The 42186-nt window shown below is 45.5% G+C and carries 34 protein-coding genes, 1 tRNA gene and 1 pseudogene; 18 read left to right on the top strand and 18 right to left on the bottom strand.

Annotation, left to right across the window (positions count from 1 at the left end; all coding sequences use genetic code 11):
* Positions 1 to 372: 372 nt before the first annotated feature.
* The 4 genes from FTU82_RS10960 to trpA are packed head-to-tail and all read right to left on the bottom strand — an operon-like array spanning position 373 to position 4391.
* The gene (locus FTU82_RS10960; protein ID WP_373683527.1) at positions 373 to 1422 is read right to left on the bottom strand and encodes an SPOR domain-containing protein; all 1050 of its coding nucleotides are present in this window, start codon (positions 1420 to 1422) and stop codon (positions 373 to 375) included.
* Positions 1413 to 2696, bottom strand: a complete 1284-nt coding sequence (folC, locus tag FTU82_RS10955; RefSeq protein ID WP_180001493.1) for a bifunctional tetrahydrofolate synthase/dihydrofolate synthase — start codon at positions 2694 to 2696, stop codon at positions 1413 to 1415. The genes FTU82_RS10960 and folC overlap by 10 nt, the downstream gene beginning before the upstream one ends.
* Positions 2693 to 3589 carry an acetyl-CoA carboxylase, carboxyltransferase subunit beta gene (accD, locus tag FTU82_RS10950; protein WP_034608357.1) on the bottom strand — a complete coding sequence of 299 codons (897 nt, stop codon included), beginning with the start codon at positions 3587 to 3589 and terminating at the stop codon, positions 2693 to 2695. The genes folC and accD overlap by 4 nt, the downstream gene beginning before the upstream one ends.
* A 1-nt stretch (position 3590) precedes the next feature.
* Positions 3591 to 4391 (bottom strand): tryptophan synthase subunit alpha, encoded by an 801-nt coding sequence (gene trpA / locus FTU82_RS10945; RefSeq protein WP_180001494.1) that lies wholly within the window; start codon positions 4389 to 4391, stop codon positions 3591 to 3593.
* Between the two features lie 365 nt (positions 4392 to 4756).
* Between trpA and FTU82_RS10940 the strand changes: the two genes are divergently transcribed.
* Positions 4757 to 6091: a Na+/H+ antiporter NhaC family protein gene (locus FTU82_RS10940; protein WP_180001495.1), complete on the top strand. Its 1335-nt coding sequence runs from the start codon at positions 4757 to 4759 to the stop codon at positions 6089 to 6091.
* 48 nt (positions 6092 to 6139) lie between these two features.
* Here FTU82_RS10940 and FTU82_RS10935 read toward each other — a convergent pair whose 3' ends face one another.
* Entirely contained in the window at positions 6140 to 7177 is a 1038-nt protein-coding gene (locus tag FTU82_RS10935) for an AraC family transcriptional regulator (RefSeq protein ID WP_005098065.1), read from the bottom strand.
* Positions 7178 to 7319: 142 nt separating this feature from the next.
* Here FTU82_RS10935 and FTU82_RS10930 point away from each other — a divergent pair, with 142 nt between their 5' ends.
* Complete coding sequence (locus tag FTU82_RS10930; RefSeq protein WP_180101333.1) at positions 7320 to 8198, top strand: metal-dependent hydrolase; 879 nt, start codon at positions 7320 to 7322, stop codon at positions 8196 to 8198.
* A 63-nt stretch (positions 8199 to 8261) separates the two neighbouring features.
* Here the strand turns inward: FTU82_RS10930 and FTU82_RS10925 are convergent, their stop codons facing one another.
* Together FTU82_RS10925 and FTU82_RS10920 are read right to left on the bottom strand one after the other, a co-directional pair.
* Entirely contained in the window at positions 8262 to 9254 is a 993-nt protein-coding gene (locus tag FTU82_RS10925) for a DUF2804 domain-containing protein (protein WP_074383514.1), read from the bottom strand.
* Between the two features lie 136 nt (positions 9255 to 9390).
* Complete coding sequence (locus FTU82_RS10920) at positions 9391 to 9900, bottom strand: DUF1543 domain-containing protein (protein ID WP_005098068.1); 510 nt, start codon at positions 9898 to 9900, stop codon at positions 9391 to 9393.
* A 486-nt stretch (positions 9901 to 10386) separates the two neighbouring features.
* Here FTU82_RS10920 and FTU82_RS10915 point away from each other — a divergent pair, with 486 nt between their 5' ends.
* The gene (locus tag FTU82_RS10915; RefSeq protein ID WP_159138812.1) at positions 10387 to 12618 is read left to right on the top strand and encodes an NADP-dependent isocitrate dehydrogenase; all 2232 of its coding nucleotides are present in this window, start codon (positions 10387 to 10389) and stop codon (positions 12616 to 12618) included.
* 257 nt (positions 12619 to 12875) lie between these two features.
* On the opposite strand, the gene FTU82_RS10910 is transcribed toward FTU82_RS10915, so the two are convergent.
* A tRNA-Leu gene (locus FTU82_RS10910) sits at positions 12876 to 12962 on the bottom strand.
* Positions 12963 to 13129: 167 nt separating this feature from the next.
* On the opposite strand from FTU82_RS10910, the gene queA reads away from it, so the two are divergent.
* From queA to secF, 8 genes are all read left to right on the top strand, one after another.
* On the top strand, positions 13130 to 14164 hold the full coding sequence (gene queA / locus FTU82_RS10905; protein ID WP_180001497.1) for a tRNA preQ1(34) S-adenosylmethionine ribosyltransferase-isomerase QueA: 1035 nt from the start codon (positions 13130 to 13132) through the stop codon (positions 14162 to 14164).
* A 15-nt stretch (positions 14165 to 14179) separates the two neighbouring features.
* Entirely contained in the window at positions 14180 to 15208 is a 1029-nt protein-coding gene (locus FTU82_RS10900) for a hypothetical protein (protein ID WP_180001498.1), read from the top strand.
* Positions 15209 to 15265: 57 nt separating this feature from the next.
* Positions 15266 to 15835 (top strand): LemA family protein, encoded by a 570-nt coding sequence (locus FTU82_RS10895; RefSeq protein ID WP_005098074.1) that lies wholly within the window; start codon positions 15266 to 15268, stop codon positions 15833 to 15835.
* A gap of 111 nt (positions 15836 to 15946) precedes the next feature.
* Positions 15947 to 16798 (top strand): DUF4303 domain-containing protein, encoded by an 852-nt coding sequence (locus FTU82_RS10890; protein ID WP_180001499.1) that lies wholly within the window; start codon positions 15947 to 15949, stop codon positions 16796 to 16798.
* Positions 16799 to 16917: 119 nt separating this feature from the next.
* Positions 16918 to 18048: a tRNA guanosine(34) transglycosylase Tgt gene (gene tgt, locus FTU82_RS10885; protein ID WP_005098076.1), complete on the top strand. Its 1131-nt coding sequence runs from the start codon at positions 16918 to 16920 to the stop codon at positions 18046 to 18048.
* Between the two features lie 101 nt (positions 18049 to 18149).
* Positions 18150 to 18479, top strand: coding sequence for a preprotein translocase subunit YajC (yajC, locus tag FTU82_RS10880; protein ID WP_005098077.1), 330 nt, complete (start codon positions 18150 to 18152; stop codon positions 18477 to 18479).
* Positions 18480 to 18530: 51 nt separating this feature from the next.
* The gene (gene secD / locus FTU82_RS10875; RefSeq protein WP_180001500.1) at positions 18531 to 20429 is read left to right on the top strand and encodes a protein translocase subunit SecD; all 1899 of its coding nucleotides are present in this window, start codon (positions 18531 to 18533) and stop codon (positions 20427 to 20429) included.
* Positions 20430 to 20437: 8 nt separating this feature from the next.
* Positions 20438 to 21412 (top strand): protein translocase subunit SecF, encoded by a 975-nt coding sequence (secF, locus tag FTU82_RS10870; protein ID WP_171255744.1) that lies wholly within the window; start codon positions 20438 to 20440, stop codon positions 21410 to 21412.
* A 47-nt stretch (positions 21413 to 21459) separates the two neighbouring features.
* Here the strand turns inward: secF and FTU82_RS10865 are convergent.
* The 5 genes and pseudogenes from FTU82_RS10865 to cysM form a co-directional block, all read right to left on the bottom strand.
* A pseudogene (locus tag FTU82_RS10865) lies at positions 21460 to 22112 on the bottom strand (hypothetical protein).
* A 100-nt stretch (positions 22113 to 22212) separates the two neighbouring features.
* Complete coding sequence (locus tag FTU82_RS10860; protein ID WP_180001501.1) at positions 22213 to 24522, bottom strand: bifunctional (p)ppGpp synthetase/guanosine-3',5'-bis(diphosphate) 3'-pyrophosphohydrolase; 2310 nt, start codon at positions 24520 to 24522, stop codon at positions 22213 to 22215.
* A 44-nt stretch (positions 24523 to 24566) separates the two neighbouring features.
* Entirely contained in the window at positions 24567 to 25943 is a 1377-nt protein-coding gene (gene rlmD / locus FTU82_RS10855) for a 23S rRNA (uracil(1939)-C(5))-methyltransferase RlmD (RefSeq protein WP_005098083.1), read from the bottom strand.
* Positions 25944 to 25949: 6 nt separating this feature from the next.
* Positions 25950 to 26768 carry a 3'-5' exonuclease gene (locus FTU82_RS10850; protein WP_005098085.1) on the bottom strand — a complete coding sequence of 273 codons (819 nt, stop codon included), beginning with the start codon at positions 26766 to 26768 and terminating at the stop codon, positions 25950 to 25952.
* Between the two features lie 18 nt (positions 26769 to 26786).
* Entirely contained in the window at positions 26787 to 27716 is a 930-nt protein-coding gene (gene cysM / locus FTU82_RS10845; RefSeq protein WP_180001503.1) for a cysteine synthase CysM, read from the bottom strand.
* Positions 27717 to 28082: 366 nt separating this feature from the next.
* On the opposite strand from cysM, the gene FTU82_RS10840 reads away from it, so the two are divergent.
* The 5 genes from FTU82_RS10840 to rsfS all read left to right on the top strand — a co-directional run bounded on the left by FTU82_RS10840 (position 28083) and on the right by rsfS (position 34008).
* A complete protein-coding gene (locus tag FTU82_RS10840) occupies positions 28083 to 30890 on the top strand; it encodes an ATP-binding protein (RefSeq protein ID WP_180001504.1) in 2808 nt (935 codons plus the stop codon).
* Between the two features lie 105 nt (positions 30891 to 30995).
* Positions 30996 to 31784 (top strand): crotonase/enoyl-CoA hydratase family protein, encoded by a 789-nt coding sequence (locus FTU82_RS10835; RefSeq protein ID WP_100329837.1) that lies wholly within the window; start codon positions 30996 to 30998, stop codon positions 31782 to 31784.
* 36 nt (positions 31785 to 31820) lie between these two features.
* The gene (locus FTU82_RS10830) at positions 31821 to 32690 is read left to right on the top strand and encodes an NAD(P)-dependent oxidoreductase (protein WP_179999653.1); all 870 of its coding nucleotides are present in this window, start codon (positions 31821 to 31823) and stop codon (positions 32688 to 32690) included.
* A 40-nt stretch (positions 32691 to 32730) separates the two neighbouring features.
* Positions 32731 to 33519 (top strand): hydroxypyruvate isomerase family protein, encoded by a 789-nt coding sequence (locus FTU82_RS10825; RefSeq protein WP_100329839.1) that lies wholly within the window; start codon positions 32731 to 32733, stop codon positions 33517 to 33519.
* 81 nt (positions 33520 to 33600) lie between these two features.
* Positions 33601 to 34008 carry a ribosome silencing factor gene (rsfS, locus tag FTU82_RS10820; RefSeq protein ID WP_005098092.1) on the top strand — a complete coding sequence of 136 codons (408 nt, stop codon included), beginning with the start codon at positions 33601 to 33603 and terminating at the stop codon, positions 34006 to 34008.
* Positions 34009 to 34266: 258 nt separating this feature from the next.
* Here rsfS and FTU82_RS10815 read toward each other — a convergent pair whose 3' ends face one another.
* The 3 genes from FTU82_RS10815 to FTU82_RS10805 are packed head-to-tail and all read right to left on the bottom strand — an operon-like array spanning position 34267 to position 37178.
* Positions 34267 to 35712: an NAD(P)(+) transhydrogenase (Re/Si-specific) subunit beta gene (locus FTU82_RS10815; protein ID WP_180001505.1), complete on the bottom strand. Its 1446-nt coding sequence runs from the start codon at positions 35710 to 35712 to the stop codon at positions 34267 to 34269.
* Between the two features lie 3 nt (positions 35713 to 35715).
* On the bottom strand, positions 35716 to 36039 hold the full coding sequence (locus FTU82_RS10810) for a proton-translocating transhydrogenase family protein (RefSeq protein WP_004281642.1): 324 nt from the start codon (positions 36037 to 36039) through the stop codon (positions 35716 to 35718).
* An 11-nt stretch (positions 36040 to 36050) separates the two neighbouring features.
* Positions 36051 to 37178 (bottom strand): Re/Si-specific NAD(P)(+) transhydrogenase subunit alpha, encoded by a 1128-nt coding sequence (locus FTU82_RS10805; protein WP_074383527.1) that lies wholly within the window; start codon positions 37176 to 37178, stop codon positions 36051 to 36053.
* Positions 37179 to 38150: 972 nt separating this feature from the next.
* On the opposite strand from FTU82_RS10805, the gene FTU82_RS10800 reads away from it, so the two are divergent.
* Positions 38151 to 39338 (top strand): MFS transporter, encoded by a 1188-nt coding sequence (locus tag FTU82_RS10800; RefSeq protein ID WP_005098097.1) that lies wholly within the window; start codon positions 38151 to 38153, stop codon positions 39336 to 39338.
* Between the two features lie 14 nt (positions 39339 to 39352).
* Here FTU82_RS10800 and FTU82_RS10795 read toward each other — a convergent pair whose 3' ends face one another.
* Positions 39353 to 39997, bottom strand: a complete 645-nt coding sequence (locus tag FTU82_RS10795) for a hypothetical protein (RefSeq protein ID WP_074383528.1) — start codon at positions 39995 to 39997, stop codon at positions 39353 to 39355.
* Between the two features lie 272 nt (positions 39998 to 40269).
* Between FTU82_RS10795 and dusA the strand changes: the two genes are divergently transcribed.
* Complete coding sequence (gene dusA / locus FTU82_RS10790) at positions 40270 to 41295, top strand: tRNA dihydrouridine(20/20a) synthase DusA (protein ID WP_005098100.1); 1026 nt, start codon at positions 40270 to 40272, stop codon at positions 41293 to 41295.
* A 75-nt stretch (positions 41296 to 41370) separates the two neighbouring features.
* On the opposite strand, the gene FTU82_RS10785 is transcribed toward dusA, so the two are convergent.
* The gene (locus FTU82_RS10785) at positions 41371 to 41883 is read right to left on the bottom strand and encodes a hypothetical protein (RefSeq protein WP_005098102.1); all 513 of its coding nucleotides are present in this window, start codon (positions 41881 to 41883) and stop codon (positions 41371 to 41373) included.
* Positions 41884 to 42186: the final 303 nt, after the last annotated feature.

Here is a 42186-nt window from a genome sequence, read left to right as displayed (position 1 = left end):
ATCTTTATTTTCAGGGGATACAAAATAAGCAAGGTCTTGCTCTACTTTCTTTAAGCTTTCAGTCAAGTATTTCATTGCAAGTTTTTTTAAAATTTAATACCTAAATTGTATATGTTTGACTATATTTATCAATATAATTATTTACTATCAATCACTCTTAACGTTGATGTATCTATATAAAAAGCAGCAAGATTAAAACTGAATTTCTAACCCGAATGACGTGTCGGTTTCGAAGTTCATCACCAGCCTATCTTTAGATAGGCTTTTTTAATCCTGAGAGTTTTGTCACCTTTTTAATTTTTGCTCCCCAATAAAAATGGATCCAGGCATAACCTGAATCCATTTTAAACCAAAGTACAGTAATACGCTGTCTTAGTTACGCTTATCTAAAGGCACCCAGTCAATCACCCAGGCAGATTTCATATTCAGACTGTCATCTGCAGCGATTTTTTTACGCGAAGCATCAGCAGTTTCCCGATCCTTTGATGGACCGACCATGATACGAATCCCTTTAGAGGTTGGACTCTTGGTCACTTTATAACCCTTGGCACGCAGTTTTGCCGCAACCGCATCTGCATTGGCTTCATTGGCTGCCAGTGCGACCTGCACCATCCACTGCTTGTCACTTTCACCTTCCAGCAATTTACGTGCCTGCTCAGCTTCTGCTTTCTTTTTGGCGTCTTCTGCTGCCTTTTTCTTGGCTTCTTCAGCCTTACGTTTGTCTTCGGCTTTACGTTTTTCTTCGGCGGCTTTACGTTCAGCTTCTTTCTTCTCGGCTGCCTTACGCTCTTCCTCAGCCTTACGTTTTGCCTCAGCCGTCTTACGCTCTGCTTCGGCTTTTTGCTGTTGCTCCAATTTACGTTTTTCTTCAGCCGCTTTGCTTTCAGCGGCTTTACGCTCCGCTTCTTTCTTGGCCGCTTCAGTTGAACTGTTGGCTTTTTGCTGCTCAAGCTTCTGCAGGGCTAGCTTTTTGTCTTGTGCAGCCTTTTCTTCAGCCAAGCGTTTCTGTTTGGCCTGTTCGTCTTCGACCAGTTCTGGTGGAATATTATCCGAGCTTTGCTGTCCCATACGATGCGCATTAAGTGCAGCATATTCTTCAGCCGCTTTACGCGCCGCATCTGCTTCTGCCTGCTGCTGCATCGCTAAAAATTCAGCCGCACGAGCCTCCTGCTCTGCCACAGATTTTTCCCGATCACGGCGTTGCTGTTCAAGTAAACGCTTTTCTGTTTCCACATCGACCGTCAAGGAACCCAGCGAATGATTCACTGCATCCTTAGTTTCCACTTCCGCAACCTGTGCCGGTTTCTGCTGACGGTCCTGCTTGATTTCATCTTGACCTTTCAGGAGTAATGCTGCCAATAAAACACCACCACCGAGTAAAACAACACCGCCCATCCAGCGCTGTTTGTTATTCATTGACATTCTTCCAAATACTCCCATACCGCTTCTAAGGTATGAAATGATCCACATACCAAAATCAGCTGATTATTATCTGTTTGATCCAGTGCTGATTTAAAAGCTAATTTCACATTGTCAAATTGTTCTACCGCCTCACCGCCTAGAGCCTCAGCTAAAATTGTGAGCTCTGCCGCACGTGGGACGGATAATGGTGCAATTTTCCACAATTGAACCGTGTCTTTCAATAACTTGGTGACAGAATTTATATCTTTATCTGCCAACATTGAAAACACACAAACGATATTTTTATAGTTTTGATTGTAATTTAAATAGTTTCGCAACTGTTTCAGCAGAAACTCGACCCCATGCGGGTTATGTCCGGCATCAAAAATCACGGTTTTATTCTGGATTTGACAGACTTCAAAACGTCCCGGCAACTTTGCCGTTTGAATCCCTTGTGCCATCACATCCTGACTGACGTTTAATCCGCTCAGCAGAATGGTAGCCACAGCGGTAGAAATATTATCTAGCGCCAACGATCCTGTAGAAAGTTTTAAGGTCGTACCCGAAGAGGCAAAGACCCAGCTTTGCCCATCTGCACATGCTTCATAGAAATAATCACGATTCACCGCATATAGGGGCGCGTTGCATTGCTGAGTTTTAGCTAAAATGGCTTGTGGAATCTGTTGCTGTCCACCAAACACCACCGGAATATTCGGCCGGATAATTCCGGCTTTTTCAAAGGCAATTTTCTCGATGCTATCACCGAGCCAATCGGTATGATCCAGACCAATATTGGTAATCACTGCTACATCCGGATTAACCACATTGACCACATCCAGACGACCGCCCAGACCGACTTCCAGCACCCAGACATCACATAACTGATCTTTAAAAATCACAAAAGCGGCCAAAGTGGTCGCTTCAAAGAAAGACAGGCTCAAATCACATTCGCGACGAGCCTGATCCACCTGAACAAAAGCATCCACCAACAACTGATCTTCAACTTCAATGCCGCGCAGTTTTACCCGCTCATTGAAACGGTACACGTGTGGAGATTGATACAGTCCGACCTTGAAGCCTTGTGCATTCAAAATCGCAGCCAGTGTGGTGGTGGTTGAACCCTTACCATTGGTTCCAGCCACCGTCAGCACTTTGGCCGCCGGACGTGTCACACCGAGCTTTTCAGCCACCGGAATAACCCGTTCCAGACCTAAATCAATACCCGTAACGTGAACATGGCTCCAATAATCGAGCCATGTACTTAAAGAATCTGTTGCTAGCGGTGCTGTGTTCAATGCAGGTTCATCAATTTCGTAACAATACGGTAAACTGTATCACGTAATGCGTGACGGTGAACAATCTGATCGATTACCCCATGATCAAGCAAATATTCCGCGCGCTGGAACGGTTCTTCCAGTTTTTCACGGACAGTTTGTTCGATCACTCGTTTACCGGCAAAGCCAATCATCGCCTTCGGTTCAGCCAGATGTACATCACCCAGCATCGCCAATGATGCAGTGACACCACCGTATACCGGATGCGTCAATACCACCACATAAGGCAGGCCTGCTTCTTTTAAACGCTGGATAGCAGCCGAAGTACGTGCCATTTGCATCAAGGACAACATGCCTTCCTGCATACGTGCACCGCCTGAAGCAGCAAAGCAGATCAAGGGCTGACGGGCTTCAATCGCACGCTCTGCCGCCTGAACAAAACGGTCACCGACCACTGTCCCCATAGAGCCGCCCATGAAATCGAATTCAAATGCACAGGCAATCATTGGGACATCTTTTAGCAGGCCTTGAATCACGACCAACGCTTCGGTTTCGCCGGTTTTCTTTTGCGCTTCTGCCATACGCTCTGGATAAGCTTTGCTATCGACAAACTTTAACGGATCTTTAGCCTTAAACTCCTGACCCAGTTCAGTCTGTACCTGGTCAAAGAACCAGTTCAGGCGATCACGGGCTTTCATGCGTAAATGCTCATCACACTGCGGACAAACATAGGCATTGAATGACATCGCGGTACGGGTCACCAAAGCATGACATTCAGGACACTCGACCGTAGGCTCGGTAAATGTCGCTTTGTAGATCGTTTGCTCATCAGGTACATGAATGCCTGGAACAATGCGTTCCGTCCATGGGGTCGATGGGCTCAGAATTTTGCCTGATTTCACGGGTTGACTCATACTATAACTCATCGAGCGCTGCTCGAAGCTCCTTGACTTTATTCACCGTCGCAATAACGGCTTGTTCTGGTGCAAGCGTTGCAAACTGCTTTACAAACGCACTTCCCACAATAACTGCATCGGCAGCAACACCCATCGCTTTCGCAGATGCAGCATCGCTGATACCGAAACCTACGCCTACAGGAACATCAGTCACAGCTTTAATCTTTTGAATGCGGGCAGCGGCTTCAGAGACATCTAAAGTTGCTGCACCGGTCACGCCTTTCAAGGATACATAGTAGATAAAGCCAGTGGCCTGTTTCGCTACGTGTTGAATACGTGCATCGGTTGAAGTAGGTGCCAGCAGGAAAATCTGATCCATGTCATATTTTTCCAGTACTTCACCCAGACTTTGTGCTTCCTCTGGCGGTAAGTCCACCAGCAGCACGCCATCTACTCCACATTCGTAAGCATAAGCCACAAACTTTTCATAGCCAATCACTTCGACCGGATTCAGATAACCCATCAGCACCACAGGTGTTTCGCGATCTTTCAAGCGAAATTCTTTCACCATGTGCAGTGCGTCCAAAGTATTGGTTCCGCCTGCCAGCGCACGTTCAGCCGCTAAAGCAATTACGGGACCATCTGCCATCGGGTCTGAGAAAGGAAGTCCCAGCTCAATCACGTCGACACCCGCTTCCACCATCTCATGCAGCAAAGGCACTGTGACTTCTGGATGCGGATCACCCGCCATGACATAAGAAACTAAAGCTTTACGCTGTTGAGATTTAAGTTGTCCAAATCGTGTGGCTAAACGTGACATAGGGTGGTATTTTCCTTAACGTGTTTCAAACTTGAGGCATTGACTATGTAGAAATACAAGACATCGCATTGTAACGCTATTTTTTGTCCAATGAACAGTCTGCGATACCGACCTCGAGTACTTCATTTCCTGTGCGAAGATTTCAAAACAATTCGGAAGGGTCTATTTACGATTATTTTGATTTTTTTCACAATGATCAAAGATGCCTAATTTTGCTATTAGCTAAAATCTTGAATATTTAGATAAACTTATTTTTATCATATAAAAATTAATAAAAATGCAGATGTTAGCGCATTCATTTAAAGTTTTCTGAAATAGCAAAACCTGCTTTATACTAGTCCTATTCTCTTACTTTTTTATCTCCTATGCAGACTGATTCTGAGGCGACAGTGCAGGCACGCGCCATTGCACTGCTGCCACTTATTGTATTTTTAACCCTATTTTTGGGTAGCGGGATCTATCATTCCCTGATCGGAACCGAGTTCGCGTTCTATCAGGTGAAAGCGCCTGTGGCTGCCCTGCCTGCGATTATCTTGGCTGCATTAGTGTATCGCGGCAAACTCAACCAGGGCATTGAGGAATTCCTCAGAGGTGCCAGTCATCCGAACTTAATTCTGATGTTTATGGTGTTTATGTTGGCCGGCGCTTTTGCCAGCGTCAGTAGCGCCATTGGCAGTGTTGATGCCACCGTGCAGATGGGCTTGTCGGTGATTCCACCCACATTTATTCTGCCGATGTTATTTGTGATCTCGGCCTTTATTGCTACGGCGATGGGTACCTCCATGGGCACCATTGCGGCCTGTGCGCCGATCGCTTTTGGTTTCACCCAGGTGACCGATATCGATGTGATTTATGCCATTGGTGCAGTCGTAGGCGGTGCCATGTTTGGTGATAACCTGTCCATGATTTCAGACACCACCATTGCGGCGACCACCAGCCAACGCGTACAACTGCGTGACAAGTTCAGGGTCAATATCTGGATTGCGGTTCCTGCATCGATCGTCACTATTCTGATTTACGTGTTGAGTACTGGCAGTAGCAATGCGGTGGAATACAAGGCCTTTAACTGGCTTCTGGTTTTACCTTATATCGCCGTATTTATTTTAGCCTTTAGCCGTTTACACGTTCTGGCTGTACTGACCATTGGGGTGCTACTTTCCGGGTTGTTTGGCCTGTTTGCCACAGCTGAATTTGATCTGCTCAAACTGAATACTTCAATTTATGACGGCTTTGTCGGCATGTTTGAAGTGGCGTTATTGTCGATGTTCCTCGGTGGCCTGTCGGCAATCATGCAACGTGAAGGCGGTTTACGTTGGCTGATCGAGCGTATTTATAGCCTGACTCGTCTGTTTAAAGTCGGTCAGCAACGTGCCGGTGAAATCGGGATTAGTTTTCTAGTGGTGTTTTCGAATATCTTTGTGGCCAATAATACCGTGGCAATTATTCTGTCGGGTGATATGGCACGTGAAGTCGCCAAAGAATACGGCGTGGATCCCAAGCGTTCTGCAGCACTGATGGATATTTTCTCCTGCGTGGTACAAGGTCTGATTCCTTATGGTGCACAGTTGCTCCTCGCCTGCTCGATTGCAAAAATCTCACCGGTTGAACTGATTGGCGGCTTGTACTATTGCTGGATTCTGGCCATCTTCGCAATTGCTGCGATTGCGTTGAGATTCCCCAACCTTAAAGCAACCGCTTAATCTCTGTATCATCCTCACATCAAAAAGCGATCTGATTGGGTCGCTTTTTTATTGCTGTGCATGCTTTAACTGTTTCTTGCGCTGGAACAAAGTCTGTCCGGTGGCTGCTTTATAGGCGCGGGCCAAGGCCGACTGGTCGGAATAATCCAGCGCTTCAGCAATCTCGCTCAGACTAAGCCCCTGCTGTAACAAAATCTCACAGCGTTTGATGCGCTGCTGTTGCAGCAGTTTTTTAAATGAAGTTTGATATATGCTGAATAAGCGTTGCAAGCTTCGGGTCGACATCCACAACTGCTGGGCAAGCTGCTCAATTTTGATCGCCTGTTGCCTGGTTCGCAACTGTTCGGCAATGATTTGCTGTGCTTGCTGCAAGGTATTTTCAACAGGTACTTTTGCTGCAATCGCCTGTTCCGCCTGAAGAGTCAGCAACTGCAATAATATGGGGTCAGCATGCTCAGACCCATGAGCTAACCCCTGTACATCCAGTTCCAGAGCATAATAATCTTGAGAAAACTGAACCTCACAGGCAAAGAATTTTTGATAATGCATTTGTGCCATTTCAGCTGCATGAGCCAGTCGTACACAACGCAATAAAAGTGGCTGCTCTTGCAAAATAACCCGTCCCAGTTGCACCATTGCTGCCATGGTGAGCTCATTTAACAAATTATATTTTTCATCTAAATAGCCCCAATAGAGTTCCATACTGTGTTCATGCTGCTTCAACTGTAAAGGCACGAATTCACTGCCATCAATCACCAGCCGCTGAAAGCGCATGCTATAGCCGATCATTTCCGCGACACTACTGCTACGTGAAACCATATAACCCAGTACACCAAAATGCTCAGGACGAATGACCTGCACGATTTCAAAAATCAGCTGCGGACAGTTCAGATGTTGCCGAGTAGTTAAAATAATATGATTCAACAATTCCAAAGGTACTTGTGTATCAAAAGGCTGATCGATGAGGGTCACAAGCGAGTCATGCACATCTTGCAGAAAGTCGGCAGTTAAGGGTTCAATCCCCACATCACGCAAATAAGTCGCCCAGAGCTGAAGATAACCATTGGATATTTTTATGTCTTGCATGTGCGATTCTCGCTGGCAGCTCTAATCTGACCAGTTTTATTTTCATTTGGCATAAAATGTATAAAAATTGGCAAGCTCTGTCAAAACAATGGCGAGATTCGCCGACATACTGTCAGCATCGTCACAAAAAAGAATCTACAAGATGAACGCCATATTAAAATCCGCCCTACAGCCTGTGGTTCGCACCCAACTTGATTTTAAACTGGATGAAATTCCACGTTACTGGTTCGGCGGCGATCCCTTTATGACACGCATGTTCGATGCCCTGAGCCTGACCTTTCCAGACGGCGAGCGCTATTTTATTCAGAGTGTCCGCCTGTTCCGCGATCAGATCCAGGACCCAGAGCTGCAACAACGTGTCGCGGATTTTATCCGCCAGGAAGCCCAGCACGGCATCGCGCATGACAAAATGAATCAGTTGATGCGCGAGCAAGGCATGCCTGTAGACCAATTTATTGAACGTTTAAATAAAATTTTCAATTATGATCTGAAGCACCGCTCACCCCAGTTTAATATTGCCATTACCGCTGCGGCAGAGCATTTAACGGCGCTTATGGCAGAAACTTTTTATGGACAAAAACAGACCCTGAAAGATGCCCATCCTTTTGTACGGGCATTATTGGCCTGGCATGCCATTGAGGAAATGGAACACCGTGATGTAGCTTTTGATGTGATGAAAAATGTGGCTAAAACCCCAGAATTTACCCGTCGAGCCACCTTAGTCAGCACGACCATTTTAATGTTTAGTTTTACCGTCTACCGTGCCAATGTCATGCTGAAACATGATGGCTTTAGTCTCTTGCAACGCTTGCAGATGAATCTCAAGAGCTTACCCTGGTTTTTTGGCCCAAAAGGCACATTGACCCGAATGGGCAAACAGTATCGAGACTGGTTTAAAAAAGACTTTCATCCGAGTCAGCACCCAGTGATTGCCCAATACGATGTCTGGATCAACACCCTAAATGAAACCGGCGATCCGATTCAAGCCTGTGAAGCCTTCTGGCAGGCCGCGAAAGACTAAACGTGAGCATCGCTTAAATCAAAAAACCTTCATTAACTTGAAGGCTTTTTGATTTAAGATGATTTACCATTTGGCATAATGCTGCTCAAGCAAGGCATATTCATTCAGTAAAATAATTTCCTGATCATCCTGCTGAATGGTGCCACAGACTTTGGCCTGCCACTGGCTAAACTGGCTGCCGACCAGACGCAAATTCAGATTTTCATAACGTCGCCAGCCTGTGCTTACAGTCAGATTTAGCTTTTCATCTAGCGATTGAATCGTCCATTGAGTTTCGGATGCCTGCTGAAAGAGCACATCAGCCAATGGATAAATTTTTCCGTTGATCCACAAACAGTTTTCATTACCAAAGCTTTCGTTAACACCGGATGCTAAATTAATTCCAATCCGCTGATTGGTCGCATCCCAAAAGTTACACGACAACCAAAACCAGGCAGTTTCTGGACGTAGAAAACCACAGGTGTCATCCAGCAAGGCAAAAGTTCGTTCGTTAAATTGAATCTTTTGTTTTTGTTTATTTAGAAAATAGCCTTCACAACCTAAGGTCGTGAGCTTTTGCGTATAAGTCCAACCATTAATACCAGTTGGGCTACACATACTTAAAGGATCGGTTCCTGCACAAAAGATTCGTGCACTGAGCTGAATTTCGCCGTATTTACTGACATTGATATAGCGCACACCGTTGGCATGCTGAATATCGACCTGAAAAGGCGATTTATGAAAATAACTGTGATTGAATAATGGCTGTTCATCCAGCACAGTATGGCGAGACAGGAAATTAATCGCATTCCATTCCAGAACGTCATTGGTCATATGGTTGTAGACATAGACAAAACTGTGCCCTGCCCATGCAATATCGGCAATCGCCAGCCCAATGGTATAATGTTCGTGCTGAATACTACAAAATTTGAATTTCTTATATTTTAGATGCTTACGCCAGCCTGACAGCACCTGACCATAAGGGTTCTTGTATTGATATGCCTGATAGTCAATACTTTTTGGAAGTTCCTTGAAACGTCCATAGTGCGGTTGTCCATTTGCCTGAATTAAATCCATTTAAGATGTTCCATCTCAGTCAAAAGCTGTTTTTCCTTTCCGGTATTATGCAGATTATTGAACTTTGATAAAGATTTTTTTTAAGTCACTCGTCGAATCCTGACACTCAGCCACGCTATAGCCCTATGCTTCAGTTTTAAATCGTGAGATAGGTATTTTCCCAGCGATTCGCACTAAAATGTCCCTCGACCAGCTGTACATATCGGCCATACACCTGATCAATCGCAATGCAATCATCGACATCCAGCACCCGGTCAGTATGCTGTTTTTGCCAGTGCTTGGCGAAATAAGCTTTACCGCGCTGTTTTGCCACCATGGCATTCTGTGCCACCACCAGCACATAACGGTGCAGCTCACCAAATTCACGTGCATCATAACCCCCTAAATTAATCAGCCAAAGCTTTTCGGCAGCCTGATTCGGGGCAGCATCGCTAAATTGAACGTGATAATTTTTGCCCTCGAACTCCAGTCCATTAATTTGCGCCCAAGCATCAATATGCAGCCCTTTTTGCTCGGCAAACCAGGCATTTTTCAGTTGAGGATAGGTTTCTTCCAGAGTTTCGCCTACTGCCAGTACCACATCATGAACTTCTGTATTGGCACGGGCATGACGGCCACCAAGCATCACAATAAATAAACTGGGCATCCGATTTCCTTATTTCGCTGCAATTTTAAGAATGATTTGATCAATGCTTAGAAGTATATCGCAAAGTAATTCCATGATATTGAGGTGGCGATTCGTCAAGGCAAATTGCCTCAATTGACCCGAAGAAACTGCCCCGAAATAGCATCTGATCACTCAACATTCATTTGTATTTCGGGATCATCACGATCCCACCCAATGCTCAAAAACTCATCTTCAGTGAATACAATCTGGTAGCATAAAATTTCTTTCCAGCACCATAATGATTTCTAATCGCAGAAAATTATTTTTTTGTACAAAATACAAACACAGCTAAACCATACAAATCTGTACAAATTTTCGCCCAAATTTCAATCTAAAAGCATATTTCGTTGACTGAAATGCGCTGAAAGACGATACTCTCAATGTTTTTATTTAAGCAAATCGGTTCAATGAGGCTGGACCAAAAGTTCGGCCCTCAGAAACTCAATCCAACGCAAGGGGCTATATATGGCTGGTGGAAAGTCAACTATCATTTACACACTGACCGACGAGGCGCCATTACTGGCGACTTATTCTCTGCTGCCGATCATTGAGACCTTTACTAAGCCAGCTGGCGTTGAGATCGTCAAAAGTGACATCTCTGTAGCTGTGCGCGTGCTCTCTGAATTTACAGATTACCTAAGCGAAGAGCAAAAGGTGCCTGACACTCTAGCTGAGCTAGGTCGTCTTACACAAGATCCAGACACGAACATTATCAAACTCCCAAATATCAGTGCTTCTGTTGGCCAGCTAACAGCGTGTATCAAGGAACTCCAGTCTAAAGGCTATGCCCTTCCTGACTATCCTGAAAACCCGGCCACTGAAGAAGAAAAAGCAATCAAGGCACGTTATAGCAAATGTCTTGGTTCAGCAGTAAACCCGGTACTACGTGAAGGTAACTCAGACCGTCGTGCACCTGCTGCCGTTAAAAACTATGTGAAAAAACACCCACACTCTATGAGCGAGTGGAAACAGTGGTCTCAAACTCACGTTTCACACATGGACGAAGGCGACTTCTACCATGGCGAAAAGTCGATGACTTTAGACCGTGCACGTAATGTGAAAATGGAATTGATCACCAAGTCTGGTAAAACCATCGTTCTTAAGCCAAAAGTTGCGCTTCAAGATGGCGAAATCATCGATTCAATGTTCATGAGCAAAAAAGCGCTTTGCGATTTCTATGAAAAAGAATTAGATGATTGTAAAGAAGCCGGCATCTTGTTCTCACTTCACGTGAAAGCAACCATGATGAAAGTTTCACACCCGATCGTATTCGGTCACTGTGTGAGAATTTACTACAAAGACGCATTTGAAAAACACGGCAAGTTATTTGATGAGCTTGGCGTGAACGTAAACAACGGTATGGCTGGTCTTTATGAAAAGATCGAAACTCTACCAACCTCTGTACGTGAAGAAATCATTGCAGATCTACATGCTTGCCAAGAACATCGTCCAGCACTTGCGATGGTTGATTCTGCCAAAGGCATCACGAACTTCCATTCACCAAATGACGTGATTGTAGATGCTTCTATGCCTGCAATGATCCGTGGTGGCGGTAAAATGTGGGGCGCTGATGGCAAACCTTATGACTGTAAAGCCGTCATGCCTGAATCAACATTCGCACGTATTTACCAGGAAATGATCAACTTCTGTAAGTGGAATGGCAATTTTGATCCACGTACAATGGGTACAGTACCGAACGTTGGTTTGATGGCACAAAAAGCGGAAGAATACGGTTCACACGACAAAACTTTCGAGATCTCTGAAGCGGGTATTGCTAACATCGTTGATCTTGAAACTGGCGAAGTGTTGATGTCACAAAACGTGGAAGAAGGCGATATCTGGCGTATGTGTCAGGTGAAAGACGCACCGATCCGCGACTGGGTGAAACTTGCGGTAACTCGCGCGCGTAACTCCGGCATGCCGGCAATCTTCTGGCTTGACCCGTACCGTCCACACGAAAATGAACTGATCAAGAAAGTTGAAAAATACCTGAAAGATCACGACACTGCCGGTCTTGATATCCAGATCATGTCACAAGTACGTGCAATGCGTTATACGCTTGAACGTGTTGCGCGCGGTCTAGATACCATTTCTGTAACAGGTAACATCCTGCGTGACTACCTGACTGACTTGTTCCCGATCATGGAATTGGGTACATCTGCGAAAATGTTGTCAATCGTGCCGTTAATGGCGGGTGGCGGCATGTACGAAACAGGTGCAGGCGGTTCTGCGCCTAAACACGTACAGCAGTTAGTTGAAGAAAACCACTTACGCTGGGATTCACTCGGTGAATTCATGGCGCTTGCAGTTTCTCTAGAAGAAATGGGTATTAAAGAAGGCAATGACAACATCAAGTTACTTGCTAAAACTTTAGACCGTGCAACTGGCAAATTGCTAGATAACGACAAGTCACCTTCTCGTCGTACTGGCGAACTCGACAACCGTGGTAGCCATTTCTACCTGGCGAAGTTCTGGGCTGAAGAACTTGCTGCTCAAGACGAAAATGCTGAATTGAAAGCGAAATTTGCACCACTTGCAAAAACTTTAGCTGAAAATGAAGAGAAAATCGTTACTGAGCTTGCTGAAGTTCAAGGTAAATCAGTAGACATCGGTGGTTACTACGCTGTTGATCAAGAGAAAGTAAATGCAGTGATGCGTCCAAGTGCTACTTTGAATGCAGCACTTGCTACGATCTAAGCTTTTGCAAAACTGACTTGATCAGTAATGTAAAATAAAAAAACCGGCGTCTAGGCGCCGGTTTTTTATGTCTGATTGATGTATCAAAGTTATTCAATTAATCTATTTTTCGCTATAGATATAAATCATCATCTTACTGACAAAACCACTCAAATTCAGTCAAAAACCATTTTAAGAAATGATGAAAATAAATACTTTTAAATATACAGACAATAAAAAACCCCAAGACTGAATGTGCTTGGGGTTTTCTAGAATCTTGGTCCCGAGGGTCGGACTCGAACCGACACGTCATCTCTGACAGCGGATTTTGAGTCCGCCGCGTCTACCAATTTCACCACCTCGGGAGTGGATGAAAGGTATAATACGCGATTTCTCGGCACTGTCAACGCAGAATATTTACATTTGTTTATTTTTAAAACAAATGGCATTTTTTCGTTTTAAAATCGAGCAATTCCCGCCATAAAAAAGAAAAAAGTTTATACTAGCCGCAGTTTTTTTAGCGTAAATCATCATGCAACTTTCTGATTTTAATTTTGATCTCCCCGATGAGCTGATTGCTCGCTATCCTCTGGAAACACGCAGTGCCTCTCGCCTGCTGCACCTCGACGCACACGGTCAATATCACGACCATCAATTTACCGACATTCTGGACTTGCTTGAAGACGGCGACTTACTGGTATTGAACGACACCAAAGTCATGAAAGCACGTCTAAAAGGCAAACGTGCCTCAGGCGGTGCCATAGAAGTACTGGTTGAACGCATGATGGATCAGTTCATTGCACATTGTCATATCAAGGCCAGCAACTCACCGAAAGCCGGTGCAGAACTGTTTATTGGCCCAGATGCAGTAAAAGTGACCGTGCAAGGTCGTCATGAAAACCTGTTTATTGTGGAATTTTCACAGCCGATTTTAGATGTCTTAGACAAATATGGCGCCCTCCCTATTCCGCCCTATTTCAACCGTGAAGCAGAAGAAATTGATACCGAACGTTATCAAACTGTGTTTAATGATCCAACCAAGCTGGCCAGTGTCGCAGCACCTACGGCTTCTCTGCATTTCGATGAAGACTTATTGAAAAAGTTAGCAGCCAAAGGAATTCAGACCACCTTTGTCACACTACATGTGGGCGCAGGTACATTCTTACCAGTCCGCACTACCGATATTGAAAATCACATCATGCACAGCGAATGGTGCCAGGTGTCCGATGAGTCGATGGAACTCATCAAAACAACTAAAGCGCGTGGCAATAAAGTCATTGCCGTTGGTACAACGGCTACCCGTGCCACAGAAAGTGCGGCGCAGGCCAATGGCAGTGAGCTGAAAGGCTGGACCGGTGATACCCAGATTTTCATTTATCCGGGTTATCAGTTCAAAGTGGTCGATCGTCTGATTACCAATTTCCATTTACCGGAATCTACCCTGTTAATGCTGGTTTCTGCCCTATCTAATCGTGACAACATTCTGAATGCTTACAAGCATGCAGTAGACAGCCACTATCGCTTCTTCAGTTATGGCGATGCCATGCTGATTGATCAGGCACAATAGCGAGAATAGCTGCCCATGCCGATCGAGTCTGTACAACAGTCCATTCATATTCGCCGCAAGAAAAATGCAGTGGTGTTTCAGAATATTGCCCGGCTGTGGGATTTGGGCCGTCAAGCCAAGAGTCATCAAGACCTGCTGGACGGATTGCATCCCTGGAATGGCCCGATAACGCTAAAATTTGAAAATAATCTGCCATTGGCGCTGGCTGGTATTGGTTTGTTGCTCATCGTCAGCATTTTTATTGCACCGGAAAATATCTGGATTCAAAGTGGCGTTTTTCTGGGCAGCCTGCTGCTGTTCTGGGCCTATCTTTGCTATGAGCAACAACAACCATTAGATGAAGTTATTGGCTTTCTGGAAGATGCAGCACTGGCCAAAAAATATCAGCTTGCCTTTCAGCAACAGCCACAGCATATTTCAATTCCTTTAAATCCCCTGCATTTTATTGGACATTTAAAACGTTTATTCCCCTTATTCAATCAAGGTTCTTTGAGTAATGAGATTACACGTTATGCCAGTACGATATGGGAAGATGAAAACGGCCAGCAACATCAGGTGCTGCTGTTTCAATATCACTATATTGATGAAGTACAGGTTCGCAACAAGCAAGGGCAGCCGGTTAAATTAATGCAGGTTCACAAAGACCTGTGGGGCGTATTTGTATTTGATATCCAGATTCAGGGGCTGGCGGTCACGACTTCTCGACGTAAATTTTATTATCCTTATAGCCATCCTTGGCATAGTAGCGATATTCGTACCAATCAACGCTTAAACTTTTATGGCAGTGATCCGATGCAAACCGCCAAATTACTCAGTCCGGGTTTTGTACTGCGTCTGGCCGATTTTTTTGCACAGCGTCAGGGGGATTTACTGTTTCATCCAGAAAATCGGATGCTCTGCTATCTGGGGCCTCATGACCTATTTCAGGTGTCGAGCAAGCATCGTCATATCAATGATATTTCGACATTGCGCGGCCATCTCAGAACGTTTAAATTAAGACAACTCGAACAGTTACAACATGATCTTGTGCAGTTTTTAAAATAACTGCTTTTTTTTAAATCAATATTTTCAGAATATAAATATGAATTGGGGAGATCTCGCATGGGATTTTTGGTTTTATGTTTGATCATTATTGCGCTGATTGTGCTGATCATTATGATCCGCAACAGTATTGTCCGTCATCACAACGCGACGATTCGCGCCTGGTCGGATGTTGCCAGTTATGAACGGCAGAAACTGAAAATTCTGGATGGGCTGCAGCCGCTGGTCGAGCAATATTCTTCTTTTGAAAAAGGCACACTGGAAAAAGTCACCGAACTGCGTCAGAACATCATGAATTTAAATATCAACGATGCCGACATTTCTCAGTTACAGCGCATTGAAAGCCTGAACAAACAACTCATGCATAGCCTCAATGTAGTGGTTGAAAACTATCCCGAGCTAAAAGCCAATGACATTTATCTGAAAATGATGGCTGAAATTGAAGAACAGAATGAAAATGTCGGTGCGGCAATTACCATTTATAATCGCAATGTGGAACTGTTTAATAACCAGATCCAGATTTTCCCACACAATGTGATTAATAATATGCTGTTAGGAAAAAAAGCAGTTCGCCCTTTTCGCGATCAGAGCGCAACCCAGAGTTTTGACTATCGTCCAAATTTTCACTGAGCAACTATCTCATCTGATCGACTTTCTCATCCTGGCGTACTCAACTTATAATAAAATGCCCCAGGATGAAGCTACACCTTTATAAAACCAATAAAATAAAGAATAAAAATTATGCTGAATTATGTAGAGCGCTTAGAGCAGACGCTGGTGGAAGAATTTTATCCGCTTTATGACCATTATCAGGACGATGGAATCTATGCCTGTAGTCTGGTCTTTGACGAATTTTTACTGCTGGATGATCTGGCTATTTCGACTGAGTGCAGTATTTTTAAAGATCCGGAGGATCAGCGGCAATATCTGGCTGAACAAGATCGCTGGAATGTCCCAAAATGGCGTTATCGGGCACAAGCTGCGCCCGACTCCGGACTGATCCCGTTCAAAACTTTGCTGGCCGATTATTTTAAAACCCAGCATAGTTTTGGTCATCCGCTATTGGGACAGCAACAGCTCCACACAACACATCTGGACTTATTACTGCAAACGTTCAAACAGGCCAAATATCGCCTCTCCGAAGCCTATGGTCTGGATCTGGGCAATATACTTTTTTTCCTGAGCCTGCCAAACCAGGCCGAATTTGAACGCCGATCTGCACTGGAACTCAACCCAGAAAGCGCCTTATTGCAAAACTTTCTAGCCTCCCGACATGCCCAGCCTTTTTCTGAAATCAGTAAGCGATTAAAACTCTCGCAAAATGACAAAGACATTCTGATTGATCTGGAGCAAATGCTGGTGATGGAGCCTTATGATTATCTGCAAGTGGCGCACGATGCCTATTTGCTGACCTTGGAATCCTACTTTATCGACAGCAATATCTATATCCAGAAACTGATCCAGCATATTGCCGCCATGGCCTCTGAACCGGATGGCAGCTGTGCTCTTAGCCGGGAAGATATCCAGCAGCGCTTGCAACAGTTTTCTGCAAATTCGACTATTTCACCTGATCTTGCATTTATTCAACGATAAATAAAATTACAGAGCGAATGCTCTACAATGCTGGCGTTTAGCGTAAGAATCAAGGAAAATAGCGCCCTTTAGCTATGAACTAGCAGCGAACTGTTTTTTCGCCTGGATGTGGAACTCCTATGAAGTTTGAAAAATTAGGTCAGTCGGGTCGCGCCCGTCGTGGTCGTTTAACGCTTGAACATGGTGTGGTTGAAACCCCGATGTTTATGCCTGTCGGCACTTACGGTACGGTCAAAGGCCTGTTGCCGCGTGATATTAAAGAGATCAAGTCTCAAGTCATTTTGGGCAATACCTTCCATTTGTATTTACGTCCAGGACTCGATGTGATTCGTGAACATGGTGGCCTGCACGAATTTATGAAGTGGAATAATCCCATTTTGACCGATTCCGGTGGCTTCCAGGTGTTCAGTCTGGGCGCAATGCGTAAAATTAAAGAAGAAGGGGTCACCTTCCGCTCACCCATCGATGGTTCAAAAGTATTTTTATCGCCTGAAATTTCAATGGACATTCAGCACACGCTGAACTCTGACATTGTGATGATTTTTGATGAATGTACGCCGTACCCTGCGACGCATGAAGAAGCGCAAAAATCCTTGCAACTGTCTTTGCGCTGGGCGAAGCGCTGTAAAACCCAACATCACGAGGTTCTGAAAAACCGTAATGCACTGTTTGGGATTATTCAGGGTGGCATGTATGAAGACTTACGTGAAGAATCGTTAAAAGGCCTGCTTGATATTGACTTTGATGGTTACGCGATTGGCGGTCTGTCCGTTGGCGAGCCTAAAGAAGAAATGATCAAGGTACTGGATTATCTTCCAGAACAAATGCCGGCAGATAAACCGCGCTATTTGATGGGGGTCGGCAAGCCTGAAGATATTGTGGAAGCGGTGCGCCGTGGTGTCGATATGTTTGACTGCGTGATGCCAACCCGAAATGCACGTAATGGTCATTATTTTGTCACAGATGGTCTGGTACGGATCCGTAATGCAAAATATCGTCACGATCAAAGCCCGCTTGATCCACATTGCGATTGCTACACCTGTACCAACTTCACTCGTGCTTATTTATTCCACCTCGAAAAATGTGGGGAAATGCTTGGTTCGATGCTCGGTACCATTCATAACTTGCGTTATTACCTGCGCTTGACTGAATCCATGCGTGATGCCTTGGACAACGGTACATTTGATGCGTTTGTGCAGGACTTTTATGCCCGTCGTGGCCTGGAAGTACCCCCTTGCCCGCAAGATTAATCCATCAGCATTTGCGCTGAGGAAAAAGACAATGTAAATTGCAAGAATATGTCAATTTATTATCAAGTTGATCACCAGTTTTTTTATTTTAGGAAAATGTAATGAGCCTTTTTATTTCGACTGCTCACGCTGCAGGTGAAGCTGCACAACAACCCAGCATGATGGCGAACCTTTTGATGATTGCGGTTTTTATTGCAATCTTCTATTTTTTGATCTGGCGCCCTCAATCTAAACGTGCCAAAGAACATCGTGCTTTGGTTGAAAGCCTTGGTGTTGGCAGTGAAGTCGTTTTTGCAGGCGGATTAATGGGCAAAATCACCAAGATTGAAGGTGACTTCGCAGTGGTTGAATTGAACCGTGGCGTAGAAGTTAAAGTTCAGCGTGCGAGTGTGATTTCAGTCCTTCCTGAAGGCACTTTAAATAACCTTTAATCAAAAATAGTCGTGCCCTTGCACGACTTTTTCATTTTAAGAAGAAAATAAATGCGTTACCCAGCATGGAAATATGTACTGATTCTAGTTGTACTAGTCATCAGTACCTTATATGCCCTGCCAAGTTTGTATCCAGATGAACCTGCTGTACAGATTTCGGGTGCCAAAGCCGGTACTCAAATTGATGCAAGCATCGTACAAAAAGCAGAGCAAATTTTAACAACTGAAAATATTGCCACCCATGACAATAGCTTTAGCAACAATGCTGCCTTATTACGTGTAGATTCAAGTGAATTGCAACTTAAAGCCAAAGAAGCTTTACGTCGCGGATTAGGTGATGATTACGTGGTTGCACTGAACCTTGCCCCGACCACGCCAGAATGGCTGCAAAAAATTGGTGCCAAGCCAATGAAGCTGGGTCTGGATTTACGTGGCGGTGTTCACTTCTTACTCGAAGTGGACATGGACAAAGCGATTGCGCAGCGCATGGAAACCTCTGCGACAGACCTACGTCGTCAGTTGCGTGATAACAACCTGAAATTTAATAGCCTGAACTTAAGCAGCAACACCATTGTGGTGCAGTTTGCCAGCAATGATGATCGTGCTGCAGCGATGGACTTCTTGCGCCGTAATGGCAATGAGTTTACCCAGCAGGCTGTTGCGACTGATACCGGTTCGACTTTACGTTTGACTTATACTGATGTACGTAAGCAAGAAATCGAGTCTTATGCAGTCAACCAGAACTTGACCACCTTACGTAACCGTATTAACGAGTTAGGTGTGGCAGAAGCACTGGTGCAAACCCAGGGCAGCAACCGTATTGTGGTTGAATTGCCGGGTGTACAGGATACTGCAGAAGCAAAACGTGTCTTGGGTCGTACCGCAAACCTTGAGTTTCGTCTGGTTTCTGACCTGAATGATCAATATATTGATCCATATACCGGTCAGGCGACTGGCACATTGCCACCAGGTACAGAAGTATTCGCTTATGAATCCCTGGACAGTGGTCGTCAGCTGCTTTTGAACCGCAACCGGATCTTGACTGGTGAACGTGTTCAGAATGCATCTTCTGGCTTTAGTCAGGACACCGGCGGTGCTGAAGTCAACATTACGCTAGACAGCGCAGGCGGCAAACTGATGTCGGATGCGACCCGTAATGCGGTTGGCAAACGTATGGCGGTACTGTTCATCGAGAACAAACAGCGCATTAGCTATGTGGAAGACCCTGCGACCGGTACTCAAACTGAAGTTCGTACCCCATATACTGAATCTGTCGTGATTAATGCTGCAACTATTCAGGCGGTACTCGGCTCTCAGTTCCGTATTACTGGTCTGGATTCTCCGCAGGAAGCTGCTGAACTTGCCTTGATGCTACGTGCAGGTGCTTTGGCTGCACCAATGTACTTTGTCGAAGAACGTGTGATTGGTCCAAGTCTGGGTCAGGAAAACATCGATAAAGGTGTCCTTTCAACTCAGATCGGTTTCCTCTTAGTTGCGATCTGGATGGTGGTCTTCTTCCGTCTGTTTGGTGTGATTGCCAACTTTGCTCTGGTCTTTAACCTGGCCATGCTTCTTACCGTCATGTCATGGATTGGGGCTTCTTTAACCCTTCCTGGTATTGCCGGTATCGTGATTACCATCGGTATGGCGGTCGATGCCAACGTACTGATCTGTGAACGAATACGGGAAGAGATGAAATGGGGTGCCTCGCCGAAACAGGCGATCGTGGCGGGTTATGATCGAGCCTATAACACCATTTTTGACTCGAACCTCACCACCTTCCTGGTTGCATTCATTCTGTTCGCGATTGGTACAGGTCCGATCAAAGGCTTTGCCGTGACCCTGATGATTGGTATCGTCTGCTCGATGTTTACTGCCATTACAGTAACCCGTGCCGTGGTACAGATCATTTATGGCAAAAAACGTAACTTGAAAAAGTTGAGCATTTAAGGAGATCGATGATGACTGAAAATACTCAACTGAATCAGAAACAGTATGGTCGCCCTGAAGACGAACGCGTCATTCCGTTTATGAAGATTGCTTTGCCTGCGGCATTGTTGTCTATCTTCTTAACGGTTGCGAGTCTGTTCTTTATTGCCACTAAAGGTCTGAACCTGGGTCTGGACTTTACCGGTGGTGTGGCAGCCGAGCTGAACTATACCAATCCGGTCAAACCGGAGGATGTTTCCAAGGCACTGAGCCAGGCTGGCTTCAACGATGCCGTGGTGCAGACTTTAGGTTCAGAACGCGACCTGATGGTACGTATGCCCGTTCAGGAAGACATTGAAGCTGAAGACCTGACTAAAGCGGTCACAGCAGCGGTTCAGCTGCCAAATAATGCGGCAGAGGTACCGAAGCTTGATGTAGTCGGCGGACAGGTGGGTAATGAGCTGTATGTCCGCTCTGGTGGCGCGGTGGCACTGGCACTCTTGCTGATGCTGGTCTATGTCACCATCCGCTTTGAGCTCAAACTGGCGATCGGTGCAGTACTGTCGCTGTTCCATGACATCGTGGTGACCCTCGGGATTTTTGCCATGACGCAGTGGCCATTTGACCTGACGGTACTTGCGGCACTCCTTGCGATCATTGGTTTCTCACTGAACGATAATATCGTGGTCTCTGACCGTATCCGTGAGAACTTCCGTAAGATTCGGGGTGCAGAACCGCTTGAAGTGATTAACATTGCCCTGACCGAAACCTTACGCCGTACCATTCATACCTCTATGACGCTATTGCTGGTTGTTGTTGCAATGATGCTCATGGGTGGTGATGGCCTGAAATGGTTCTCGATTGCGATGTTTGTCGGCGTTTTTGTCGGTACCTACTCTTCAATCTATATCGGGACTGGATTTGCACTTTGGCGTGGTTTAAACCGTCAGGACTTTATCGTACAAGTCAAGCCAGAATTTGAAGACGAAAACCAGATTCCCTAATCTGATATTTCATTTTCATCGTTCAGCCCGTCCTAGGATGGGCTGAATTATTTCTGCTGTTTGAATGTTGAAGTAGCCGGCAGAATCGCAATCACTGGATGGATTTTTTCAATATCTGTTTTTTGGAAAATGACTTTCCGATTTTCATCCAGACTTCGAAATTCATAAACATCCTGAGCTTCGCCCAACTCTTCTAAAATGAGTGCAAGCCGTTGACCAGATACACACAGCACATCCCAAAAACTGGCAACTCTTTATCACAAACCAGCCACCAGTCCGGTTTCAGAATGGGAAAATAATAGTGCTCTGCCACCTGAATCGCATAATGCTGTGCTTGCAGATGAAAAATATCTTGATTGAACGAAACCATAGAATCTATGGGATTGAGTTTAAAGGCCTGCTGCTGTACCACCTGCATCTGAAATAAAGCGACCTGTTCTATAGCTGTAGCAAGTTCAATCTTCGGTTCGACCGTCTGATCCAGAATTAAATGAGCTAAGCCAAGTTGCTGTTCCAGTTCCCTTGCCACCTTCTCTCCGATCTGGCGTTTGCTATTCAGTAACTGCGCGATATAAGCAGCAGACAAGCCAAAATGCTCGCAGATCTCTTTGCCGGTTTTAAATTGCTGGGTGTCAATCAGCTGATCAATCACTTTTGTCAGATGATGTCGTCTTCGTTCAAATATTTCTGGCGCACTCATATCGGTCTGTTGATCTGTTTTTATCCATTTTGTTCAAATACCTTACAATAAAAAAGCCCACAATTGAATTGCAGGCTTTCTTCAGCTTAGAAATAAAGAATTAAGTGCCCTGTACCAGACGGCGGGCGCTGATAATGCCCGGCTGCTGTTCAAGACGCGCCAGCAGTTTGGAAAGTTGCGCCAGACCTTTAACTTCAATCAATAGCTTCATATTGGCAATACCGTCCGCTTCCGAAATAGTATTGACCTGACGGATATTGATCTGGTCGGAAAAAATCACTTGCGTCAGATCTTTGAGCAGACCACGTCGATCATAGGCTTCCACCACAATCTGTACGCTCTGGCCACGTGTTGGCTGCATTTCCCAGTCGGCTTCTACCGCACGTTCAGGCTCTTGGGTGATCATGCGCACATAGTCCGGACAAGCCACCTTATGAATGCTTACCCCACGATTCAGGGTGATATAGCCAGCGATCGACTCACCATGCACCGGTTGGCAACATTGCGCGACATGCAGCTCTACGTTATCCAGCCCGTCAATCAGAATACCGTGCGCTGACAGCGTATGACTGGCACGCGGATTCAGCGCTGGCTTCAGCACCAGCTCAGGTTCATCCTGATCCAGATGCATATGACGATTCACCTGATTAATCAAGGCATGCAGGCTGATATCACCATTGACCAGATTCACCAGAATGTCATCACCGGTTTTGACATTAAAATGATTGCAATAATCACTCAAATCGATCGATTTTGGATGAATCGCCAGACGTGACAATTCTTTATTCAGCACTTCACGGCCGACTTCCAGGTTTTTACTGCGGTCCTGTTGACGGAACCAGTGGCGCAACTTGTCGCGCGCACGTGCAGTCTTGATATAACCCAGAGAGTTAACCAGCCAGTCCCGATTCGGCTCACGGTCTTTTTTGGTCAGAATCTCGACCTGTTCCCCGGTTTTCAGGGTATAGGTCAGTGGCACATAGCGCTGATTGACACGCGCGGCATAGCATTTGTTACCAACTTCGGTATGCACATGATAAGCAAAGTCGAGCACAGTTGAATCACGCGGCAACTCTTTGATATCACCATCACGACTAAACACATAAATTTTTTCGAAGCCTTCGAAGTCTTGAATATGTTCGAAGTTTTCGATTTCATCTTCTGCTTCTTTATGTGCACTGGACTCATTGCGTTCCTGATAATGCTCGAGAACTGCGCGTAAAGAATGCAAACGATGATTAAAAGAATGATCGGTGGTTTTCGAGCCTTCTTTATAATTAAAGTGCGAACACACCCCCAGCTCTGCTTCTTCATGCATGCTGTAAGTACGAATCTGCACTTCAAGTGATTTGTTCTCGGCAATTACAGCCGTATGCAGGGAACGATAGCCATTGGCTTTTGGATTGGTAATATAGTCATCAAACTGATGCGGAATATGTCGCCAGATCTGATGTACAATCCCTAAACTGTGGTAACACTCCGGTACGCTCTTGACCAATACCCTTAAGGCACGAATATCATAGAGCTGGTCAAAACTCAGGCTCTTGCTTTTCATTTTTCGATAAATCGAATAAATGTGTTTTACGCGTCCGTTAATTTCAGCTTCGATGCCATATTCAGACAATTCATTGCGTAATTTATCAATCACGAATTGAATATATTGCTCTCGCTCTAAACGTTTTTCATTCAGTAAAGAAGCAATTTCTTTATAACGTTCTGGCGCAAGATAACGGAAGGCCAAGTCTTCCAGTTCCCACTTTAACTGGGCGATGCCTAAACGGTGCGCCAGTGGTGAGTAGATCGTCAGAATTTCTCGGGCAACCCGCTCCTGACGTTCACGCGAGGAATTGGTCAGCTCACGCAAGGCATAGGTACGCTCTGCCAACTTCACCAGAACCACACGCACATCTTCAGTCACTGAAATCAGCATTTTATAAATGCCGGACAGATGTTCACGCTGATTATTATCGAAATGGTCTTCCAGACGTTTATTTTTTTCGATCAGTTCAGACAGTTTACCCATGGCCAGCGTGCCCTTGACCAGGCTATACACTTGCTCACCAAATTTTTCTAACACTTCAGTCAGTGGCATGACGCCTTCACGCACCGAACGATAGAGCATGGCCGCAGACAGGGTATCTTCATCGACATGCAGATGTGCCAAAATATCTGCCATCTCAATACCGGTATAAAAGGTATTGGAACGATGCTGAACCGTACTTTGCAGCTCTCTTTCTAATGTTAAGTGGGCGACTTCTTCGAGCTGCTGTAAAGGTGCCCCATCTAATATGCCACGAACCCGATCCAACCACTCAGTCAGATCGTGGTGTGCTTGTTCGGCATGTTCTACAGTCGTCTCCTGTGACAACTCATTGAGTCGTCCAGGGAGTTGCTCACGTACTGTGACCATACCCTTCTCCTACTTGTAAATACATCATTTCTTCAATCGTTCATTTAATTTTCTTTTTCGAACAATGCAATCGATTCAACATGCCCAGTATGCGTGAACATATCCATCACTCCGGCTTGAGTGAGGCGATAACCCTGTTGTACCAAGAGCCCTGCATCTCTTGCGAGTGTCGCAGGATTACATGACACATAAACGATTCTTTTTGCGCCAAACTGAGGAAGATAATGCATGACTTCTTCTGCGCCAGCACGTGGCGGGTCAATCAATAATGCATCAAAACCTTGATTTGCCCAAGTCTGGTGCGAGAAATCTTTGGTTAAATCTTGTGAATAAAAAGCAACTTGGGCAATACCATTATTTTTGGCATTTTCCGCACCGCGTTGCACCATTTCTTCACTCCCTTCCACCGCAATCACCTGACCGGATGTGCCTACACAGCGTGCCAGTGCTAGAGAAAAATTTCCTAATCCACAAAATAGATCCAGAACCCGCTCACCCTGTTGCAGCTGTAGCAAATTACATGCCAGCGCTACCATTTGCGGATTGATAGTCGAATTCACCTGAGTGAAGTCCACAGGATTAAAACCGAATTTCACATCAAAGTCATCAAGACTATAGTGCAAGCGCGCCGCGGCATCTGGAGCATCAATTCGCGAGAGTGTATCTTTGCCGGCAGGCTGCACATACAGTTGCCAGCCTTTCTGTAACGTAAATTCGCGCAATTGGTTGACATCAGCCACTGATAATTTTGCAGTTTCACGCACCAGTAAGGCAATATCCTGATCCCCCATGGCCAATTCTATATGACCAATGTCAGCCTTGCCATTGAGACTTTGCAGCAATTGTTTAAGGCTTGTAAGCGATCCAAATTCACGATCCAGAATCATGCAGCGATCAATCGAGGTTAATTTATTGCTTTGATTCTCACGAAAACCCACCACCAATGTGTCCTTAGCCGGCAGATAACGCACTCCGATCCGGGCTTTACGGCGATAATCTTCACGCTCGGAACGTAGCGGTGCAAGCCACTGCACAGGCTGGATGCCAGCAAAATGCTGTAAATGCGATTTCAGCACATTCTGTTTTAGTTCAATCTGTGCATCGGCTGCGATATGCTGCATATTACAGCCGCCACAGACCCCAAAATGTGCACAGATCGGCTTGACGCGAATTTCGGAAGCTTCGCTGAGTAATTCAAGACTGTCAGCTTCTTCCAGTTTTTTAACTTCACGGGTAATGCGAGCACGCACGGTTTCACCGGGCAAGGCATAACGGATAAAGACTTTCTTGCCGTGTTTATGCGGTGGATGATCCGGGTGTGAACCATAATGAGCGATGCCACGTCCCTCATGCGAAAGTGACTCAACCTGAAAAATGTACTCGGGTTGCTGGGTAGGACGTGTGTGTGCTCGATGCTTCATGAAAACCTAGGATGTGGGAGTTGGAAAATCAAAACGGGTAAAGTCAGTTCTTTGTGACGTTTCACGCCAAACCGATAAAAAGTCCGCATGCTGCGGTTGGGTATGCAAATATTGAATCGTACTGTGCAGCAAATGCTGATAATCCGGCAATAACAGCTGTCCTTTTAACAACAGCCAGCGGATATAGACCAGCCAGGTATTCAGCACATCGCCTTCACAATAAGAGGTCAGTTCGGTCCATTGCTGATTGCGGACATATTCAGGAACCCGATAGGCCCCGTCACCGCGTTTACCCGGATAACCCAGCAAATGTGCAACATCGTCCAGCTTCTGGAAATGACGCGCATGGAACATGGCCATCACATCCATTAAGTCGACATGACGATGATGGTAACGATTCTGGTAGTTATTATAACGCTTTTGCGTGTCAATTTCGCCCTGATCGAATAGACTCGGTGCAGAGAGTCCATGATACATGGCACGGTATAAAATCACCGGTAAATCAAACTGTGAACCATTCCAGCTGACCAGCGTCGGATGACGCTTATCAAAAATCGATAAGAATTTTCTTAAAATTTCCGCTTCAGAATGCTGTTCCCGGCTAAAAGAAAACAGCTTCATGCCCTGCTCATCGATCCATAAACCGGAAATACAGACAATTTCATGCAAGGGCGGACGCTGAAAATCAGAGCCTGAATCCTGACGGCGCAGTTTGGTCAGGGCCTGATCCAGATCTGCTTCAGGCAAGTCCAGACCAAATAAATGCGCGCCTGATTTGAGATCGGTTTGGGTTTCAATATCGAAAGTTAAAACAGGCAGGCGCATAACACAGTGCTCAAATAATTATTCAGAATCTTGCACAGAGAATAACCCTGTAGACAAGTAACGGTCACCACGGTCACAAATAATACACACAATGACGGCATCCGGATGTTCTTCCGCCAGCTTTATGGAAGCCCACACTGCACCACCAGATGAAGTACCAGCACTGATGCCTTCTTTCTGCGCCAGCTTACGCATGGTTTTTTCAGCTTCAATTTGTGGAATATCGATAATACGATCCACGCGACTGCGATCAAAAATGGTCGGCAGATATTCTTCCGGCCAGCGACGGATTCCGGCAATGCTTGAACCATCAGATGGCTGTAAACCCACGATCTGAATCTCCGGATTCATTTCCTTCAGATATTTCGAGACACCCATAATAGTGCCGGTTGTACCCATAGAACTGACAAAGTGGGTAATCTTGCCACCGGTTTGCTGCCAGATTTCAGGACCTGTAGTCAGATAATGTGCTTCGACATTATCCGGATTGCCAAACTGATTCAGTACCAGACCCACGCCATCATTTTGCATTTGAGCGGCCAGATCACGTGCACCTTCCATGCCTTGTTCTTTGGTAACTTCAATCAGCTCGGCACCATAAGCACGCATCGCATCCTTACGTTCCTGACTCATATTGTTCGGCATGATCAGCTTCATTTTATAGCCACGCATCGCTGCGACCATCGCCAATGCAATCCCCGTATTTCCGCTCGTTGCTTCAATCAGGGTATCACCCGGCTTGATCTGACTGCGTTTTTCCGCCTGCATGATCATATTATAGGCCGGACGGTCTTTGACCGATCCTGCCGGATTATTGCCTTCGAGTTTCGCGAGTACTGTAGCTTGAGTGTGACTTACCAGACGCTGTAAACGCACCAGTGGCGTTTTGCCGACATAGTGGTCTAACAAAAATTCATCTGCTTGAAAATCGGGGGTGGTATTACTCATTGTGTGCACCTATATCGAGGTGCGGCTATTGTATGAAAAAATGCTTTTCCCTGCATCCATTTAGCACTGCTTTTTCAGGAAACTCTCTAAAACAGACTCAGTATCCTGCTATAAACTTCATTTCCCTGTGATTTAGCAAGATCAAGCAGCTCAGCTGTGAATATAAAAGCGTTATTTTCAGCCCCGGACTTTCAGACGACTGAAGTCTTCATCGCCCGCTTTTCACTGTATTTCGGCAATCATTTAACTGAAATCTCTTGTATTTTTAAAGGTTGATCTGAACCCTTATAAAAATAATGCTTAAATTTTAACTGTCGATTTAAAGCATGCTAATATGCCAGACATAAAGAAAATACTGCTTAAATCATGTCAACGATCAATAAAAAGCTGTTTAAACGCCTACACTTAAATCACGCCTATGGACAGTTGATTGCGCTGATTTTTGTGCCGATTACTATTTTGGCCTGTGTTGGCGCGATGCTGGTGTTGACTGAAACCTCGAATGCCGCACGTGCCCAGCAAAAGCAGATGGCAATTGCCATTATGACGCGTTTTCAAGGCACGTCTGAGTATGCACTGGATATTTTAAGCCTGTATCCCTGGCAATATGATCAGGCCCACAATGCCATGCAGAATATGCTCAATGAAAAACACCTGGTTCGGGCAGCCATTCTGGATGACAGTGGCAAGAATCGTTTAGGTATCGGCTTTCAGGAACAGGCCGCTTGGCCCGATTTTGATAAAAGCGGTAACTTTATTGGCCCGATTCTGCATAAAGACAATCATATTTATGCCATTAAAGTGAATGAAAACAGTTTTTCTAAAGGCTGGCTGGCAATTGAACTGGATAATCAGCCGCTGGAAATTGCCCGTTACCGGGTCTTGATCGTGTTGATTGCGACCGGTCTGTTGACCTTATTGCTGTTATTACTCTGTCTGAATTTCTACTCACGGCGCTGGATTGCACCGATGTATGAAATTCGCATGCAGCTGCAACGCCTGAATGCCGACACCCTGGGTCAGCATATGGTGATTAACAGCACTGGAGAACTGCGTTTATTGCAGCGTGATATCGCCAATGTGGTGAAACGTCTGCATTTCAGCTTTCTGGAACTGCGCGAACATACCGAACAGACCGAAGATGATTTACGCCGTACTCTGGACACGTTGGAAGTCCAGAATATTACCTACCGTCAGGCACGTGACCAGGCAATCTCGGCCAATCAGGCCAAGTCGGTATTTCTGGCCAACATTTCCCATGAGCTACGTACCCCGCTAAACAGTATTGATGGCTTTATTCATCTGCTCTTGCGTCAGGGCAATCTCAGCAATGAGCAAAGCTTATATTTGCAGACCATTCGTAAATCTTCGGCGCATTTGCTGGCACTGATTAATGATGTACTGGACTTTTCCAAAATTGATGCCGGCAAACTGGAACTGGAAACAGCAGCTTTTGATCTGGAAGAAGCCATTTTTGATGTGATGGACATGCTCTCGCCACTGGCCGCGCAAAAACATATTGATATGGCGTTTTACTATGCGGACAGTGTACCGAAACATGTGATTGGCGATGCCTTACGTTTTAAGCAGATTCTGACCAACCTGATTTCCAATGCGATCAAGTTCACTCCGGATGGCGAAATCATCGTGCGGGCACGTATGGAACATGATGGCATCGATCGATGTGTCTTGCATTTTAGTGTACAGGACAGCGGCATTGGCCTGAGTGGTACCGATCGTAAGAAGTTGTTTGAATCTTTCTCACAGGGCGATACTTCGGTCACCCGTCAGTTTGGCGGTACAGGACTGGGGCTGGCCATTTCCAAACAGCTGGTCAGCCTGATGCATGGCCAGATTGGTTTTGAAGATAATCAGGAACGTGCCCCAACCGAAAAAGGCTCGACTTTCTGGTTTACTGCACAATTCCTGGTCGATGAAGATACTGTAATTGATCATCCAGATTTCAATGAATTGACGGTGGTGTCTTATCTGGCCCATCCGGCAACCGCGAACGTCTTGCGTCATTATCTGGAAAATTATCAGGTCAAGCATATTGAATGCGCATCGATTCTGGATCTGTTTAGCCGCCTGAATCATCTACAGAACTCTGAAAACACCTGGCTCATCGTCGATCATAGTGGCGACAGCGAAGTCCTGTTACGCGAGATCCGCTCGCGTTATCAGGGTCATTTGGCCGTATATGGTTATCAGATGCAACTCGATCCAAGCATGCTGAACGACCATCGTGCCCGTGCTCTGCATCAGCCACTCAGCCGCAGTGCCTTGATTCAGCTGCTGGGCAATCAACCGGTCTTCGATCAGGAACAGCATGAAGACTTTAATGGTCAGGGTCTGCATATTCTGGCCGTCGATGACCATTTGCCCAACCTGATTGTTCTGGAAGCATTACTCGCTGAACTGAATGTCACCACCAGCAAAGCCCTGAGCGGACAGGAAGCGATTGATATCATCCAGCGCCGTTATGAGCAGAAACAGCCGGCTTTTGATCTGGTCTTTATGGATATTCAGATGCCGGTGATGTCGGGAATTGATACCACACGTGCGATTCGCTCACTGGAATCGACCTTTGAAAACCATAACCGACTGCCGATTATTGCCCTGACTGCACATGCGCTGTCAGATGAAAAACATAAGCTGCTGCAAAATGGCATGGATGATTATGTCACCAAGCCGATCCAGATCGAGCAGATTGTGCAGATTCTGACCCACTGGACCACCGAACATTTTAAACGGCTTCCAGTGCTGGAACGCGCCCATGTGATTGATGCACTGGATCCGAATATTCTGGACTGGCAGCAAAGCCTGCAACTGGCAGCCAATAAGGAAGATCTGGCAGTAGACCTGTTGCGCATGCTGGTCGACAGTTTTGCCGATGAACTCACTGAAATGCAGCAGTTAATTGAGCTGGAAGATTTCCCGCAACTGGAACATGTCTTGCATCGTTTATATGGTGCAACCCGCTATGTCGGCGCACCGACTTTGCAGAAAGTCACGGGCGGATTTGAACAGTTCGTTTCAACCCTGCGCAAAGAACGTCGCAAGGCCGACGAAAACTTTGTTCAAGACGTGCTGAAACATTTTGATGAACTTAAAGCCGTGGTCGAACAAGTTGAACAGGCCGCCCAGCAAATTCTGAAACAACATTTGAATTAAAACTTGAAGCTGCTCAGTCCGTGACTTAGAAAGTATGACTGAGCTGTCATGCAAGCTCATAGGCCACATGCTATGCTCGGCTCAGGAAAAATAAGGAAGAATGCCATGTCACTCGTGCGCTTGGAAAAAAATAACGGCATTGCCACAGTTACACTGAATCGCCCGGATAAACGCAATGCCATGAGCTTTGCCCTGCTGCGTGAACTGGTTGCGACTGCGCAGAAAATCAAAAAAGATAAAAGTATCCGTTGCGTCATTTTAACCGGTGAAGCGCAGGTGTTTAGTGCCGGCATTGATCTGGCCGATTTAAATAATCCTAAAAATCGTGCCTATGCGGCCTGGGAGTTAATCCGTCCGGGTCAGAGCCTGTTCCAGAAAGCCTTTCTGGTCTGGCAGGAATTACCGGTGCCGGTGATCGCTGCGATGCAGGGCTTCTGTTTTGGCGCTGGTATGCAGCTTGCTCTGGCCGCAGATATCCGTATTGCACATCCTGATACCAAAATGTCGATTATGGAAACCCGTTGGGGACTGGTACCAGATATGGGACTCAGCCGTTCGCTGAAAGGCCTGATTGGGATTGATCTGGCCAAAGAGCTGACCTTGACTGCCCGGATTTTTGACGGTGCCTATGCCAAAGAGATTGGTCTGGTTACCCATGTGGATCAAGAACCACTGGCACGCGCACAAGCATTGGCTGAGGAAATGCTGCAACGCTCTCCGGATGCCCTGATGGCCTCTAAGTTTGTACTGGATGCCATGCAGCATCGCCCAAATAAATCTTTACGTATGGAAAAAATCTGGCAGCTCAAATTATTGCTAGGTAAAAACAGTCAGCTGGCTCGCAAAAAGGACAAGAATCCGGAAGTCCAGTTCGTGCCACGCCAATATAACTAAATCGAGTTAGAGTCCAAGCAAGGAATAAGAAAAAGCATGCAGTTAAATCGCGATACTAAGATTGCCTTTTTGGGTATGGGCCTGATGGGACGCCGGATGGCGACCCGTCTACTACAGGCAGGTTTTCAGGTCGCGGTATGGAACCGTACCTCGGCGGCTTGCCATCCCTTAATCGACTTGGGTGCAACTGCGCTGTCTTTGAATCAGATTGCGGATTATCCAGTGATTTTGACTTGCTTGGCAGATGATCAGGCGGTGCAATCGGTCTTTGAGCAGATCGTGCCGTATTTGGTTGCCGATCAAATCATTGTGGATTTTTCCAGCCTTTCGGTGCAGCAAACCCACGCGCTTGCAGCACAAGCACAGACCAGACAGGTGAACTGGATTGACTCCCCAGTTTCAGGCGGTACCGCAGGTGCTGAACAGGGCAGTCTGGTGATTTTTGCCGGTGGTGATGCCACAATGATTGAACATCTTGACCCAATTTATGCAGCACTTTCACAGCGCGTTACCCGTATGGGCGACACCGGTACTGGTCAGGCGACCAAAATTTGTAATCAGCTCATTGTCGCAGCCAATAGTACCCTGATCGCGGAAGCAGTGGCATTGGCGGGCCTTGCAGGTGTAGATACACGCCTACTGGCACCTGCCTTGGCGGGTGGTTTTGCCGATTCCAAACCTTTCCAGATTCTGGCGCCACGTATGGCCACACAAACTTTCGAACCGGTGCAATGGAAAGTGCAGACCTTATCTAAAGATCTGAACAATGCCGTGCAACTGGCCCAAAGCTTTGACCTGAATGTTCCGGTCGCGACTCAGGCCTTATCACAGCTGCAAATCCATCAGGCCCAGGGCTTTGCCGAGGCCGATCTGGCCACTGTGATTCAACAGCTCAAGCACGCATAATTTTTACTTTTGTAATACCCTGAATGTATAAGGAAAATACATGATTAAACTCGCCGTTAACCTGTCGATGATTTTTACCGAAGTGCCACTCATCGAACGCTTCGCACTGGCTCGAGCACAGGGCTTTAATCATGTCGAAATCCAGTTTCCTTATGAATTAACGATTGGCCAGATTCAAAATCAGCTCAGCATCCATCAACTGAACTTATGCCTGATTAATGTGCCTGCCGGTGATTTAATGCAGGGCGGCCATGGCCTGGCCGGTATCCCGGGGCGGGAAATCGAGTTCCGTCATGCTGTTGAACAAGCCATCCAGTATGCCACGGCCTTAAATGTACCTCGGGTCAATATTCTGGCAGGCAAACAGCCTCTGGATTGTGACCTGTTGCCCTGCCTGAATACGCTGGCAAGTAATCTGAAAATGGCCTGTTCAATGCTGCTCGAGCATCAAATTGAACCGGTCTTTGAAATGGTCAATGGCACCGATATGCCACGTTTTTTGATTCAAAATGTTGCACAAGCTCAGGAAATGCTGGAAGCAGTCAATCATCCGGCCTTAAAAATGCAGTATGACTGCTATCACATGGCGATGATGGGCGAAGATGTACTGGAAAATTTAAAAGAAAATATTCACCTGATTGGTCATATCCAGTTTGCGGATTGTCCGGGACGACATCAACCCAATACGGCGTCCATTCAATATCATGATATATTTCAGTGGTTAAAACATAGTCAATATCAAGCTTATGTCGCTGCCGAATATAAGCCGATGCAGCATTCCAATGACTCCTTTGTCTGGAAAGCCGAATTCTTTCCGGAGCATGACTGAGTGGACTGCGGCTTCATTTGAAATTCAGCACTAAAACCGCTATATTAGACCATGCATAATTGTTAGGAAATTACACACCCCATGAATTTAGAACCATCGCCCAGCGCTTCTAATTCTCACGATCTTACTATGAATTCAAATTCTCAAGCTGTACAGGACTGCTTAAAAGTCGTACATGCTGCACTTGAAGATGTAAAAGCAAAAGAAATTGTTGAGCTTGATGTCAGCGGTATCAGTAATGTGGCTGATGCTATGGTCATTGCAAGCGGCACATCGACACGTCATATCAAATCACTGGCCAATAACGTTGCTGAAGAAGCACGTAAAGCTGGCTTCCGTCCGCTTGGTATTGAAGGCGAACGTGATGCTGAATGGATCCTCATCGACCTCGGTTATGTAGTGGTTCATTGTATGCTTCCAACAGCGCGTAAATTCTATGATCTAGAAAGCTTATGGCGCAATCCTGCAGATACAAACTCTGTAGCGTAAAATCAAATATTCAAAAAAGCGACCTGTGTAGGTCGCTTTTTTATTGCCTGTTCATCGGACTTTATAAGCATTAATACAACTCAAGCTACAGCTATTTTTCTTTAATTTTCATCTTGTCTTATGCACCGATTTGATGGGTATTTTAGGATAAATTCATCATAAACATAGACGTTCGATGACCGCTCAATCATCTTTTTTCCAAAATATAAAATAAAAAATCCCCCTTTATTAAAGGGGGACTTAGGGGGATTTAAATGATTAGTGACCCGTACCATTAATGGCTTTGGTCATATCTTCCACCACTTTCTTGGCATCACCGAAGATCATCATGGTCTTGTCGTTATAGAACAAGTCATTGTCCAGACCTGCATAACCGGTCGCCATTGAACGTTTGATTACCATAATAGTACGTGCTTTATGCGCTTCCAGAATCGGCATGCCATAAATCGGCGATGTTGGATCATCTTTGGCTGCCGGGTTGACAACGTCGTTTGCACCAATCACCAGCACCACATCCGTTGCCGGGAAGTCAGAGTTGATTTCATCCATCTCTAAAATATCTTCATAGGGTACGTCAGCTTCAGCCAGCAATACGTTCATATGACCTGGCATACGACCTGCCACCGGATGAATTGCAAAACGTACGGTTACGCCCTGCTCTTTTAAGATGTTCGCAAGTTCTTTGACCGCATTCTGTGCACGACCTTGCGCCATACCATAACCCGGTACAATCACCACGCTGTCCGCATTTGACATGAGGAAGCCCGCATCATCTGCTGAACCAGAACGGTGGTTACGTGGCGCTTTATCGCCTGCATCAGCTGCTGCAACCGCTGTACCGCCCATTGCGCCACCAAACAGAACGTTGATGATTGAACGGTTCATGGCTTTACACATGATATAAGACAGAATCGCACCTGAAGAACCGACCAGTGAACCTGCCACAATCAGCATGTTGTTTTCAAGCGTGAAACCAATCCCGGCTGCAGCCCAACCAGAGAATGAGTTGAGTAGCGAGACCACCACCGGCATATCACCACCACCGACAGGTGCAATCCATACCCAGCCAAAGACCAGTGCAAGTGCTGTCATTGCCCAGAATGCGGTCATATTCCCTGTTGAGAAGAACATGAAACCAAACACCAACATGGCAATAAAGATGATGGCCTGAACAGGTTTTACCCATGCGCCAGAAATGGTTTTTGCCCATTTCTTCGCAGCCAGTTTTCCATAAGCAAAGACTGATGCTGTAAAGGTAATTGCACCGACAAAACAACCCACGAACAGTTCAAATAAATGAACACGGCTCATTTCATGGAAATTGACGCCATTGGCCGCCAAAAGGTCTGGACCGAGTTCAATCAGTTTGTTGTTATGAATAATTGCAGCAATCGCAATCAAGACCGCAGCCAGACCCACCAATGAGTGCATCAGCGCCACAGTTTCTGGCATTTGGGTCATAGGGACAGTACGCGCACGGGCAATACCCACCACCGCACCTGCTACCATTGCGCCCACAATCATCCACACCACAGGATTATCTGCAACAAAGAAGGTGGTCAATACTGCAATCGCCATGGCGATCATACCGTAACGGTTACCTTGGATTGCAGTTTTAGGACCTGATAAACCACGTAGCGTCAGGATAAAAAGAACGGCACCAATCAGGTAGAACCAATCCGCATATTCTCGAATCATTTCCATGGATTAACCCTCTTTTTTCTTTTGCTTAGGTTTAAACATTTCCAGCATACGAGCAGTCACGGCAAAGCCACCGAAAATGTTAATGCTCGCCAGGAATACTGCAATTGCGCCAAGTACGCTCACCACGTTAATGGTCTGGAAATCCACGCTGCCTTCAACGCCGATCACCGGCAGACCAACAGTCTGGATCATTGCACCGACAATAATGATCGATGACAAGGCATTGGTGACCGCCATCAACGGCGTATGCAATGCTGGCGTTACCCCCCACACCACGTAGTAACCTACGAAAATAGCAAGGACAAAAATCGTAATTGTTTCAACCATGAGTCTTCTCCTTAACCACGTTTCAGCAGCACTTGGCCGGCATGAGTGACAAGTAGGGCTTTTTGAATTTCTTCTTCTGGATTCAGGACAAAATTCTTATCGGCATCAAACAGCGTTTCGACAAAATTAAACACGTTACGTGCATATAAAGCCGATGCTTCAGTCGATACAGTCGAAGGAATATTGGGAATACCCAAAATTTTGACGCCGTTGTCGGTATGCACAGTTTCACCGCATTTCGAACCTTCAACGTTACCGCCCGATTCCACTGCCATATCTAAAATGACTGAACCCGGTTTCATTTTCGCAACTGTTTCAGCACGGATTAAACGCGGTGCATCACGGCCGGGTAAAAGCGCTGTGGTAATCACAATGTCAGCATTTGATACGGCTTTATCCACAATGGCAGCCTGATCGCGGATGTATTCCTCACCTGGCATCCAGCCATAACCATTCTTGGCCGCATCCGCCGCTTTTTGCTGCTCTTCGGCAGACATCGGCACGTCCAGCCATTTACCGCCCAATGATTCCACTTGGTCTTTTGCTGTTGGACGCAAGTCTGTGGCTTCCACAATAGCGCCTAAGCGTTTTGCAGTGGCAATGGCTTGCAGACCCGCGACCCCGACGCCCATGATCACCACACGGGCCGGTTTGACCGTCCCCGCAGCCGTCATTAGCATCGGGAACATGCGCTGGTATTCAGCCGCAGCCAAAAGCACCGATTTGTATCCTGCAAGGTTGGCTTGAGAAGACAAGACATCCATGTTCTGCGCACGAGACAAGGTCCGTGGCAAAAGTTCCAATGCAAATGCAGACACGTTCTGTGCCGCAAATTGGTCAAGCTCAGTATTACGGTAAGGATCAAACATCGCCACGATGGCGGTGTTCGGATTGAGTTTTTGAATTTCCTCACCTTTCGGTGCACGAACTTTTAAAATCAATTGACTGCCGGTGTAGGCATCATCCGTAATTTTGGCACCAACTTGTTCATAGGCGCTATCGATATAGGCAGCTTTAAGCCCTGCACTACGTTCGATAATCACGCTATGTCCTGCGCTGATCAATTTCTTTACTGTCTCTGGCGTCGCAGCGACGCGATTTTCACCGACAACAGTTTCGGCTGGAATTCCGATCTGCATGAGCGTTCCTCAAGCTAATTTTTCTTAAGTAAACATCGCTTAAACGATGCTTCCCCTCAGGATGTGTTCTTGTTGAATTTTTGGATTCTAATCAAACTGTTTGAAATTACTACCTACTATTTATTTAATAAATGCCTATATATTGAACTGATGATTCATAAAAATGTTGCTGTACTGGTGCATGGCTTATATACGCCAAATATTTATATTTGATTATTTTATAAACGATATTCATTTACCTGAATGAAAACCTGAAAATGCGCTCGGCTGATAAGCCGCCTACTTGAGATTTTTTTTGTTACATTGATCTTTCTGACCAAAATTCCTGTTTTGGTTCTTTATGCTACCCGTTTCTGAATAGGTCTCTCTGCTAAGGACAGCGGCACTTTAGCTCTCCAAGTTTTCTAAATTTGACTTTATTGACAAATAAAGAACTTATTCCAGATAAGCTATCTGATCTGTAAAGTAATACCTTTTATTCAATTTAGTTATGATTTAGCACCCATCAGGCTGAGGTTGAATTGATGGATGTGACACAACGAGATCTGTGGGTCTAAAGGTCACTTATCTCTAAAATGATCAGACCAAGAGGAACAAAAATCTTGCTGACCATTTATTATATTAATGTCATAAACCGAATAAGTGACTAAAATAAAGTTTATGCACCATATCTGCGCATAAAATGAGAGCCATTATTTAATTTTTTTCATTTTCAGGGGATTTTCCGTTCTTTCTTTGTCCTATGCGTTGTAATAAAGCCAGCTATTGATCAAAAATCTGGCAACCTGATCATTCCTGACTGGTTTTCTAATTCAAGTCTTGTGTAGTCCTTGCGATCTAAGATCTTTTCATTGAGTCATTGTAATATTTTTCTACTTTTAAAGCCTAAAGTTCTCACTTATAGTGCCTTTCATTCCTGCATCAATGCGCTGCTTGTTTTAAATTCTCCTCGGCTTAGATAAGGTTGCTGCTATGAACACGCCCCTCGATATCAGTCAAAACAAGCCCTTATTATGGCTGATGGCGATTGCCTGTGGTTTATGTGCCGGCGCCAACTATTATTGCCAGCCACTGATTTCATCGATTCAGCAATATTATCAGGTGCCGGAATCACAAGTGGCACTCACCGTTACCTTTGCTCAAATCTCTTATGCATTAGGCCTGCTGTTTATTGTACCTTTGGGCGATATGCTGAATAAAACCAAGCTGATTCCCTTTCTCATGCTGGGTGCAGCTGCAGGTTTATTTATTTGTGCCAGTGCGATAAACCTGCCGATGCTGTGGGTTGGCACCATCATTGCCGGACTGTTTTCCGTGGCTGCACAGATTCTGATTCCCTTGGCCACCATGGCAGTCAAACCGGAAAAAACTGGAGAAGTAGTGGGTTTCCTGATGAGCGGCTTGCTGGTCGGTATTCTGCTCTCGACCAGTATTGCGGGATTATTGTCCGACCTGTTTCACTGGAAAATGATCTATATCGTCAGTGGCATCAGCATGCTGGCTTTAAGTTTTTATCTGCGAGGAAAATTACCGAGTCTGCCACGCCTAAGAATCAGCTATGCAGCGATTTTCAAATCTATGGCGAGCTTATTAAAACATGAACCACGATTGGTCTTGCGCTCTCTTACCGGTGCCTGTGCTTTTGCCGCCATGAGCATGCTGTTCTCGACCATTGCCCTGCTGCTGACCCAAGAACCTTTCCAGCTGTCTGATGTCATGGTCGGTCTGGTGACACTGGTCGGCGTCTTTGGCGCATTGTCGACTCAATTCATTGGTAAATGGGCCGATCGGGGCCATATCAAAACCTTGAGCTGGATTGGCTGTTCGATCCTGATTGGGAGCTGGCTGTTCCTATATTTTGGTGCGGTATCGCTGCTGAGCTATATTCTGGGCTATGGACTGATTAATCTGGGGTTGGCGATTACGCATAGCTGTAATCAGAATGTGATTTTCCGCCTGCGCCCCGATGCCAAATCACGGGTCAATTCACTGTATATGACCCTGTATTTTATTGGCGGTGCCTGTGGTTCAGCCTTAGGGGTTTATGCCTGGCATCATGGGGGCTGGAGCATGACCTGTATGGCAGGACTCGGGCTGGCCCTAGGCGCTACCCTATTCGCCTTACTGGATCAATGGCATCACGCCCGGACAGCAGCCTAGATGCTTAACTATACTTAGCTGACTTGAGCCGCTGGATAGAAAGGTTTATTTAAATCTAGAGCAACTGAATTTTCCAATAAAATACAGATAAAGACCGGCAGCAAAGCGGCCAGAATCCGACAGCTTTCCTCGAGTAACTTGTGGTTCAGGGAACTATGATAGGTAATTCCGCCCTGCATGAGCTGATGGTGTAATGTATATAAACGACGAAACACCCCGACTAAAATTTCGACAGAATTCCGCTCATTTAAAGCATGCTGTATGATTTTTTTCTGTGTTTCCAGTTCAGCATTACAGCGTTCCAGACTAATTTTCTGGTGACGATAATCCCAAAAACTTTGTTCCATATAGGGGTTCGCTAAGAGTGAGTGGATTGGCTGACTGTACTTTTCCCAGACAATATGATTAATCTTCTGGTCCAGATCATTTTGGCAAAGTATTTCTAGAAATTGATGCAGCTTATCCTTTCCCTGAACCCGATCATCCTCTTCTGCATAAATAGCCTGAAAACCAATCCATAGACTGATGAATTTAAAATCCAGATCTTGATCCAAGTCTAGCGCTTTTTTAAACCAGCCTAAGCCACGATGAATTTTTAAGTTAAAATGTGCTGAATTTTGTGCTTTATGGCTTTTATAAATCTCCTCCAATAACAGCATAATTATTCTCCTTATTTCTATCATTTTTTATATTGGTGTTTCTACTATCAAAATATACCATTCTGGAATGACTTGGAATTCTAATTTTATTTCTTGTTTCATGTCCTGGACTTACTGGCTTGACTCAAGTTCGCCGGGTTGTTCTGCTGATTTTATGCTAGTATTACGCCCTCTTTTTTTGCGATATTGGCCTAGCGGGCTTGGGCAAAAAAATAATCTTTGGGCGATTTATTCATCCCTTCTTCTTCCATTTCGTTAAGGCGTAATTTTGAATGACTGATCTGACCACCATTGAAAATAAACTTCAACCACGAATCAGTGTGGCGCCGATGATGGATTGGACCACCAAAGACTATCGCTTCTTTGCCCGTCTGTTTAACCCAAATGTGATTATGTACACTGAAATGGTCACCACAGGTGCCATCATTTATGGGGATGCCAAACGGCATTTGGACTTTAACACCGAAGAACAGCCGATCGTACTACAACTTGGTGGCTCGAATCCTAAAGATCTCGCGATCTGTACCAAGATGGCACAGGATTGGGGTTATAACGAAGTCAATTTAAATGTGGGTTGCCCGAGTGACCGGGTACAGAATAATAAAATTGGGGCCTGCCTCATGGCTGAACCCGATTTAGTCGCGGAATGTATTGCTGAAATGCAGCATGCGGTGGATATTCCAGTGACTGTAAAACACCGGATCGGGATTGATGATATGCAGTCTTATGAAGAAATGCTGCATTTTGTCGATACCGTAGCCAAAACCGGCTGCAATAATTTTATCGTACACGCGCGCATTGCCTTATTAAAAGGTCTATCGCCTAAAGAAAACCGCGATGTGCCGCCCCTGCGTTATGAAGATGTTTATCGCCTGAAGCAGGATCGTCCTGATCTGCTGATTGAAATCAATGGCGGGATCAAGACCTATGCCGAAACGCTGGAACATCTCAAACATGTCGATGGCGTGATGATTGGTCGTGAAGCCTATCATAATCCGTACTTATTGGCTGAACTGGGCCAATTGTGGAATCTGGATGCACCGGATCGTTTCGAGATCATGCAACAAATGCTGCCTTATATTGCCCAGCGCATGGCAGAAGGTGCACCATTGTCAATTATTAGCCGTCATATTTTAGGACTGTTCCAGAACTTGCCGGGTGCACGTAAATGGCGTCAGGCACTAAGCGGTGGTAATGCCAAAACCTTGAAAGATGTGGAAACTGCGCTGTTTAATATTCAAGAAGCAATGCAACGTACTGAAGACTATGTGCGTGAACATCAGCAAGTTGAATCCTAAATACGAATTTAAAAGTCTAATCGATATAAAAAAGCACCGATGATCGGTGCTTTTTTATAGAGATGAGCGAAGACGTTATTGAGTATATGCGGTGATATTACCGACCGGAACCGGTTCTTCCTGATAAGAAACACCTTGAAATTCTGGCTCGGCAATGGGTGTGACCAGAGAACCGCGCTCATGTTCTTTTGACTCATCTACAGGTTCCAGGTCATCTAAGGCTGAAGCCAGCTGCTGTAACTCCCGATCCAGTTGCTGCCGGTATTGCTCTATTTCAATTTCATCAATAAAAGCAAAGGCATCCTCTTCGATCGACCACCTATAGCCTCCATCGACCTTAAAAATTTTGACATTGACCGGATATGCCTCCCCCTGATAATTCAGATGAGAAATCGCTTTAAATTGATTGCCCTGCCGCTGGACAATTTTGACCTTCTGCACAGTAAAACGATAGCGTTGATAATCCTGATTGGAATTAAATTCCTGTTGCATCTGCGCTTGAATATTTCTGGCCAATTCATCCATCGAGACAAAGTAACTGCATCCAGCCAGACAGGCGATCATCCATAACACAATGATTGTTCTCATAGCGCCTCCTTCTTTTTCTTTCCTGTTCCTGCTTATAGCTGATATATGCAGTATTGTTATGCTTGCTTATTCTGTGACCTATTTTATGCTTTTTTGAAAAAACAAGAAATAAGCAGTGCATGAATCATGACTAAATTATTTAAGATTTCTACAGCTTTTTGAATAAATGATAAAAATGTCTTGTCCTGAAATAGATTGACAGTATTCCACTTCAAACCGAGTTAAGCAATTAGCTCGGTTTTAGTTTGCTCATACGTCTGATTCGGGGTGTTCATATTTAAACTTAAATGTGGTCTATAGCAA

It is taken from the genome of Acinetobacter sp. YH12151, assembly GCF_013418355.1.
Classification (GTDB): domain Bacteria; phylum Pseudomonadota; class Gammaproteobacteria; order Pseudomonadales; family Moraxellaceae; genus Acinetobacter; species Acinetobacter pseudolwoffii.
Note: the sequence above shows the minus strand (reverse complement) of the source record. Positions and strands in the feature narration are given on the sequence as shown.

Coding starts and splice junctions, on each gene's coding strand:
- FTU82_RS10925 (WP_074383514.1), bottom strand. CDS start 9,254: ATGGATTTAATTCAGGCAAATGGACAACCGCACTATGGACGTTTCAAG.
- cysM (WP_180001503.1), bottom strand. CDS start 27,716: ATGAGTAATACCACCCCCGATTTTCAAGCAGATGAATTTTTGTTAGAC.
- FTU82_RS10815 (WP_180001505.1), bottom strand. CDS start 35,712: ATGGAAATGATTCGAGAATATGCGGATTGGTTCTACCTGATTGGTGCC.
- FTU82_RS10795 (WP_074383528.1), bottom strand. CDS start 39,997: ATGCTGTTATTGGAGGAGATTTATAAAAGCCATAAAGCACAAAATTCA.
- FTU82_RS10890 (WP_180001499.1), top strand. CDS start 15,947: ATGCTGAATTATGTAGAGCGCTTAGAGCAGACGCTGGTGGAAGAATTT.
- dusA (WP_005098100.1), top strand. CDS start 40,270: ATGACTGATCTGACCACCATTGAAAATAAACTTCAACCACGAATCAGT.
- FTU82_RS10810 (WP_004281642.1), bottom strand. CDS start 36,039: ATGGTTGAAACAATTACGATTTTTGTCCTTGCTATTTTCGTAGGTTAC.
- FTU82_RS10930 (WP_180101333.1), top strand. CDS start 7,320: ATGAACGCCATATTAAAATCCGCCCTACAGCCTGTGGTTCGCACCCAA.
- FTU82_RS10850 (WP_005098085.1), bottom strand. CDS start 26,768: ATGCGCCTGCCTGTTTTAACTTTCGATATTGAAACCCAAACCGATCTC.
- rsfS (WP_005098092.1), top strand. CDS start 33,601: ATGAATTTAGAACCATCGCCCAGCGCTTCTAATTCTCACGATCTTACT.
- accD (WP_034608357.1), bottom strand. CDS start 3,589: ATGAGTCAACCCGTGAAATCAGGCAAAATTCTGAGCCCATCGACCCCA.
- FTU82_RS10915 (WP_159138812.1), top strand. CDS start 10,387: ATGGCTGGTGGAAAGTCAACTATCATTTACACACTGACCGACGAGGCG.
- FTU82_RS10860 (WP_180001501.1), bottom strand. CDS start 24,522: ATGGTCACAGTACGTGAGCAACTCCCTGGACGACTCAATGAGTTGTCA.
- FTU82_RS10785 (WP_005098102.1), bottom strand. CDS start 41,883: ATGAGAACAATCATTGTGTTATGGATGATCGCCTGTCTGGCTGGATGC.
- tgt (WP_005098076.1), top strand. CDS start 16,918: ATGAAGTTTGAAAAATTAGGTCAGTCGGGTCGCGCCCGTCGTGGTCGT.
- rlmD (WP_005098083.1), bottom strand. CDS start 25,943: ATGAAGCATCGAGCACACACACGTCCTACCCAGCAACCCGAGTACATT.
- FTU82_RS10895 (WP_005098074.1), top strand. CDS start 15,266: ATGGGATTTTTGGTTTTATGTTTGATCATTATTGCGCTGATTGTGCTG.
- FTU82_RS10800 (WP_005098097.1), top strand. CDS start 38,151: ATGAACACGCCCCTCGATATCAGTCAAAACAAGCCCTTATTATGGCTG.
- FTU82_RS10835 (WP_100329837.1), top strand. CDS start 30,996: ATGTCACTCGTGCGCTTGGAAAAAAATAACGGCATTGCCACAGTTACA.
- FTU82_RS10960 (WP_373683527.1), bottom strand. CDS start 1,422: ATGTCAATGAATAACAAACAGCGCTGGATGGGCGGTGTTGTTTTACTC.
- FTU82_RS10900 (WP_180001498.1), top strand. CDS start 14,180: ATGCCGATCGAGTCTGTACAACAGTCCATTCATATTCGCCGCAAGAAA.
- FTU82_RS10840 (WP_180001504.1), top strand. CDS start 28,083: ATGTCAACGATCAATAAAAAGCTGTTTAAACGCCTACACTTAAATCAC.
- FTU82_RS10940 (WP_180001495.1), top strand. CDS start 4,757: ATGCAGACTGATTCTGAGGCGACAGTGCAGGCACGCGCCATTGCACTG.
- FTU82_RS10935 (WP_005098065.1), bottom strand. CDS start 7,177: ATGCAAGACATAAAAATATCCAATGGTTATCTTCAGCTCTGGGCGACT.
- queA (WP_180001497.1), top strand. CDS start 13,130: ATGCAACTTTCTGATTTTAATTTTGATCTCCCCGATGAGCTGATTGCT.
- trpA (WP_180001494.1), bottom strand. CDS start 4,391: ATGTCACGTTTAGCCACACGATTTGGACAACTTAAATCTCAACAGCGT.
- FTU82_RS10830 (WP_179999653.1), top strand. CDS start 31,821: ATGCAGTTAAATCGCGATACTAAGATTGCCTTTTTGGGTATGGGCCTG.
- secF (WP_171255744.1), top strand. CDS start 20,438: ATGATGACTGAAAATACTCAACTGAATCAGAAACAGTATGGTCGCCCT.
- FTU82_RS10825 (WP_100329839.1), top strand. CDS start 32,731: ATGATTAAACTCGCCGTTAACCTGTCGATGATTTTTACCGAAGTGCCA.
- yajC (WP_005098077.1), top strand. CDS start 18,150: ATGAGCCTTTTTATTTCGACTGCTCACGCTGCAGGTGAAGCTGCACAA.
- FTU82_RS10805 (WP_074383527.1), bottom strand. CDS start 37,178: ATGCAGATCGGAATTCCAGCCGAAACTGTTGTCGGTGAAAATCGCGTC.
- secD (WP_180001500.1), top strand. CDS start 18,531: ATGCGTTACCCAGCATGGAAATATGTACTGATTCTAGTTGTACTAGTC.
- FTU82_RS10920 (WP_005098068.1), bottom strand. CDS start 9,900: ATGCCCAGTTTATTTATTGTGATGCTTGGTGGCCGTCATGCCCGTGCC.